Source organism: Planomonospora algeriensis (assembly GCF_977012225.1).
This window is the reverse complement of the sequence record NZ_CDRNDK010000006.1, coordinates 1-42,734: the sequence shown is the minus strand read 5'-3', so window position 1 is coordinate 42,734 and position 42,734 is coordinate 1. Positions and strand designations below refer to the sequence as shown.

Below are 42,734 nucleotides of genomic sequence, written 5' to 3'. Positions count from 1 at the left end.
GACCGGCGCGCTCAGCCGGTCGAGCGCGGCGATCGCGTTGTCCACCGCCTCGGGCCAGCGGGCCAGGTGGGCCAGCCGGGCCGCGGCCCGCTCCTCCGCCGGGGCGTACTCCCGGTCGTAGCAGGCCAGGTCGAGGTTCTCCAGATGCTCCATGGGACTGCGCCGGTACAGCTCCAGCTCGCCGAACGCGACCCGGGCGTGCTCCTCGAAGATCTCCAGGTGGGCGGCGTCGTAGGAGTCGTCCGGGAGCGGCCCCCGGCCCAGCGCGGCCAGGCCCGCGCGCACGCCCTCGGGCGAGAGGTCCTGGATCCGCCCGTCGTACTCGTGCCGGCCGGCCATCTCCCGGACGCCGGCCACGGACAGGTCGCACACCGCCCGCAGGCGGGAGTCGAGTTCGCTCATGCGGCCGACGCTATCCCACGGCCTCCCCCGGCGGCCTCCCCTGATGGGAGGAGCGACAAGAGGCCCGGTGCCTCCCCGCCGCCTCTCACCACCCGGTCACGACAGGCCCGCCGCGGGGTCCGCTCGCCGCCGGTGGAATGTCGGTGGGTTCTGGCACCGTACCGCCATGGCGCAACCTCTCAAGGAGATGATCAACCCCGCTTCGGCGGGTGTGCTCGCCGACGGCGTGACGGCGGCCTGGGCGGCCTTCCCCCGGGACCGGTTCGTCGCCGAGGCGTCCGCCGGGCTGGAGGGCCTGGAGCTCAAGGACCGCGTCCGGCACGTCGCGCGGGCGCTCGGCGCCGCGCTGCCGCCGGAGTTCCCCCGCGCCGCGGAGATCCTGCGGGAGAGCACGGCCCACGTCCGGCTGGACATGTGGAGCGGCTGGCCCGCCACCGAGTGCATCGCGGCGCGCGGCCACGACCACCTGGACGAGGCGATGACCGCGCTCGCCGCGCTCACGCCGTACGCCACCGGGGAGTTCGCCGTCCGGCCCTACCTCGACCGGTACCGCGACGACGCCATGAAGATCATGTACGGCTGGGCGGAGTCGGACGACGAGCACCTGCGCCGGCTGGCGTCGGAGGGCTCGCGTCCCCGGCTGCCCTGGGGCTCGCGGGTGCGGTGGCTGATGGAGCCCGGACCGGCGCTGCCGATCCTCGACCGGCTCCGCGACGACCCCAGCGAATACGTCCGCCGTTCGGTGGCCAACCACGTCAACGACATCGCCAAGGACCACCCGGAGACCGCGGTCGGGCTGCTCGCCCGCTGGCGTTCCGAGGGCGGCTCGCACGTCGAGCGGGTCCTGCGCCACGCGGTGCGCGGCCTGCTGCGCACCGGCCACCCCGGCGCGCTGGAGCTGATGGGAGCCGCCCCGGGCGGCGGCTCGGTCGGGGCGCTGGTCCTGGACGCCGACCGGGTGGCCGTCGGCGACCGGCTGCGCTTCACGGTCACCGTCTCGGCGGACTCCCCCGGCCCGCTCGTGCTCAGGTACGCCGTCCGGCGCGACGGCTCGCGCCGCGTCTTCCACCTCGGCGAGCGCACGGTCACCGCCGCCGGGCAGGAGATCACGGTGGTCAAGTCCCACTCGTTCCGGCCCGTGACGACCCGGGCCGAGCCGCCCGGCCCGCGCGTCCTGGAGGTCGTCGTCAACGGCGCCGTCCGGGCGAGCGCCCCCTTCACCCTGACCGGTCCATGACCCGTTCCCTCAAAAGACCTCCGCGGCCGACGATGCCTCACAAAACCGTGCGCGGCGGGCGGAACCGGACTGGGACGATGTCCGGATGACCCTGCGGATCACCACCCTCGCCGAACGCCCGGAACTCGCCGACGCCATGTGGTCGATGGAGAACTCCTGGCCGGAGTTCATGATGCGCGACCCGATGGCGAACCTGTTCTACGACGTCTGCACGAGCGTCTACCCGGAGTTCGTCCTGGTCGCCGACGACGACGCCGAGCCCGGGCGGATCGTGGCCAAGGCGTTCAGCGTGCCCTTCGTCCCCCGCCGGGAGGAGCTGCCGGACGGGGGCTGGGACACCGCGATCCTGTGGGCCTGGCACACCCGGCGGCGCGGCGAGGTGGCCACCGCGGTCTCCGCGCTGGAGATCACCGTCCGCAGGGACCTGCTCGGCACCGGCCTGTCCCCGATCATGCTGGGCGCGCTGCGGGACAACGCCGCCGACCGGGGCTTCACCGAACTGCTCGCCCCGGTGCGGCCGAACGCCAAGCACCTGGAGCCGCGCACCCCGATGGCGGAGTACGCCGCGCGGACCCGGTCCGACGGACTTCCATCCGACCCGTGGCTGCGGGTGCACGTCCGGGCGGGCGGAGAGATCGTCAAGGTGGCGCCCCGGTCGATGACGGTCTCCGGCACGCTCGCCGAGTGGCGCGAGTGGACCGGCCTGCCCTTCGACACGGCCGGCCCCGTCGAGGTGCCCGGCGCCCTGGTCCCGGTCCACTGCGACACCGAGCAGGACCACGCCGTCTATGTCGAGCCGAACGTCTGGGTACGGCACGCGCTGACACCGACGGCCTGACCTCCACGGCGCACACCCCGGGAGATCACTCGCCAGCGTGGCCACGGCGTGCGATCTCACCCGTTCCGGCCTGCGACGACCCGGACCGAGCCGTGGTCCACCGGCCCACTCGAATGCTCCTAGATCAGGCGTTCGAGGCGTACGCTGTCGTCATGGGCGAAGCAGCGTACGAGATTCCTCTGGAGGATCTTCACGCACATCCCGAGCGTTGGGATGAGGCGGTCGGATCCGCCGTGCACGGCAAGGTGATCACCCTTACCGGCAGGGGTGAACGGCTGGCCGCCGTCGTGCCCGCCGAGCAGATCGACCTGGTGGAGCGTCTGCAGGAGACCATCGACGTGCTCTCCGACACCGAGGCCGTCCAGGCGATCATGGAGTCACGGAGGTCGATCACGGCCGGTGAAGGCGTGCGAGGCGTGGAAGCGGTCCGCGCGCTTCTCGATCAGCGTCAGCAAATGTAACCGGAGCTCGGTTACATTTAAGGGCCGATCAGTTACATTTCAGTTGTATTTGGCGGCCTGGCGAGCAGCGTGGTCGGGTTCTCCTCGCTGGCGGAGCGGACCGCACCGGTGGTACTCAGACCGCGCTGACCTGATCCAGTAGCGTTTCCAGGGTCTTGTCGTCGGTGGCGGGGGCCATGACGGTCGCGCGCAGGTGGCGGACGCCGCCGATCTCGGCGGAGGTCAGGTGGAAGGAGCCCTCGGCCATCAGCCGCTCGCGGATCTCCAGCTGGTCGCCGGTGCCGTACCGGAAGCAGACGATGTTGCTCTCCGGTTCGTACGGGAACGTGAAGCCGGGCCGCTCCCGGCCCAGCTCCCAGAGGCGGCGGGCGGCGGCGTACTGCCGGGTGACGTGGTCTCCGAGACCGCGCTCGCCCCGCCAGGCGAGGTTGAGGAAGACCTTCAGGCCCAGCTCGGCCTTGCTGCACTCCACGGTCCGGCCGATCGAGTCGATGCCCCGGCCGCCGTGGACGCCGTGGGCGGCGCGGGTGCCGGAGTCCCGGCCGCCGGGGTCACGGAGGTCACGGTCGTCACGGGGGTCGCGCGGGTCACGGTCGTCGCGGGGGTCGCGCGGGTCACGGTCGTCGCGGGGGTCGCCGTGGAACAGGTAACTCGCCTCCTGGCGGAAGGCCGCGTCCAGATCGCTCCCCCGCCGGGTCAGTACGGCGGCGGCCAGGCTGGAGGTGCGCAGCATCTTGTGCGCGTCCCAGATCAGCGAGTCGGCCAGCTCCACCCCGTCGAGCCGGTGCCGGTGCTCGTCGCTGAGCAGCGCCGACATCCCGTGGGCGCCGTCCACGTGGAAGCGGACGCCGTGCTCGGCGCAGAACTCCCCGATCCCGCGCAGGTCGTCGTGGAGGCCGGTCGCGGTCGCGCAGGCGCTCGCCACCAGGGCCATCGGCCGCCGCCCGGCCCGGCGCACCCGGTCCAGGGCCCCGGGCAGGGCCGCGACGTCGATCCGGCCGAGCGGGTCGGTCTCCAGCGGCACGACCGCCCGCTCGCCGAGGCCGAGGATCGCCGCGGCCCGGGTGAGCGAGTAGTGCGCCGACGCGGGGGCGAGCAGGGCGAGGTCACCGGGGACGCCTTCGGTCCAGGCGTCCGGCGCGACGGCCGCCCGCGCGGCCAGCAGGGCGGTGAGGTTGGCCAGCGAGCCGCCGTGGGTGAGCACGCCGCCGCCCGCCGGGCCGTACCCGGTCTTCTCCAGCATCCAGCGCACGACCTCGTGCTCGACGACCGCCGCCGAGGCGCCCATCTCGTAGACCGCCATCGGGTTGTTGGCTGCGCCGTGGACGAGGTCGGCGAGGGCCGCCGGGAAGTCGGGCGCGGCGATCTGGTGGCCGAGGGAGGCCGGGTGGTGCAGCCGGGTCCCCTCCTCCAGGTAGGCGGCCAGGAAGGCGGCGTGGTCGTCCGGGGTCATCCCGCCCTCGCGGATCCACCGGGCCAGGCCGAGCCGCTCGGCCAGTTCGCGCGGCGGGCGGCGGGCGATGACGGGCGGCAGGCCGCGCTGGCTCTCGTCCACGTAGGCGGCCAGCCGCTCGACGGTCGCGCCCGCGGCCCGGGTGAACTCCTCGACGTTCCAGATCACAGGGGGATTCTGCCGGACGATCGTCCGGCGGTCCGGGGCGGGACGGCCGCCGGGGCGGCGTCCCGGGCCCAGGCGGTACGGCGGGGCGGACAGGCGGCCGTCCGGCGATCGAGGGTGGTCAGGTGATGCCGACGATGGGGGAGGCGCAGGGCGCCGGGGGGCGGCGGCGGGCACGGCGGGGGGTCTTCGGCGCGACGGGGGCCAGCCGTACGTAGGCGGAGCCCGGGGCGGGGCGCGGGTCGGGTTCGCCCCGGTTGGGCCACAGGGCCATGGCGCGCTCGGCCTGCGCGGTGATGGTCAGCGAGGGGTTGACGCCCGGGTTGGCGGAGACCGCGGAGCCGTCGACGACGTGCAGGCCCTCGTAGCCGTGCACGCGGTGGTAGGGGTCGATCACCCCGGAGGCCGGCGAGTCGCCGATGGCGCAGCCGCCGAGGAAGTGCGCGGTGGCGGGGATGTCGAACAGGTCGAGCCAGGAGCCGCCGGGCATGCCGCCGATCTCCTCGGCCGCGTGCCGGACGAATTCGTGCCCGGCCGGGATCCAGGTGGGGTTGGGCTCGCCGTGGCCCGGCCGGGAGCGGAGCCGCCAGCCGCCGAGCGGGCCCCGGCGCGCGGACAGGGTGATCGAGTTGTCCTTGGCCTGCATGACGAGGGCGATGAGCGCGCGTTCGGACCACCGGCGGTGGTTGAACAGCCTGGGCAGCAGGTACGGGCGCCGGGCCGCCTCGCCGAGGAACTTCAGCCAGCGCGGCGTGCCGCCACCGGACGCGCCACCGGCCGTGTCGTCGACTTCGCCACCGGACGCGCCGTCGATCAGCAGGGTGCGGAGCATCGCCATCGCGTTGGAGCCGTCGCCGTAGCGGACGGGCTCGATGTGGGTGTGCGCGTCGAGGTGGACGGAGGAGGTGATCGCCAGGCCGCGGTTGAGCTTGTCGCCCTTGACGGACAGGCGCTCGAAGCCGAGCAGCGCCTCGGAATTGGTCCTGGTCAGAGTGCCGAGCCGGTCGGACAGGCGGGGCAGCGCCCCGGTGGCCCGCATCCGGTGCAGCAGGCGCTGCGTGCCGTACGTCCCGGCGGCGAAGACCACCTGCCCGGCGGTGAGCCTGCGGCGCCGCCACGGCGCGCCCGTCTTGCACACCTCGACCGCGTAACCGCCGCCGTTCCCGCCGGACCCGCCGTTCTTGCCGGACCCGCCGGACCCGCGGAGGGGCCGGACCGAGGTGACCGTGGTCTCCGGGTGGACCCTGGCCCCGGCCTTCTCCGCCAGGTACAGGTAGTTCTCGGTCAGCATGTTCTTGGCGCCGCGGCGGCAGCCGGTCATGCACTCGCCGCACTCGGTGCAGCCCCGGCGGCGCGGCCCGGCGCCGCCGAAGTACGGGTCGTCGGCCTCCTCGCCGGGCGTGCCGAAGAAGACGCCGACCGGGGCCCGGTGGAAGCTCTCGCCCGCGCCCATCCGCTCGGCGACCTTCTTCATGATCTCGTCGGCGCGGGTGACGGTCGGGTTCTCCACCACGCCCAGCATCCGCCGGGCCTGGTCGTAGTACGGCCCCAGCTCGGCCTTCCAGTCGGTGATGCCCGCCCACTGGGGGTCGGCGAAGAACGGGTCCAGGGGCTCGTAGAGGGTGTTGGCGTAGACCAGGGAGCCGCCGCCGACCCCGGCGCCGGCCAGCACCATGACGCCGGTCCCCTTCTTCCCGCGCAGCACGTGGATGCGCTGGATGCCCTTCATGCCCAGGGCGGGCGCCCACAGGAAGTCGCGGACCCGCCAGGAGGTCTTCGGCAGCGTGCCCGCGTCGAAGCGCCGCCCGGCCTCCAGGACCCCGACCCGGTAGCCCTTCTCCGTCAGGCGGAGCGCGGTGACGCTCCCGCCGAACCCCGATCCGATCACCAGCACGTCGTAGTCGAACATCCCGGGCGCTCCCTCCCCTCGCCGGCCGCTCCCGCGTCGGGCGCTCACTTCAGGTGCAGCGCCTTCATGACCTTGAGCAGGTTCACCACCACGTCGGTGTACCTGTCGTAGGCCATCCCTGGCAGCGGTTCCAGGCCGAGCCAGGTGGCCTGGGTGGCGATGGTCTGCGCCTCGGTGTACTTCAGCAGCCCCTCGGAGCCGTGGCGGCGGCCCAGGCCGGAGGACTTCATGCCGCCCATGGGCGCGTCGTAGGAGGCGAAGGCGGCGCCGTACCCCTCGTTGACGTTGACGGTCCCGGCCTTGATCCGGGCGGCCAGCGCGCGGCCGCGCGGCAGGTTCCGGGTCCAGACGGAGGCGTTGAGGCCGTAGACGGTGTCGTTGGCCTTCGCCACGGCCTCGTCCTCGTCGGAGAAGCGGTAGAGCGACACGACGGGGCCGAAGGTCTCCTCGCGGCACAGGTCCATGGTCTCGTCCACGTCCGCCAGGACCGTGGGCTCGTAGAACAGCGGCCCGGCGTCGGGGCGGGCCCGGCCGCCGGCCAGCACCCGGGCGCCCTTGGCGACGGCGTCGGCCACGTGGGCGCCGACCGCCTCCAGCTGCCGCCGCGAGGTGAGCGAGCCCATCTGCACGTCCCAGTCGAGGCCGGCGCCGAGCTTCATGTTCTTCACCAGGCGGACGAACTTCTCGGCGAAGGCGTCGTACACGGCGTCGTGGACGTAGAGCCGCTCGATGGAGATGCACAGCTGCCCGGCGTTGGTGAAGCAGGCGCGCAGCGCGCCCTGGGCGGCCACGTCGAGGTCGGCGTCGTCGAGGACGATCATCGGGTTCTTGCCGCCGAGCTCCAGGGAGCAGCCGATCAGCCGCTTGGCGGCCTCCTCGGCGATCTTCCGGCCGGTCCGGGTGGAACCGGTGAACGCCACGTAGTCGGCGTCGTCGAGGAGCGGGTCGCCGATCTCGGCGGGGTCGCCGAGCACGACCTGCCAGATCTCGCGGGGCATGCCGAGGGAGACCAGCAGGTCGATCGTCCACAGGGTGGACAGGGCGGTCTGGGTGTCGGGCTTGTGGACCACGGCGTTCCCGGCGAGCAGGGCCGGGACGACGTCGGTCACGCCGAGCGAGAGGGGGTAGTTCCAGGGGGAGACCAGCGCCACGACGCCCTTGGGCCGGCGGGCCTCGACGACCTTCGTCGCGAGCGGGAACAGGCCCGCGCGCCGCTTGGCCTCCAGCAGGCCGGGGGCCCGCCGCGCGTAGTAGAGGCTGCAGCCCGCGACGTCGGCGACCTCCTCGAAGGCGTGCCGGCGGGCCTTGCCGGTCTCCCACTGGACGACGTCGAGGATCTCCTCGCGGCGCTCCAGGATGGCGTCGTGCAGGCGCAGGAAGGGCAGGGCGCGCGCCCGGGCGGGCAGCGCCGCCCACGCCGCCTGCGCCTCGCGGGCCCGGGCGTGGGCGGCGCGGACGTCCTCGGCGGTGGAGAGGGGCAGCTCGGCGAGGGGTTCCTCGGTGAAGGGGGCGGCGACTTCGCGGGTCTCCCCGCTGGAGGTCACCTGCCGGACGACGCGCTCGATCATGTCCCGGTCGAGGGTCCGGATCGCTCCGAGAGTGGCAGCCATGCCGGAAGGGTATTCGGTAGAACGGCGTACGGCTACCGATCGGTAGGCAGCCGGACCACCGGAGGACGGCGTACGTCCACCGGCCGGTGAGCGACCGGATCCGCCGGCCGGCGGGCCGCTGAACCGGACGCGCCCGCGATCCGTCGTAGGGGACATGAGGACATCGATTCGCACGGCCGGCGCGACCCTGGCCGCCGCTCTGCTCGCCACGGCGTGCACCACCGCCCCGGGGGGATCGGGCGCGGGCCGTACGGCGCCGGTGGAGCTGGGGGACGTGCGGCTGGTCGCCTACAGCGGCTGCGACGACCTGCTCGCCGGGCTGCGCGCGGCCACGGCGGAGCACGTGGGGCCGTGGGGCCTGGGCGGGCCGGTCCTGTACCGCCAGACGCTCGCCGAGGACTCGGCCGCGAGCGCCAAGCAGGGGGCTCCCGAGCACTCCACCACGAACACGCACGAGGCCGGGGTCGACGAGCCCGACCTGGTCAAGACCGACGGCAAGCGGGTGATCACCGTGAACCGGGGCGTGCTCCGGGTGGTGGACGCCGCCACCCGGAAGGTCACCGGCACGCTCCGGCTGGTGGAGGCCGAGCAGGCGTGGGCCCCGGCCGACCTGCTGGTCAGCGGTGACCGGGCACTGGTGCTGTTCTCCGGGGGCGGGATCATCCCGTACGGCGCGACGGCCAAGCTCGTCCCGAGCCCGGGACCGCGCTACGTGCTCGTCGACCTGTCCGGTGAGCCGAAGGCGATCGGCTCGATCACCCCGAACGGCTCGCACGTGGACGCGCGCATGGTCGGCTCGACGGTGCGGCTCGTGGTCCGCAGCCAGCCCGCTCTCACCTTCCCCGACGCCGGGCCCGACGCCACGGACGCCGAGCGGACCCGCAGGAACGTCGAAGCGGTGAAGGCCGCGCCCGTCGAGGCGTGGCTGCCGACCTACGAGGTGACCGGCGCCGACGGCCGGACCGAGAAGCGCACGGTCGACTGCGGGCGGGTCAGCCATCCGCGCGAGTACACCGGCGCCTCGATGCTGACCGTGCACAGCCTCGACCTGGCCGGCGGCGAGCGGGCGCTCGCGGAGACCGCCCCGATCGGCGTGGCCGCCGACGGCGACACCGTCTACGGCACCGGCTCCAGCCTGTACGTCACCAGCAACCCGCGCTCGTGGTGGGGCAGGCCGATCGACAGCGTGATCATCGAGGAGGAGCCCGAGCCCCGGCCGCGCTCCACCATCGTGGAGCAGGAGCCCAAGCCGCTGCCCGACTCCACCGCCCAGAGCCCCGCCCCGCCCGGCGGCGTCGCCCCGGAGGTCGAGCCGACCCCGGCCGAGGAGACCGTCACGATGCCCCCGCGGACCGAGACGCCCGGACCGGCGGCCACCCCGGTCCCGCCGCCGGAGGAGACCGAGATCCACCGGTTCGACGTCACCGCGCCGGGCGCGCCGCGCTACGCCGCCTCCGGCAGGGTCCCCGGGCGGCTGCTCAACCAGTACTCCCTGTCCGAGCACGAGGGGCACCTGCGGGTGGCGACCACCCTGGAGACCGGGAAGACGAGTTCCAGCACCGTCTACGCGCTCAAGGCCGACACCCTGGCCGAGGTCGGCCGGGTCGGCGGCCTGGGCGAGGGCGAGCGGATCTACTCGGTCCGGTTCATCGGCCCGGTCGGCTACGTGGTGACGTTCAAGCAGGTGGACCCGCTCTACGTGCTCGACCTGCGCGACCCCGCCGCGCCGCGGAAGACCGGCGAGCTGAAGATCACCGGTTACTCGGCCTACCTGCACCCGGCGGGCGACGGGCGGCTGATCGGCATCGGCCAGGAGGCCAGCGAGCAGGGCCGCACGCTCGGCACCCAGGTCTCCCTCTTCGACGTCCGCGACCCGGCGAACCCGCGCCGCCTGGCGCGGTTCTTCCAGAAGGACTCCGGCTCGGAGGCCGAGTGGGACCCGCACGCCTTCCTGTACTGGGCGCCGACGGGCACCGCCGTACTGCCGCTGAACACCTGGAACGGCAGCGAGCAGACCAACGGCGCCGCCCTGGTCCTGACGGTCGGCGACGCCGCCGTCACCCGGGCCGGGACCGTCGCCCACCCCGCGCCCAAGCCGGTGGAGGACACCCGGATCGCCCCCTACGACCCGGGAATCCGCCGCTCGATCGTGATCGGCGACGCCCTGTGGACCGTCTCCGACCTCGGCCTGGCGGTCAACGCCCTGGGCGGCCTGGACAAGCGGGCCTGGATCCCGTTCGACTGACCCGCCGCCGGGCCCTGCGGTACGGCCTGGCACCGGAGACGGTTCACCCGCACCCCGAGCCCTCGGCAGCCCGCTGCCGAGGGCTCGGCCGTTCACCGGCGGACCAGGTTCCTCCTCCTGGCGAATCCTCGATAATTTCTCGCCAAATCCTCGATACGACGGCGACAAATCCTCGATAAGATCCCGGCGGATCCTCGTTAGAGGGCTGGCTGATCCTCGATACGGCGGCGACAAATCCTCGATAAGATCCCGGCGGATCCTCGATACAGGACCGCCGGCTCCTCACCGGAAGGGTTGGAAGCATGCCTGATCTCATCCCTCGCCTGGCAGAGGCCGAACTCGACGACCTGATGCGCTCATTTCGCATCGTGATCGTCAACGGTCCGCGCCAGTCGGGGAAGACCACCCTTCTGGAGGGGTTCCAGCGACGGCATGGCGGCGTCTACCGGACACTCGATGACGAAGCCATCCTCAACGCCGCACTCGACGATCCCGCGACCTTCGCCCGGCAGGAGCCTGCCCCGGTCCTGATCGACGAGGTTCAGCACGGCGGTGACGCGCTTCTCCGGGCGATCAAAAGAGTCGTGGACCAGAACCGCGCTCGGGGGCAGTTCATCCTGTCCGGATCGACACGGTTCCTCACCGTCCCGACTCTCTCCGAGTCACTTGCCGGCAGGGCCGCGCTCATCGAACTCTGGCCGCTCGCCGTCAGTGAGCGCGTGGGAGCCTCACCGGATTTCTTTCTCCGCGCCTTCACCGAACCACGCAGCCTTCTCGTCGCCGACTCCCCTTGGAGCCGGGCCGACTACCTGCGCGTGACGGTGGAGGGCGGCTATCCCGAACTGCTGTTCAGCACCGCCCCCAGCAGGCGGGCACGCTGGTTCCGGAGCTATGTCACGATGATCGCCACCCGTGACATCCGCGAGTTCGCCACCATCCGGCACCAGAATGCGATCCCCCGTCTGCTGTCCCTGCTGGCTGCATCCCTCGGCTGCACGCTCGTGGGCACCAATCTCTCCCAGGCGATGGAGCAGAGCTGGGAGACGACGCGGAACTACCTCTCCTATGTGGAGACGGTCTTCCTCACCGCACGACTGAGCCCCTGGTCCACCAACCTCACATCACGCATCGTCAAGTCCCCCAAGATCTACCTCACCGACTCGGGTCTCGCTGCGCACCTTCTGCGACAGTCGGTCCAGTCCTTGACACCTCCCGGAAACTCCCAGCTCGGCCCGCTCATCGAGACGCTCGCCTTCACCGAGATCACCAAGCTTCTCTCCTTCTGCGACGACCCGCCCACACTGTGGTACTACCGCGACAAAGAGCAGCGGGAGATCGACTTCATCCTGGAGGCGTCGGACGGGCGCATCATCGCCATCGAGATCAAGGCGAGCACGTCTCCGTCAGCGAGCAGCGCCAAGCATCTGGCATGGCTCCGGGACAAACTCGGCAACCGGTTCGTGCAGGGCATCGTCCTCCACCTGGGACCGCAGAGCCTCTCCTTCGGAGACCGCATCCTCTCCCTGCCCATGTCCGCTCTCTGGGGCCATCTCCAGCCGGCGGTCTGACTCATCCGGCCACGAGCATGATCCGCGTTCTGCCGACCAAGCCTTCGGCAAGATGCCGTCCAGGGAGCCGGCGGAACCAGAACAGCCTGATCAGGTCAGCCGGTCGAGACGACGCACGACAGAGGGCGGTTCACCTGGCGGAGATCGTCAACCTCAAAGGCGCCGCAGCACTCCGACCTCTATTACACCGACATATCACCCTTTACAAGATCTTGTCAGACTATGTGAACCGGTGTTACTTCTTGCGCAGCACACGTGATCCACGCGTGCATGGCCAATGACGGCCAGCTCCCCGCAGGAGGCCCGGTGTCGACCAAGACCTGGTCACGCATCACCGTCATCGCCGCCGCTACGGCGTCCCTCGCGCTCCCGTCCCTCGCCCTCCCCCTCCCCGGCGCCGCCCAGAGCGGACCCGCCGGGCAACCCCCCGGCGTCCACGACTTCCAGGCCGAGCAGCACGCCAAGCCCGACGTCGACAACCGGCGCGGCGCCGTCGCACCCCCGGCCGCCGCGCTCGCCAAGAAGACGGGCGCCACGACGGTCCGCTGGAACGCCCTCGGCACCCCGGCCGTCGTCACCGGCCCCGCCCCGCTCACCGAAGGGCTCGGCGACGATCCCGAGCAGGGCAACGCCCAGGCGGGCGCGCGGGTGCCGAACGTGCGTGACAACGCCAACCAGATCACCGGCCCCGACGGGTCGCCCCGATCACGAACATGTACCTCTGGCAGCCGGTCGCGGGCTCGTTCTACTCCCCCTGCGTGGACGGCGACTACGACATGTCGGTGATCGGCCACGAGTACGGCCACGCGATCTCCGGCCGCATGGTCGGCGGCCCGAACGCCGGGTGGAGCGGCGCCCAGCCCGGCGCGATGAACGAGAGCACCTCCGACCTGCTGGCCATGGAGTATCTGGCCGAGTACGGCTTCCGCCCCGCGGGCGACACGCCGTACGTCACCGGCGCGTACGTCACCGGTGACCGGAAGGCCGGCATCCGCAACCACGACATGTCGAAGTCCCCGCTGAACTACAGCGACATCGCCTACGACATCGTCGGCCAGCAGGTCCACGCCGACGGCGAGATCTGGAGCGCCACCCAGTTCGACGTGCGCGAGGCCTTCGTCAGGCGGTACGGCAAGGGCACGGCGGCCCTCCAGCGGGCGTGCGCCGACGGAAAGGTCCCGGTGGGCAGGTGCCCCGGCAACCGCCGGTGGGCGCAGCTCTCCTTCGACGCCCTGCTGCTGATGGCCACCGGCGCGGTCAGCTACGTCGACCACCGCGACGCGCTGCTCGCAGCCGACGCGCTCCGCTTCGGCGGGAGGAACCGGGAGATCATGTGGCGGGCCTTCGCCTCCCGCGGTCTCGGCGAGGGCGCGGCGAGCCTGAACCAGAACGACCCCGACCCGGTGCCGAGCTTCGTCGACCCCGAGGGGAGGAACGGGAAGATCCGCCTCAAGCCTCTCGCTGACGCCTCCGGCGCCGCGCTCCGGCTCTATGTCGGCCGCTACGAGGCCCGCGCCGTACCGGTCGCCGACACCGACCCGGCCACCGGGCTCGGTGACACGGTGGAGATGACCCCGGGCCTGTACGACTTCGTCGTCGCCGGAAGCGGCTACGGCCACACCCGGGTGAGGTTCGCGGTGCTGCCCGGCGTGACGCTTCCCCTCCCGCTGCCGCTGGCGAAGAACGTCGCCTCGGCGGCGCTGGGCGCGACGGCCGCCGGTGACGGCGTCAACCACGCCAAGCTGATCGACGAGACCGAGGCCACGAACTGGGCCTCGCTCACCGGCCCGGTCGCGGGCAGGACCGTGACCGTGGATCTGGCCGGGTCCGACCCGGTGAAGATCCGCCGGGTCCAGGTCAGCGCCATGCTCCGGCCGAACGTGAACGACCCCGCCGACCCCGGCGGCCAGAACCGCTTCAGCGCCCTGCGCGCCTTCGAGGTCCTGGCCTGCGACGCCACGAAGAAGGACTGCTCGCAGCCCGAGTCCTTCACCGTCGCCTACACCAGCCCCGCCGACGCCTTCGACACCCGGCTGCCCCGCCCCCGGGGCGCCGACCTGCTGATCGAATCGTTCAGGATCCCCACCACGACGGCCACCCACCTGACCCTGCGCGCGGTCTCCACCCAGTGCACCGGCAACCCGCGCTACGCCGGCGAGCAGGACGCCGACCCCGGCTCCGCCACCGACTGCGCCACCGCGAGCCCGGCCCGCGACCACCTCCGCGCCGCCGAGTTCCAGGCGTTCACCCGATAAGCCCGCCCGGTGCGGCTCCCGTCCCCCTCCCCGTCGTCCGGCTCCCCGGCCGGTGCCGACCGTCCTCCGCAGCACTCTCACCCATGGTGCACACCGCCTCCTCCGGGAAAGGGCCCGATCAGGCCAGGTTGGTCTCCGGGGCGGCGAAGGGGACGATGTCGGGGGCGCCGAGGCGGATGGCGTCGGCCTCGTGGTCGGTGTCCTGCTCCTGGGAGAGCCGTTCGGCCTCGACGCGCTTGGTGTAGTACTCGATCTCGCGCTTGACCTGCTCGTCGTCCCACTCCAGCGGCCCGGCGAGCAGCGCGGCGGCCTCCTCGGCCACGGCCAGGCCGCGGTGGAAGGTCTCGATGGCGATGTGGGTGCGCCGGGCCAGCACGTCGTTGAGGTGCCGGGCGCCCTCGTGGGTGGCGGCGTAGACGACCTCGGCCCGCAGGTAGTCGTCCGCCCCGGTCAACGGCCGGCTCAGCGACGGGTCCTCCTCGATCAGCGCCAGCACCTCGTCGATCATGGAACCGTACCGCTGGAGCAGGTGCTCGATCCGGGCCACGTGCAGCCCGGAGGAGCGGGCGAGCCGCTCGCGGGAGTTCCACAGCGCCTGGTGGCCCTCCGCCCCGGCCAGCGGGATCCGGTCGGTGCAGGAGGGCGGGACCCGCTGGTGCAGGCCGTGCGCGACCGCGTCCACCGCGTCCTTCGCCATGACCCGGTAGGTGGTGTACTTGCCCCCGGCCACCATGACCAGGCCGGGCACCGGGTGGGCCACCACGTGCTCGCGGGAGAGCTTGGAGGTCTCCTCCGACTCCCCCGACAGCAGCGGCCGCAGTCCCGCGTAGACGCCCTCGACGTCGTCGCGGGTGAGCGGCACCGACAGGACCGCGTTGACGTGCTCCAGCACGTAGTCGATGTCGGAGCGGGAGGCCGCCGGGTGGACCTTGTCCAGGTTCCAGCGGGTGTCGGTGGTCCCGATGATCCAGTGGCGGCCCCAGGGGATGACGAACAGCACCGACTTCTCGGTCCGCAGGATGATCCCGGTCAGGGAGTGGATCCGGTCGCGCGGCACCACCAGGTGGACTCCCTTGGAGGCGCGCACGTGGATCTGCCCGCGCCCGCCGACCAGCTCCTGGATCTCGTCGGTCCACACGCCGGTGGCGTTCACCACCTGGCGCGCCCGCACCTGCAGGTCGGTCCCGGTCTCCAGGTCGCGCACCCGCACCCCGGTGACCCGCTCCCCCTCCCGCAGGAAGCCCGTCACCTGCGCCCGGGAGGCGACGTGCGCGCCGTAGCCGGCGGCGGTCCGCAGCATGGTCATCACGTAGCGGGCGTCGTCCACCTGCGCGTCCCAGTACTGCACCGCGCCGGAGAAGGCGGTACGGCGCAGCGCCGGGGCCAGCCGCAGCGCCCGCCTGCGCGACAGGTGCCGGTGGCCGGGGACCCCGCGGGTGAGCCCGGTGGAGAAGCCCAGGGTGTCGTACATCACCAGCCCGGCGCCGACGTACGGCCGCTCCCAGCCCAGGTGGGTGAGCGGGAACAGGAACGGCACCGGCCGCACCAGGTGGGGGGCGATCCGCTGCAGCAGCAGCGCGCGCTCCTGGAGCGCCTCCCGGACCAGGTCGAAGTTGAGCTGCTCCAGATAGCGCAGGCCGCCGTGGATCAGCTTGGAGGAGCGGGAGGAGGTCCCCGAGGCGAAGTCGCGCGCCTCCAGCAGCCCGACGCCCAGGCCTCGCGTCGCCGCGTCGAGCGCGACCCCGGCGCCGACGACCCCGCCGCCGATCACCACCACGTCGAGTTCGGCGGAGCCCATCTGCGCCAGTGCGGCGGACCTCTCGGCAGGGCCGAGCCGTGCGGTGCCCATGCGCGCCGTCATGCTGCATCCCCCCGGGGTACGCGGGTCATCGTCTTGTCCGGGATATGTACCCCCGCCCCGGGACGTCACTACCAGTCGGTAGTCGCACTCGCGGTGATTCGCACCACCATCGGCCGCTCCGCCCGCCCCGGTCGCATGCGTCCCGTGCGCCGCCGCGGGCGGGACCGGGTCAGGCGCGGACGACCTTCACCCCGGCGTCGGCGAAACGGGCCGCGTCCTCGTCGGAGAGGCCCTCGTCGGTGACCAGCGTGCCGACGGCGTCCGGCGTGCAGATCCGGGCGAAGGCACGGCGGCCGATCTTGGAGGCGTCCGCGACCACGACGACCTCGGCGGCCCGGCCGATCAGCAGGCCGTTGACGCCCGCCTCGCCCTCGTGGTGGGCGAAGGCCCCCGCCTCCGCGTCGATCGCGTCCACCCCCAGGAACGCGACGTCCAGGGTGATCCGGTCCAGCACCTCCGACGCCAGCGGCCCGATCAGCTCGTAGGACTGCGGCCGCGCCACCCCGCCGGTCACCACGATCTTGACGTTCTGCCGCACGGTCAGCTCGGCGGCGATGTTCAGGGCGTTGGTGACGATGGTGAAGCCGAGCTCGGGATCGGCCCGTACGGCCAGCGCCCGCGCGACCTCCGAGGTGGTGGTGCCGCCGTTCATGCCGACGATCGCGCCGGGCGCCGCCAGCGCGGCGGCCGCCTCGGCGATCCGCTGCTTCTCCCCGGCGTGGCGCGCGGTCTTGTAGCGCAGCGGCAGGTCGTAGCTCACGCTCTGCGCGACGGCTCCGCCTCGCGTGCGCATGAGCATCTGCTGCTGGGCCAGCTGGTCGAAGTCGCGCCGGATCGTCGCGGTGGAGACGTCCAGCCCTTCGGCGGCCTGCTCGACGGTCAGGCGGCCCTCCCGCGCGAGCAGCTCGAGGATCGCGTTCCAGCGCTCGTATCGGCTCACGGTCACCAGGGTGTCACAACGCAGGATCAAAGCCCACCCGTGCCCAAAGTTGCTCACTTCTGCTATAAATCACTCATAAATGAGCCAAACCGGGAGGCGTGCCGTGACCACCCACACCGAAGCAGAGATCGCGTCGCAGCCGGACTGCTGGCGCCGCGCCGCCGCCGCGGTCCCTGCCGACGCCCTCCCCCTGCCGGGCGAGCGGGTGGCCGTGGTCGGCTGCGGGACCTCCTGGTTCATCGCCCAGGCCTACGCCGCGCTCCGCGAGCGCGCCGGGCACGGCGAGACCGACGCGTTCGCCGCCTCCGAGGCGCCGACCGGCCGCTCCTACGACCGGGTGCTCGCGCTGACCCGGTCCGGCACCACCACCGAGGTGCTGGAGCTGCTGCGCGACACCGGCGCCCGGACCACCGTGATCACCGCGGACCCGGACACCCCGGTCATGGCGCTGGCCGACCGGGTCGTCGTCCTCGACTACGCCGACGAGCGGTCGGTCGTGCAGACCCGGTTCGCCACCACCCAGCTGGCCCTGCTCCGCGCCCACCTCGGCGAGGACCTGACCTCCGCGATCGCCGACGCCGAGCGCGCGCTCGCCGAGCCGCCCGCCCCCGAGCACCTGGCCGCCGAGCAGTTCACCTTCCTGGGCCGCGGCTGGGCCTACGGCCTGGCCCTGGAGGCGGGGCTGAAGATGCGCGAGGCCTGCCGGGCGTGGACCGAGGCCTACCCCGCGATGGAGTACCGGCACGGCCCGATCAGCATCGCCGGACCCGGCCGGATCACCTGGATGCTCGGTGCCGCCCCCGAGGGGCTGCGCGAGGAGGTGGAGGCGACCGGCGGCGCGTTCCTGGCCGGTGGCCTGGACCCGATGGCCGAGCTGGTGCGCGTCCAGCGGGTGGCGGTGGCCAGGGCCCTGGCCCGGGGACTGGACCCGGACCGGCCGCTCCACCTGACCCGCTCGGTGATCCTCCCCTCCCGGGAGCCCCGATGACCGGCCCCGCCGGGACCGGCCCCGCGACGGCCAGGTCCGCCACGGCCGCCCTCCCGGCCTCCACCCCCACCGCGTCCGCCCCCGCCGCGTCCGGTCCCGCCACCGCCGATCCCGCAACAGCCGCCCCCTCCGCGCAGGCGGGAGAGGATGGGGCCATGAGCCTCACACTCGCCGACGCCCGCGTCGTCACCCCCGACGGTGTCCACGACGGCTGGCTGACCATCGAAGACGGCCGCATCACCCACGTCGGCCGGGGGACCGCCCCCGGGCCGGGCCGCAGCCTCGGCGGCCGGTACGTCGTGCCGGGTTTCGTCGACATCCACAACCACGGCGGGGCGGGCGGCTCCTTCCCCTCGGGCGACCCCGAGCAGGCCGTCCGGATCGCGGCCCTGCACGCCCGGCACGGCACCACCACGCTCATGGCCAGCCTGGTCACGGCCGCCCCCGGCGACCTGGCCCGGGCCGCCTCCGCCCTGGCCGACCTGTGCGAGGACGGACTGCTGGCCGGGATCCACTTCGAGGGCCCCTACATCTCCAAGGCCCGCTGCGGCGCGCACAACCCCTCCCTGCTGCGCGAGCCCTCCCCCGAGGAGCTCCTCGGCCTGCTGAAGGCGGGGCGCGGGCACGTGCGCATGCTCACCATCGCCGCCGAGCTGCCGGGCGCGCTGGACACCATCCGGGAAGCCGCCGCCAACGACGTGATCGCCGCCCTCGGGCACAGCGACGCCGACTACGCGCAGACCCTCGCCGGGATCGACGCGGGCGCCCGCGTCGCGACCCACCTCTACAACGCGATGCCCCCGCTCGGCCATCGCGACCCCGGCCCGGTCGCCGCGCTGCTGCAGGACGAGCGGGTCACGGTCGAACTGGTCAACGACGGCGTGCACGTGCACCCCGCCATGCTCCGCCTGGCCTGCCGGACCGCCGGGCCGGGCCGTACGGCGCTCGTCACGGACGCGATGGCGGCGGCCGGAGCGGGGGACGGGACCTACGACCTGGGCCCGCTGAAGGTCGAGGTGGCAGGCGGCGTCGCCCGCCTGGCGGGGGGCGGCTCCATCGCGGGCTCCACCCTGACCATGGACGCCGCCTTCCGGCGCGCCGTCCGCGAGCTCGGCCTGTCCCTGTCCGAGGCCGCCGAGGTCACCTCCCTCACCCCCGCCCGGGTCCTCGGCCTCGGCGACCGCCTCGGTTCCGTCGCGGCCGGCAAGCAGGCCGACCTGGTGGTCCTCGACGGCGACCTGGAGGTCGCCGGCGTCATGAAGCACGGAAGCTGGATCACGGAACCCTGATGCGCCCCACCCCTCCCCCCGCCCGCGGCCCGGTTCTCACCGTCACCCTGAACCTGGCCCTCGACGTGACCTACACCGCCGACGGCGTCGACTGGGACGGCGTCAACCGGGTGCGGGCCGTGCACCGCAGGGCGGGGGGCAAGGGGGTCAACGTCGCCCGGGTCCTCGCCGGACTCGGCTGCGACGTCCTGGTCACCGGCCTGTCCGGCGGCCCCAACGGCCGGGCCGCCGAGGCCGACCTCACCGGGGCGGGGCTCCCCACCGGGCTCACCCGCATCGGCGGGGAGTCCCGCGCCACCCTCGCGGTCTGCGACCTGCACCCGTCCGGGCCGCGGCGCACCGCCCTGTTCAACGAGCCGGGGCCCGTCGTGTCGGACGGGGAGCTGGCGGCCTTCCTCTCCGACTTCGAGACCCGCCTCGGCACGCCGCGGCCGTGGTGGTCTCGGGGAGCCTGCCGCCCGGCGTGCCCGCCGGCTTCTACGCCGTCCTCTCCTCCATGGCCCGTGAGCGCGGCGTCCCGGTCATCGTGGACGCCGACGGCCAGGCGCTCCGGCACACCCCGGCCGGCCGGCCCTCGATCCTCAAGCCCAACGCCGAGGAACTCGCCCGCGCCCTCGCCGCGCCGCCCGGCGGCGGAGCCCTCACCGCGCCGCCCGGCGGTGATCCGCTCGCCGGGGCCCAGGCGCTCCGGGAGGCCGGGGCCGAGGCCGTGGTGGTCTCCCTGGGAGCGGGCGGGCTGCTGGCGGTGACGTCCGAGGGCTCCTGGCGGGCCGCCATGCCGTACCGGGTGGAGGGGAATCCGACCGGGGCCGGCGACGCGCTGGTCGCCGGGCTGGCCCTCGGCCTGGTCGAGGACTTCCCCTGGCCCGACCGGCTGCGCCGAGCCGCGGCGCTGGGCGCGGCGGCGGTGGCGGCTCCGATCGCCGGGGACGTCGACGCGGACGTGTTCCGGGAGGTCCATCCCCTGATCCGGGTCGAACCCGTGGGCCCGTAACCCCCGCACGCGCCCTCACCCCCGGGCCGGGCCTCCACCCGGCCCCCGCACGCGCGGACCACCCGACCGCGGTCCGCGGTCCGGGGTCCGAGGTCACCCCCGAAAGCACCCGGTCACACCGAAAGGTCCCGCCATGCCCCTCGTCGGAATCGGCGACATCATCCGTGACGCCCCGGCGGGCGTCGGCGCGTTCAACGTCGTCCAGCTGGAGCACGCCGAGGCGATCGCCGCCGGGGCGGAGCGCGCCGGAGCGCCGGTCGTGCTGCAGATCAGCGAGAACTGCGTGCGCTACCACGGCGCCCTCGCCCCCGTGGCCGCCGCCTCGCTGGCCGTCGCCCGGGCCTCCTCGGTGCCCGTGGCCGTCCACCTCGACCACGCGTGCGACCGCGCGCTCGTCGAGGAGGCCGTGGAGCTGGGCATCGGGTCGGTCATGTTCGACGCCTCCGCGCTGCCCGACGAGGAGAACGCGGCGCTCACCGCCGAGGTGGCCGCCTGGTGCCGCCGGCGGGGCGTGTGGGTGGAGGCCGAGCTCGGCGAGATCGGCGGGAAGGACGGCGTGCACGCGCCCGGCGCGCGGACCCGGCCGCACGAGGCCGCCGGCTACGTGGCCCGCACCGGCGTCGACGCCCTCGCCGTCGCCGTCGGCAGCTCGCACGCCATGACGACGCGCGACGCCGTACTCGACCTCGCCCTGATCGCCGAGCTGCGCGACGCCGTCCCGGTCCCGCTCGTGCTGCACGGCTCGTCCGGCGTGCCGGACGACACCCTGCGCGCCGCCGTACGGCACGGCATGAAGAAGGTCAACATCGCCACCCACCTGAACAAGGCGTTCACCCGGGCGATCCGCGACCACCTGGCCTCCGCCCCGGAGGCGGTCGACCCCCGCGCCTACGTGAAGGCGGGCCGCGACGCCGTCGCCGCCGAGGTCGCCCACCTCCTCGGTGTGCTCGGCGGCTGACCGCCCACGAGCGCACCGCCCAGACCGCGGCCCCCCTGAGCGGACGCGGTCCCAGTACGGACGCGGTCCCCGGAGCGGACGCGCGCTCGCGGGCAGGCCGGGCGACCTCGGAGCGGAAGGCCGCGCCCCCGGAGGACGACGCGGAGGGCCGCGCCCCGGGGAACGACGGAGGGATCCCGGTGCCGCGCGGGCGCCGGGATCCCTCCGGTCGTCGTCAGGTCAGGGGTGCTGCGGGGCGACGACGACCTCGACCCGCTGGAACTCCTTCAGGTCGGAGTAGCCGGCGGTGGCCATGGTGCGCCGGAGCGCGCCCATCAGGTTCATCGAGCCGTCGGCCACCGAGGAGGGGCCGTGCAGGATCTGCGCGAGCGTGCCGACCGTGCCGAACTCGACCCGCTTGCCGCGCGGCAGCTCCGGGTGCTGGGCCTCCGAGCCCCAGTGGAAGCCGCGGCCGGGTGCCTCGGCGGCACGGGCCAGCGGCGAGCCGACCATGACCGCGTCGGCGCCGCAGGCGATGGCCTTGGCGATGTCGCCGGAGGTGCCCATGCCTCCGTCCGCGATGACGTGGACGTACCGGCCGCCGGACTCGTCCATGTAGTCGCGGCGCGCCGCGGCCACGTCCGAGATCGCGGTGGCCATCGGCACCGCCACGCCCAGCACCGTGCGGGTGGTGTGCGAGGCCCCGCCGCCGAAGCCGACGAGCACGCCGGCCGCGCCGGTCCGCATCAGGTGCAGCGCCGCGGTGTAGGTGGCGCAGCCGCCGACGATCACCGGGACGTCGAGCTCGTAGATGAACTGCTTGAGGTTGAGCGGCTCGGCCCGGCCCGAGACGTGCTCGGCCGAGACCGTGGTGCCGCGGATCACGAAGATGTCCACGCCCGCGTCGATGACGGCCTTGTGGTGCTGGACCGTGCGCTGCGGGGAGAGCCGGACCGCCGTGGTGACCCCGGCCGCGCGGATCTCCTCGATCCGGCGGCCGATCAGCTCCTCCTTGATCGGCTCCTCGTAGATCTTCTGCAGCCGCCTGGTCGCCGGCTCGCCCTTGAGCTCGGCCACCTCCTCCAGCAGCGGCATCGGGTCCTCGTAGCGGGTCCACAGACCCTCCAGGTCCAGCACCGCCAGACCGCCGTGCCGGCCCACCTCGATCGCGGTCTGCGGCGAGACCACGCTGTCCATGGGGCTCACCACGAGAGGCAGCTCGAACCGGTAGGCGTCGATCTGCCAGGCGATCGAGACCTCCTCGGGGTCACGGGTCCGCCGGGAGGGGACGATGCCGATCTCGTCCAGCGCGTAGGCACGGCGTCCGTTCTTGCCGCGGCCGATCTCCACCTGAGTCATGTTCCGTATCTTTCCCATCTCACGCGCGTACGGCCCACGCCTTCCGGCGTGAGCCGTACCTGTGTCCGACCGGCCCGCACACCGATGTTCAGCGGCGGTGGTAGTTGGGCGCCTCGACCGTCATCTGGATGTCGTGCGGGTGGCTCTCCTTGAGGCCCGCGGCCGTGATCGGCATGAGCTCGCACGAGGTGTGCATCTCGGCGATCGTGCGGCACCCGGAGTACCACATGCCCTGGCGCAGGCCGCCGACGAGCTGGTGGGCGACCGCGGAGACCGGACCCCGGTAGGGGACCTGGCCCTCGATGCCCTCGGGGATGTACTTGTCCTCGCCGCCGACGTCGCCTGGGCGTAGCGGTCCTTGCTGAAGGACGCGCCGCCGCGCTCGCGGTTGCGGACCGCGCCGAGCGAGCCCATGCCGCGGTAGGACTTGAACTGCTTGCCGTTGATGAAGATCAGCTCGCCCGGGGACTCCTCGCAGCCCGCCAGCAGCGAGCCCAGCATCACCGTGTCGGCGCCGGCCGCGATGGCCTTGACGATGTCGCCGGAGTACTGCAGGCCGCCGTCGCCGATCACCGGCACCCCGGCCGGGCCGCAGGCCAGCGAGGCCTCGTGGATGGCGGTCACCTGCGGGGCGCCGACCCCGGCGACCACGCGGGTGGTGCAGATGGAGCCGGGGCCGACCCCGACCTTGACCGCGTCGGCGCCGGCGTCGATCAGCATCTGGGCGCCCGCCCGGGTGGCGATGTTCCCGCCGATCACGTCGACCCGGCTGTTGGCCTTGATCTTCGCGATCATGTCGGCGAGGCCCTTGGAGTGGCCGTGCGCCACGTCCACGATGATCACGTCGACGCCCGCCTCGATCAGCGCGGCCGCCCGCTGCTCGGCGTCACCGCCGACGCCGATGGCCGCCCCCACGACGAGCCGGCCGTCGGCGTCCTTGGTGGCGAGCGGGTACTGCTCGCTCTTGGTGAAGTCCTTGACCGTGATCAGGCCGTGCAGCCGCCCGGCCGCGTCGACCAGCGGGAGCTTCTCGATCTTGTTCTTCCGCAGCAGCGTGAACGCGTCGTCCCTGGAGACCCCCACCGGCGCGGTGACCAGCGGCATCGCGGTCATGACCTCGCGCACGGGACGGCTGTGGTCGGTCTCGAAGCGCATGTCCCGGTTGGTGACGATGCCGACCAGCACGCCGTTCACATCCGTCACCGGGACGCCGGAGATCCGGTAGGTCGCGCAGAGGCGCTCGACGTCGGCGAGCGTGTCGTCCGGCGAGCAGGTGATCGGGTTGGTGACCATCCCGGCCTCGGACCGCTTGACGAGGTCGGCCTGCCCGGCCTGGTCCTCGACGGACAGGTTGCGGTGCAGGATGCCGATGCCGCCCTGACGGGCCATGGCCACCGCCATGCGCGCCTCGGTGACCGTGTCCATCGCCGCGGAGACGAGCGGGATGCGCAGGGTGATCCCGCGCGAGAGGCGGGTGGTGGTGTCCGCCTCGCCCGGCTGCAGGTCGGAGTAGGCGGGAACGAGGAGCACGTCGTCAAACGTCAGCCCCGGCTCGGTGAACTTGGCCATCATTCTCCTGGCGAGGGACTGCCGGGGTCGTCCGGCAGGGGAATCGCTTCCCTTTGCGGTTCTGGTGGTCGAAACGGTCAGGGCGCGAGGGCGCGGCCGTCGCCGGCCCTCCTCGGGGACGGCGGGAAGCCGCCTCCCGCTCATGGAGCGGGGGAGCCGGCTGCGACCCTCCGCCACGACGCGCTCTGTGGGAATCCCGGGTGGAGGAAGCCGCCCCCGGCACAGTTTAGGGTCTGCCCCCCGGAGCACCGAACGGCAGGGGGAGGCGGGGCGGTGGAGACACCCGGAGACGACCGGAGACGACCGGAGACGACCGGAGACGATCAGGAACGACCGGAGACGCCTCGGGAGGCCGAGCGGTCGGTGACCCGCTCGACCTCCCGTCACCGGCAGCGTCACGATGCGCCCGGATGCCGCCGGACCCCCCTCCGTGTCCGAGCGGCGGAGCTTCTCGCCTGCGATGCCGACGCCATGTCATGGTTGCTCCGCCTTCCCCAGCGCGCAATGGTCGAAGCTGCAACTGCACGAAGCTGCACCCGGATCCGCCGGTCGCGCCAAGACCCGGACAGGAGCGGAACGCCGGGTTATCCTCTCGACACGTCCTGTTCATCCAGGAGCCCCCGTCGATGCCTCTCGACACGTCCTGTTCAGCCCAGGAGCCCCCGTCGATGCCTGCCGACACCTCCGACCCGCTCGCCGCCCTGGGCCTGACCCCCGCCCAGACGTCGCTGTACGACGCGGTGCTCCGCCTGCACCGCGCCACCTGCGCCAAGCTGGCCGAGGCCATCGGCGACTCGCCCGAGTCGCTGCACCGCGAGCTGACGACCCTGGTACGGCTGGGCGTGGTCGACGAGCAGGCCGGCGAGTACCTCGCGCGGCACCCCGCCGCGGCCCTCGGCCGCCTGATCGCCGACCGGCTGGACCACCTCGCCGAGGAGAGCCGCAGGATCGACTCGGTGCTGGGCTCGATCCGCCACCTCATCCACCAGTACGACGCCGGTCGCGACCAGCAGACCGGGCAGTTCCCGGTCGAGCTGGTCGGCGGGGCCGAAGAGCTCTACGAGAGCGTGATCGGCATGGCGGTCCAGGCGCCCCCGCTGCGGTTGCTCACCGCGGTCCCGGACCGGCGGACGATGAGCGACTTCACCCAGCGCTACGCCGACCAGTGGATCGCGGCCCAGCACCGGGGCCTGCTCTCCTGCCGCGCCCTCATCCCGGCGGACCTGCTGCAGATGCCCGGCCTGCCGGAGAAGCTCGTCCGGTTCGAGCGGGCCGGGGCGCGGATCCGGACCGTCGGCTCGGTGCCGAGCTGGTTCCTCGTCGCCGGGGACGAGGTGGCGGGCCTGCCCGCCCGGTGGGGCGGCACCCTGGCCGAGAGCGCCTACCGCTTCCACCTGGTCCGCGCCTCCGTCGTGGTGGCCGCGCTGCGCACGCTGTTCGAGGAGCTGTGGGCGCGGGCGGCGCCCCTGCCGTGGACGCGTGCCGACGACGGCGTGGTCCGGGTGCTCCGGCTGGCCGCGCAGGGCGTGGGCGACGAGGCGATCGCCCGGCAGCTCGGCGTCTCGGTCCGGACCGTCCGCGCCCGCTTCGCCGACGCGATGACCCAGCTGGGCGCGCAGTCCCGTTTCCAGGCGGGCGTGGAGGCCGCCCGCAGGGGATGGCTCGCGGAACGCCCGGGTTCGCACCCTGCCCGCCACGCTTAGGCCATAAAGTGGAACCGTGCTGGAAGACGTCCCTCGCGACCCGTTCGCGGACGACCCCGACGACCCGGCCGCCGCGCTGGGTGATTCCGACGACCCCGAGCCCCTGACGCCCGCCGAGCGCGACGAGGCGGTCACCGATCTCGCCGACGTGGAGGTCTTCCGCTCCCTGCTCGAACCCCAGGGGGTCTTCGGGCTGGTCCTCGACTGCCCGGAGTGCGGTGACCAGCACTATTTCAACTGGGAGCTGCTCCGCGGGAATCTGCGCCAGATGATCGACAACGGCAAGCCGCAGGTTCACGAGCCGGCCTACGAGCCCAACCCCACCGACTACGTGAGCTGGGACTACGCCCAGGGCTACGCCGACGGCGTGATCGACACCGAGGAGAGGCGCTGAGCGGCGGCGAGGTCGTGGTCGACGTCCTCGATCAGCGCTGACAGCAGCCGGACGACCTGGTCCGCCGCGGGGACGGGCTCCCTCCGGGAGAGCGACTGCAGTAGGGCCTCGGTCCCGGCCACGGCCGGATCCCCGTCCGGGCCGTACCGCCGCGCCGGACGCCGTGGATGGACCGTGGTCAAGCTATCGACTCCAGCTCGGCCAGTGCCCGCAGCCTGGCGAGCGCACGATGCTGGGCGACGCGAACCGCACCGGGTGACATACCGAGTACATTACCCGTCTCCTCGGCCGACAGGCCCGACACCACCCTGAGCATCAGCAGCTCGCGCTGGTTGTCCGGGAGGCGGGAGAGCAGCCTGCGCGCGTGCTCGGCCTCGATGTAGCGCACCACGGTCTCCTCCGGGCCCGGACCCTCGTCGGGCCCGTCGGGGAGGTCCTGGGTCGGCACCGCCGAGCGCACCGAGCTGCGCAGCGCGTCGGCCACCTTGTGGGAGGCGATGCCGAAGACGAAGGACGCGAACGGGCGCCCCATGTCCCGGTACCGGGGCAGCGCGGACAGGACGGCGATGCACACTTCCTGGGCCACGTCGTCCGCAATGTGATATTGGCCGGAAACCCGGCCGAGGCGGGCGCGGCAATAGCGCACCACCATCGGGCGCAACTGCGCGAGCAAGGATTCGATCGCACTGCGATCCCCCTGAACGGCGAGGCTCGTCAGATCCTTGAGATCGTCTTTGTGGACGACCCCGTCAGACCTCGTCGCAAGCCTTACCCCACTCTTGGCGTCGGCGACGCATCCCTCGGTCACGTAGGCATGATGCCCGCACTGATCGGACCTGTCGTCATGGCAAACGGCTACGGATTGGTCACATTGAGGCGGCGACAGCGAACCGTAATCAATCGGCTACACTGAGATTTTTCCCACCGCCGGAAATTTCAGTTGATTGCGAAATATGTCGGCTATTCGTTATATAGCCCGCAAGCCGTAACACCGGCGGCGTCAGATGCTTTGCCACGCTTTCGGATTTCCCCGGAAAGCGTACGGCCCGCACCCTCGGGAGGGTGCGGGCCGTACCGGGTCCTGACGGAGGTCAGTGGCCGTGGCCGTGACCGTGGCCGTGACCGCCGGCGGCGGGGGCCTCCTCCTCGGGCTTGTCCACCACGAGGGCCTCGGTCGTCAGCAGCATGCCGGCGATGGAGGCCGCGTTCTGGACGGCCGAGCGGGTGACCTTGACCGGGTCGATGACACCCTGGGCGATCAGGTCGCCGTACTCGCCGGTGGCGGCGTTGAGGCCGTGGCCGACGGGCAGCTCGGTGACCTTGGAGGTCACGACGTAGCCCTCGAGGCCGGCGTTCTCGGCGATCCAGCGGGCCGGCTCGACGAGCGCCTTGCGGACCACCGCGACACCGGTCGCCTCGTCGCCGGTGAGGTCCAGGTCGCCGAGGACCTTGGCGACGTGCACGAGCGCGGAGCCGCCGCCGGAGACGATGCCCTCCTCGATCGCGGCGCGCGTCGCGGAGATGGCGTCCTCAAGGCGGTGCTTCTTCTCCTTGAGCTCCACCTCGGTGGCCGCGCCGACCTTCAGCACGCAGACGCCGCCGGAGAGCTTCGCGAGGCGCTCCTGGAGCTTCTCGCGGTCCCAGTCGGAGTCGGACTGCTCGATGGCGAGCTTGATCTCCTTGACGCGGTCCGCGATCGCCTGCGCGTCACCGGCGCCGTCCACGACCGTGGTGTTGTCCTTGGTGATCACGACGCGGCGGGCGGTGCCGAGCACCTCGGTGCCGACGTGCTCCAGCTTGAGGCCGACCTCCTCGCTGACGACCTGGCCGCCGGTGAGGATGGCCATGTCCTGCAGCATCGCCTTGCGGCGGTCGCCGAAGCCCGGCGCCTTGACGGCGACGGAGGTGAAGGTGCCGCGGATCTTGTTCGTCACCAGGACCGCGAGGGCCTCGCCCTCGACGTCCTCGGAGATGACGAGCAGCGGCTTCTTCGTCTGGGCGACCTTCTCCAGCAGCGGCAGGAAGTCCGCGACGGAGGTGATCTTGGCCTGGTGGATCAGGATGAAGGGGTCCTCCAGGACCGCTTCCATCCGCTCCTGGTCGGTCACCATGTAGGGCGACAGGTAGCCCTTGTCGAACTGGAGACCCTCGGTGAACTCCAGCTCCATGCCCATGGAGTTGGACTCCTCGACGGTGATGACACCGTCCTTGCCCACCTTGTCGAACGCCTCGGCGATCAGCTCGCCGATCTTGGCGTCCTGCGCGGAGATCGTCGCGACGTGCGCGATCTCCTTCTTGTCCGCGACCGGGCGGGCGGACTCGATCAGCTTGTCGCTGACGGTCCGGGCCGCGAGGTCGATGCCGCGCTTGAGGGAGAGCGGCTGGGCCCCGGCGGCGACGTTGCGCAGACCCTCGCGGACCATCGCCTGGGCGAGGACGGTCGCGGTGGTCGTGCCGTCGCCGGCGATGTCGTTGGTCTTGGTGGCGACCTCCTTGGCCAGCTGGGCGCCGAGGTTCTCGTACGGCCCCTCCAGCTCGACCTCACGCGCGATGGTGACACCGTCGTTGGTGATGGTCGGCGCACCGAACTTCTTGTCGATGACCACGTTGCGGCCACGCGGGCCGAGGGTCACCTTGACGGCGTCCGCCAGGGCGTTGACACCACGCTCGAGAGCGCGGCGCGCGTCCTCCTCGAAAGACAGGATCTTCGGCATGACAGTCCTCTCTGAAAGCACGTCGGCGCATCAAAGCCCCGGGCGCAAGCAGCGGCCCGGGGCTCGATACGTCATCTCCGGTGAAGCGTGAACTACTTCTCGATGATCGCGAGCACGTCACGGGCGGAGAGCACGAGGTACTCCTCGCCGCCGTACTTCACCTCGGTGCCGCCGTACTTGCTGTAGAGGACGATGTCGCCCTCGCTCACGTCGAGCGGGATGCGCTTGCTGCCCTCGTCGTCCCAGTTGCCCGGACCCACCGCGAGGACCTTGCCCTCCTGCGGCTTCTCCTTGGCGGTGTCCGGGATGACCAGACCGGAAGCGGTGGTCTGCTCCGCCTCGAGCGGCTGGACCACGATGCGGTCGCCGAGCGGCTTAACGGGAACCTTGGTGGCGGTCGTCACGTCGGACCTCCCCTTCAGATGTGAATGATCTAGAAGAGGCGACCAGCGGTCTGCCGTCGCGGGTGCCAGACCTGACCTCGTCGCATGGATTGGCACTCTCAAGGGGAGAGTGCCAATACGGAACAGTATGCAAGGAGGCCTTGACAGTCAACACGAACCGCCCCGTCTGCGCTTCGGGCGAACGCAGCCACTCTCTCCACCTCTCCCGGTCCCGCCCCGCGACCCACAGCCCCGCCTTCTCCGGTCCGCCTCTCCCCTCCCCGCTTCGCGGGCGGCCGCCGCCGCGCATCCGGGGACCGCACCCTCCCGCCACCGGGCGGGCGCCCCGCGAGAAACGCGGACGGAAAACACCTCCTCCACATCCGCCGCCACAATCACCGGACAGCCGGTTCACACATATAAAGCACACGCAAACATCGGCCATCAATTCACGTACGGTCCCACACGGATATCTCCGCGACCGCCGGCCTCGGACCGCACGGCCTCCACGCCTTCCTTCGGAACGGCAAAGATTCGACAAGACGAAAGACCGGGATCCGCCGAGGCCGCCTGCGCGAATTCCAGGGGCACCGCGGGGATCGACCGGCCTCGAACTCGGGTCGGCGACGCCCGGTCGACATCGACCTCGCCGAGCTGCCCGACTGAGCGGAGGCCCGGCGGTCTCCCCAGGCGGTAGCGTCGGGCGGCGTGGACCTTGACGCATTCCGTGAGCTGCTGACGCCGCGCGGCCAGGAGGCCCTGGGGGCCGCGGCCGAACTCGCCGGGGACGACCCCGTGGCGGCCGTGACCCGGCTCAGGAAGACCTACGACGCCGATCTCACCTCGGCGGCGCTCGGCCAGACCGTGCTCAGGCGGCGGGCGCGGGAGAAGTTCGGCGCCGACGCCGACCTGATGTACTTCACCCCCCACGGCCTGGAGCAGGCCACCCGCCGCGAGGTCGCCGACCACCGCGCCCGGCGGATCCCCGCGGGCTCCCGGGTCGCCGACGTCTGCTGCGGCATCGGCGGCGACCTGCTCGCCCTGGCCAGGGCGGGCTGCACGGTGGAGGCGGTGGACGCCGACCCGCTCACCGCCCGCCGTCGCCCGCGCCAACGCCGAAGCCCTGGGGTTCAGCGAGCGCGTCACGGTCCGCGCGGCCGGCGCCGGCACGGTCGACCCGGCCGCCTTCGACGTGCTGTTCGCCGACCCCGCCCGCCGTACGGCGCGCGGCAGGACCTTCGACCCCCTGGCCTACTCCCCGGCCTGGCCCGAGGTGCTGGCGATGGTCGCCGCGGCGCGGGCGGCCTGCCTGAAGGTCGCCCCCGGCATCCCGTACGAGTTCATCCCCGCCGGGGCCGAGGCGGAGTGGGTCTCCCACCGGGGCGAGGTCAAGGAGGCCGTGATCTGGGCGGGCGCGCTGGCCGGCGAGGTGGAGCGGCGGGCCACGATGCTGCCGTCCGGCCTGACGATGACGCCCGATGCCGGCCTCGGCCCGGCGGAGGTCGGCCCCATCGGCCGCTACGTCTACGAGCCGGACGGCGCGGCGATCCGGTCCCACCTCGTCGCGGAGGTCGCCGCGCTGGTGGGCGGGCGGCTGATCGACCCGCACATCGCCTACATCACCTCCGACGCCCTCGCGGAGACCCCGTGGGCGTCCCGTTACGAGGTGCACGAGGTGCTGCCGTTCTCGCTCAAGCGGCTGCGGGCGGTGCTCCGGGACCGCGGCGTCGGGAACGTGACGATCAAGAAACGCGGATCCGCGGTCGACGTCGAGCGGCTCCGGAAAGACCTCCGCCTTTCCGGAAAGAAATTCACAACAGTTATTCTCACCCGAGTCATCGACAGACCTTTTGTCCTTGTTTGTGACCCGTGCTGATCTGCCCGGAACCGTAAATCCGGGAAATCCGTCGACAATCGCGATCTTTTAAAGCCGGATTCGAAAAACCTTGATCCAGACGCTATCGTTGCGCCCCGGGAGTCGTTCCCGTCAGCGGTTCGACCGCGTTTAACAACAGCCGGACCAATCCCACCGCGCGGCTGGCCGTCGGCGAGTGAAGGAGCTTTTCGGTGGATCACTCCAATCAGACCCTGCTGCAGGCCGGCGGCCAGACCGCCATCTCCGACCGGATGCGGGAGCTCCTCGCCCGCGCCGCCCAGGACCACGTCTACGAGCAGCGCACGCAGGGCGCGGTGCTGGACGAGATCCGCCAGCGGCTCGAAGGCATGGAGTGGCTGCTGCGCGAGGTCAGGGAACGCGAGCTCGGCGGGCTGAACGGCACGCTGGAGTCCGTCCACGGCCGCCTGGACGACATCGCCGTACGGCCTCCGACCTGGGCGGAGGGCCTCGCCCAGCACGTCGAGGCGGTCCGCGACCACGTCGACGCCGTCGGCGAGCGCGTCGGCTCGGTGGGGCAGCGGATCGATTCCGTGAGCCAGCGCATCGACACCGTCGGGGACCGGGTCACCCCCGTCGAGGAGCTGCCGAGCCTCTGGGCCGACCTCGGCACGGTCGGCGAGAACATGGACGAGGCGCTCATCCGGCTCCAGTCGATCCTCGACGGCACCAAGGGCGTCGACGGCCGGATGGACGAGTTCGCCAGGCGCCTCGGCCAGTTCCAGGAGAACATGGAGGCTGCGGCCGGCCGGTTCACCCGCCTGGACAAGTCGCTCACCGAGCTCTCCCAGCGCACCGAGCGCGTGGAGAAGCGCGTGGAGAGCGGCCTGGCCGAGCTCGCGGCGGGGGTACGGGAGTCCGTGGACACCGCCGTCGGCCGCCTCCTCGACGCGATCGGGCAGGTGAGCGGGCAGGTCGAGCAGGCGGTGGTCCGGGTGGACGACCGGGTGGACGGCGTCGAGAGCCGCATCGACCGGGTCGACACCCGCCTGGTCTCGGTGGACGGCCGCCTGGAGACCGCCGACGACCGCCTGGCCGGGATCGGCGACCACCTGGCGGCGGTGGACGGCCGCCTGGTCTCCCTGGACGGCCGCCTGGCCTCGGCGGACGGCCACCTGGCCTCGGTGGACGGCCACCTGGCCTCGGTGGACGCCCGCCTGGAGACCGCGGACGGCTGCCTGGCCGACATCGACGGCCGGATGAGCGGCGTGGAGACCCGCCTGAGCGGCGTGGACTCCCGCATCGCCTCGGTGGACACCCGCATCGGCGAGGTCGGCACCCGCATCGCCTCGGTGGACACCCGGATCGGCGAGGTCGGCACCCGCCACGACGGCCGTCTGGACACGCTGGACGAGCGCCTCGACGAGATCGAGGGCCGCGTCACGAGCCGGATCGACGTCGTCGACGCCCGCCTGTGCGCGCTGGACAGCCGCGCGGAGAAGGCCGGTGAGCAGCTGGAGGCCGTCGACGACCACGTCGAGGCCGTCAACCAGCGGGTCAGCCAGCTCCCCGCCACCCTCAACCTCGGCGAGGTCCACAAGCGTGTCGGCGAGCTCATCTCCGCCCAGGCCGACGGGCAGGAGCAGCGCTTCGACACCCTGGACGAGCGGCTGGCCCAGGCCGAGGCCGCTCTCGCCCCGCTGGCCGACATGCTCCGCGCCCAGCCCGACCGCGAGCAGCTCGCCGAGGCCCTCGGCGAGATCGTGGACCCGGTCCGCACCGACCTCACCCGCCGCCTCGGCGCGCTGGAGGAGACCATGCTCGCCCTGGCCGAGGCTCTCCTGCGGCCCACCCGCACGAAGGACTGACGTCCGAGCACGGCCCCGGGCCCCGATCCTCCCACCGGAGGACCGGGGCCCTTCCGGTACCAGGGCACCCGTCGTCAGAGGGCGCAGGCGCCCTCACCGGACATCGCCTCGGGGCAGACGTTCTCCCGCACCACGCCCAGCAGCGAGAGCAGCGTCTCGACCTGCTCGGGGGTCAGCCCGCGGGTCATCCGGCGGTGGAGCTCCGTCTCGACCCGCTGCACCTCGGGACGGAGGGCGTCGCCCGCCGGCGTCGTGCTCACGATGCTGATGCGGCGGTTGGCGGGCGACGGGCTCCGGCTGACGAAGCCACTCCGCTCCAGGCGCTGCAGCATCTTGGTCATCGTGGACACGTCGATGCCCAGGATCCTGGCCAACGCGTTCTGCGACTGCGGCCCGTTCTCCCACAGGGCGCTCAGCGCGCGGTCCTGTCCCGGATAGAGGTCGATCTCCGCCAGCAGCGCGGCGAGCAGCACCCGGTAGCCCCGTGCCGCCTGGGCCATCAGGCAGCTCAGCCCGTCGGGGTCCTCCGCGCCGCACGCGGTCGGGTAGGCCGTCTCCTCCGCCGTCATCGGCTCCGCCATGTCCGCCTCCCTTTCGGGCACAGCCTACCGCTTGCATATTGGCCGACCAAGTTGTAGAACTGACCATTGGTTGGCCAAGTTGGTCGCCCAAGAAAGGAAGAGCCATGCCGTTCAGCACCTTCGAACTCGGTCGTCTCCAGCTCCCCAGCCGTCTGGTCATGGCTCCCATGACCCGGTCCCGGGCCTACGTGGACGGGATCCCCTCCTCCCTCACCGCCCTCTACTACGCCCAGCGCGCTTCGGCCGGCCTGATCGTCACGGAGGGGATCCAGCCGAGCCCGGCGGGCCAGGGCTACATGAACACGCCGGGGCTGCACACCGACGAGCAGGTCGCGGGCTGGCGCGAGGTGACCGACGCCGTCCACGCGGCGGGCGGCCGGATCTTCGCCCAGCTCATGCACGCCGGCCGGATCGGCCACCCCGACAACACCGGCGCGCTCCCCGTCGCGCCCTCGGCCGTACGGGCCGCGGAGCAGATGTTCACCCCGAACGGCATGCAGGACCTCCCCGTCCCGGTGGAGCTGACCACCGCCGAGGTCGAGGCGACCGTGCAGGACTTCGCGGACGCCGCCCGGCGGGCGGTGGACGCCGGTTTCGACGGGGTCGAGCTGCACGGCGCCAACGGCTACCTCATCCACCAGTTCCTGTCGCAGAACGCCAACCTGCGCGACGACCGCTTCGGCGGATCCGCCGAGGGCAGGATCCGGTTCGCCGTGGAGACGCCGGGCGGTCGCGGAGGCGATCGGCGCGGACCGCGTCGGCATCCGCATCTCCCCCGCCACCGGGGCTCAGGACCTCGTGGAGGACGACGCCCACGTGGTCTACCCGGCGCTGCTGTCCGCCCTGGCCGAGCTCGACCTCCTCTACGTGCACCACCTGGCGGGCGGCTCCGAGGAGATCGACCGGCGGATCCGCGGCCTGTGGCCGAACGCGCTCATCGTCAACGACCCGTCGGCCGCCCACCCGGCCGAGGCCACGGACCGGTGGCTGAGCCGGGGCGCGGACCTGGTGGCGCTGGGCAAGTACTTCCTGTCCAATCCCGATCTGCCGCTCCGCCTCCGCCTGGGCGCGCCGCTCAACGAGCCCGACTTCAGCACGGCCTTCGGCGGCGACCACCGCGGGTACACCGACTACCCGTCGCTCTCCCTCCACCCGGCCGGCGAGCCGGCCCTCGGCTGAGGACGGGATCCGGTCCGGGGGCGGGATCCGGTCCGCGGACGGGAGCGATCCGGGGCAGCCCGGAGCCGGAACGGGATCCGGGCGACGCGGACGGCGCGGCCGCGGGCGGGTCAGACGCGGACGGGTCAGACGTGGACGGTGGTGATCGGCAGTGAGGAGTCGGCCGGGATGTCCAGCGGGGACGGGGACACCCCGGCGGCGACCAGATCCGAGCCGAGGGCCGCCACCATGGCGCCGTTGTCGGTGCACAGGCCGGGACGGGGAACACGCACCCGGACCCCCGCCGCCTCGCAGCGCTCGGCGGCCAGCGCCCGCAGCCGCGAGTTGGCCGCCACGCCGCCGCCGATCAGCAGGTCGGTGACCCCGTGCTCCCGGCAGGCCGCCAGGGCCTTGCGGGTCAGCACGTCGACCACGGCCTCCTGGAACGAGGCCGCCACGTCGGGGACGTGGACCGGCTCACCGGCCTTCTCCCTGGCCTCGACCCACCGGGCCACGGCCGTCTTCAGGCCGGAGAACGAGAAGTCCAGGGTCCCGTCGTCGTACTTGCCCCGGGGGAACGCCACAGCCGTGCCGGACCCCTCGCGGGCCACCCGGTCGATGTGCGGCCCGCCCGGGAAGGGCAGTCCGAGGACCCGGGCCACCTTGTCGAACGCCTCGCCCGCCGCGTCGTCCACCGTGGAGCCGAGCGGGATGACCTCCCGCGCCACGTCCGGTACCAGCAGCAGCGAGGAGTGCCCGCCCGAGACGAGCATCGCGATGCACGGTTTGGGCAGGGCGCCGTGTTCGAGCTGGTCCACGGCCACGTGGGCGGCCAGGTGGTTCACCCCGTAGAGCGGCACGCCCATGCCCAGCGCGTAGGCCTTCGCCGCCGCCACGCCCACGAGCAGCGCCCCGGCCAGGCCGGGACCGGCGGTCACCGCGACCGCGTCGATGTCGGACAGGCGCAGACCGGACTGCTCCAGGGCCCGTTCGACGGTCGGCGCCATCGCCTCCAGATGCGCGCGGGAGGCCACCTCGGGGACGACTCCGCCGAAGCGGGCGTGCTCCTCGACGCTGGACGCGATCGTGTTGGCCAGCAGGGTGTGGCCCCGCACGATGCCGACGCCGGTCTCGTCGCAGGAGGTCTCGATCCCCAGGACCAGAGGTTCGTCACGCATTGAGATCCCTCTTCATCATGATCGCGTCGGTGCCGTCGGAGTAGTAGCGCCGGCGCAGGCCGATGCGCTCGAAGCCGAACCGGTCGTAGACCGCCTGGGCGTCCGGGTTGTCGGCGCGGACCTCCAGGAAGACCGAGCGGGCGCCCCGCCGTACGGCCTCCGCCAGCAGCTCGGCCAGCATCGTGCCGCCGATCCCGGCCCTGCGGTGGCCCGCGGAGACGGCGATGGTCTGCACGTCCGCCTGGTCCCCCGCGGCCGCCAGGCCCGCGTAGCCGACGATCCGGCCGCCCACCAGGGCCACCACGTAGTGCCGGGTGCGGGGCTGGTCGGCCAGCTCGCCGCGGAGCATGGCCTCGCTCCACGCGTCGGCGGGGAAGGTCTCCCGTTCCAGCTCCATCACCGCGGGCAGGTCGTCGGCGGTCATCCGCCGCAGCACCGTGCTCCCGGTGCTCCCGGTGCTCCCGGTGTCCCCGGCGGCCCCGCCGCCCTCGCCGCTCCCGGCCTCCCCGCCGCGGGCCGCGTCCGTGCCGGGCCCCTCGCTCACCTGGTGACCTTCTTCGGCGCGGAGGGCACCTGGGCGTCGGGACGGCGCAGGTAGATCGGGCGGGGCAGGCCCAGCACCGGGTGCGTGCCGGCCGCCACGACCTCCTCCAGGTCCGGCTGCCCAGCTGCGCGGCCGCCAGCGCGGCCAGCGCCCCGCCGCCGGGTCACTCGGGCGCGTCGGCCAGCCGGGAGGCCCCGACGACCTCGGCGTACATCCGCGCGCCGGCGCCGACGACGGGCAGGTCGCCGGGCAGGTCCTGGGGCTTGTCCACCGCGGGCCCGGACAGCCGGGTCCGCGCGTCGGCGTAGCGGCCCCAGAAGACCTCCCTGCGCCGGGCGTCGGTGGCGACCAGGAACGGCTCGGACAGGCCGCTGCCGTAGGCGAGGGCGTCGAGCGTGCACACGCCGTACGCGGGCACGCCCAGGGCGGTGGCCAGGGCCTGGGCGGTCACCAGGCCGACCCGCAGACCGGTGTAGGGACCGGGACCGGAGCCCGCCACGATCGTCGTGACGTCGGCGAGCGAGGCTCCGGCCTCCGCCATGACGCGTTCGATCGCGGGCACGAGCAGCTCGCCGTGGCGGCGCGCGTCCACGGTGGTCGACTCGGAGAGGACCCTCGTGCCGTCGTGCAGCGCTGCGGTGACGGCGGGGGTCGCGGTGTCAAAGGCCAGGACCAGCACGGTCGTCAAGCCTAGCCCGTCGTACGGCACGGCCCGCACCGAAGCCCGGACGCGGCCGCGCCGGCGTTCCGAGGGTCAGGTCCCGGGGTCGGCGGGCTTCACCAGGGTGGCGTAGACGATCACGTTGTCGTCGTACTGGTTCCGGTCCCAGTCGAACTTCCCGCCGCAGGTGATCAGGCGCAGGCCGTCCTGCACGTAGACCTTGTCCGCGGGGAAGTCGTCCTTGGAGACCTGCTCGATGGAGTCGACGCGGTACTGGGCGGTCCTGCCGTCGCTCCGCGCGACCTTGATGACCTGGCCCTCGCGCATGCTCTTGAGCTTGTAGAAGACCGCGGGCGCGTCCTTGGTGTCGACGTGCCCGAGGATGACCGCGGGCCCCTCGTCGCCGGGGACCGCCGTGCCGGTGACCCAGCCGGCGACGTCCGGCTTCTCGTAGGGCGGCAGTTCGACCTCGCCGTCGGTGACGCCGAGCTTCATCAGCGGCGCCTTGACGCCGAGCGACGGGATCTCCAGGCGGCTGGGCACCACCTTGGCCCGGACGGGCTCGTCGCCCTCGGTGCCGGTCTTGCCGAACGCGACCATGACGGCGCCGGTGAGGACTCCGGCCACGATGATCCGTGACCAGCGGGGGGAATCGGCCATCGAAACCTACGAGCGGCGGCGCCGCACGACCGCGAAGCCGATGCCGCCCGCCAGGGCCGCCGCCAGCAGCAGGCCGGTGGTCCCCATCGGCGTGCCCGAGTCGTCCGGTCCGCCGGCCGCGGTGCCGCCGCCGCCGGTGTGCGGGGCCTTGGTGCTGACGGGCTTGCGGGTCGTGGTCGGCTCGGCGCTGGGCGTGCTGTCCGCCACGATCCGCAGGTCGGCCGTACCGGTGTCGTTGGTCCCCTCGCACCTGGCGTTGACGTCGTAGACGCCGGGCTCGACGCCGTCGGCGATCGTGGCCTGCCCGCGGACCCACGGGCGGGGCGTGGGCGTGGCGGTGCCCGAGGGGGCGGGAGTGGGCGTCACCAGGATGGGGTCGAGCGTGACGGGGGTGCGGAAGATCTCCGAGGAGGCGGTGCCGCGGTGCTCGGGGCCGCCCTGCGGGATCGGGCAGTTGGCCAGCACCCAGACCTTGTCGCCCGCCTTCGCCCGGGCGGGCTGGAGCTGGATCTCGATGTCGACCCGGCCGGCCCCCGTCGCGGAGGCGGCGGGCGAGGAGGTCGCCGCGGCGTTCTCCGTCGCCGGCTCCGCCGTGCATCCGGTCATCCCGATCAGGGCGATGGCCCCGAGAACAGCGACACGCTTGACCCTTGGCACCGTCGCACTCCACTCCGCAGTCCGGCCGACGACCCTCGGCTGACACGACTTCCCGCCTGTTCCCCATTAAACATGGGCAAGCCCGTCAGAGTCGATCATCAGTCATGATGATCTATACCAAGTGGGAGGGAACCGTCTCCCAGCGGGCGCCGATCCCGCGGAGCCGTACCGTGCGCTCGTCGTCCGTCTCGCCCCGGTCGATCCGGATCTCCAGCCGGTCCTCGGTGAGCCCCTCGACCAGGCCCTCGCCCCACTCGACGAGCGTGACGGAGTCCTCCAGGGAGGCGTCCAAGTCCAGGTCGTCGACCTCCAGGTCGCCGCCGAGCCGGTAGGCGTCCACATGCACGAGGGCGGGGCCGTCCACCAGCGAGGGATGCACCCGGGCGATCACGAAGGTCGGCGAGGTGATCGGGCCGCGTACCTTGAGCCCTTCGCCGATGCCCTGGACCAGGGTCGTCTTGCCCGCGCCCAGCGGTCCGGAGAGCACCGCCAGGTCCCCCGGCCGGAGCAGTCCGGCCAGTTCCACGCCCAGCTCCCGCATCTCCTCGGCGGTCGCCACGATCCTCACCGCTCGCTCCCCTCTGCTCATATCGCGCCTCCGCCCGTGCCGAGCCGCTGCCCATATCGCGACCCTGCCCGTGCCGAGCCGCTGCCCATATCGCGACCCTGCCCGTGCCGCATCCGGCCGCTGCCCGGCGGGCCCGTCCCTCGGGACCGGACCGGAGGACTACTGCTCCGCGGCGTCCTCGGCGTCCGCCGCCACCCGCTTGAGCAGGTCGCGCAGCGCGTCGTTGACCGCGCCCGGCCGTTCCAGCTGCACCAGGTGCGAGCTGCCCGGCACCTCGGTGTACCACGCGCGCGGCAGGGCCGCGGCCATCGCCTTGCTGTGCTCCACCGGCGTCAGCCAGTCGCCGTCGCCGACCACGATGGAGGTCGGCACGCCGTCCAGGACGCCCAGCGCGCTCAGCTTGTCATGCGACATCAGCGCCGGATAGAAGTCCGCGATCACCTCGAAGGGGGTCGAGCGGATCATCGACTCGACGAAGTCGACCACGGTGGGGCTGACGTTCTCCGAATCACCGAAGCCCAGGTGACGCAGGACCAGGAAGGCCACGTCGCTGCCGGCCTGGCGGCCCTTGTCCACCAGCGAGCCCCGCCGGCCGAGCAGCGCCACCGTGCTCGGGGTGATCATGTGCACCGCCTTGGAGAGCAGCGCGGGCAGGCCCAGCGAGACCTCGGCCAGCTTGCCGGCGGAGGTGGAGATGAGCGACACGCCCTTGATCCGGTCGCCGAACAGCTCGGGGTGCCGGTCCGCGAGCGCCATGATCGTCATGCCGCCCATGGAGTGGCCGACGAGCACGCACGGTCCCGGGGCCAGCTCCTGGACGACCTCGTACAGGTCCTCGCCCAGCCGGTCGATCGTGGAGTCGTCGACCCGGGTGCGCTGCGATCGCCCGTGGGAGCGCTGGTCCCACAGCACCAGGCGGTAGGAGTCGCGCAGGTCGCGGCGCTGGTAGTGCCAGGAGTCCAGGTTGAGCGTGTAACCGTGGCAGAGCACCACGGTCAGCGGGGCGTCCTCGGGCCCGTCGACCTCGGCGTGCAGGGAGACGCCGTCGGAGGTCGTGATCGTGACGGGCCTGCCGCGCAGCTCGCCCAGCGGCTCGCTCGCCTCGAGGTCGGGACGGAGCCTGATCCTGCCCACGGCGTACCGCTTGGCGAAGGCGGCCGCCGCCACTCCGGCGGACGCCGCACCGAAGACCGCACTCGCGATCCCGACCCTGCGTCGTGTCGTGGTAGCCATCGCGCACCCCCTTTACCGGTAAACGCGCGGTACGCGTGAACCGATCCCGGTCACGATCTCATACGTGATCGTGCCGAGGGAATCCGCCCATTCCTGCGCGGTCGGTTCACCCCGTGAACCGTCGCCGAACAGGATCACCTCGTCTCCCTCCGTCACCGGGTCGTCTCCCACGTCGATCACGAACTGGTCCATGCAGACCCGACCGGCGATCCGCCGCCGGCGGCCCCCCGCGAGCACCTCCGCCCGGTTGGTGGCGTGCCGAGGGATGCCGTCCGCATACCCGAGGGGGACAAGACCAAGCGTGGTTTCACAATCCGTGACATAAAGGTGCCCATAGGACACGCCGGAACCCGGCGGCACCCTCTTGACCAGTGCCAACCGCGCCGTCAGCGTCATCGCCGGGCGAAGCCCGAAATCCCCCAGCTCCGGGATGGGGCTCAGGCCGTAGAGCGCGATGCCCGGCCGGACCATGTCGTAGCGGGCGCGCGGGACCGCCAGCGCCGCCGCGGAGTTGGCGATGTGCCGGATCACGTGCGAGCCTCCGGCCCCCGCCTTCTCCGCCACGGCCAGCGCCTCGTCGAAGGCGTCGAACTGGGCCGCGACGGACGGGTGACCCGGGACGTCGGCGCAGGCCAGGTGCGACCAGAGCCCGGCGACCTCCACCGTCCCCTCCGCCTTCCGGGCCAGCGCCCGCTCCAGCAGCGCGGGCCAGTCCGCGGCGGTCGCACCGCCGCGCCCGTTGCCGGTGTCGATCTTCAGGTGCAGCCCGGGCCGGCGCCCGCCCGGCCCGCCGCCTCCGCGATCTCGTCCACCAGCCACGGCGCGCCCGCGGCCAGCTCCACGTCCCGGGCGACGGCCTCGGCCAGCGGCTCCCCCGGCGGGATGAGCCACGACAGGACCGGGGCGGTCACGCCCTCGGCCCGCAGTGCCAGCGCCTCCCGGACCGAGGCGGTGCCGAGCCGGTCGGCGCCGCCCTCCAATGCCGCCCGCGCGCAGGCCGCCATGCCGTGCCCGTAACCGTCCGCCTTGACCGTGGCCATGACCTGAGCACCGGACGCCCTGTCCCGCAGCAGCGCGGTGTTCGCCCGGATCGCCGAGAGGTCCACCCGCGCCTCGGCAGGGGTCATCGGGAAGCTCATCCTCCCAGTTTGGCAGCTCCGCCATCGTGCCGGAGCCCGTTCCCCACCCGCCTGACCACGCCCGGAAGCGCCTCGGCGACGTCCCCGGCGGCCAGCGGCCCGTCCTGCCCGGCGAGGCCGTGCAGGTACGCCGCGCACGAGGCCGCGTCGTAGCAGTCCAGCCCGGCGGCCAGCAGCGCGCCCGCGAGCCCGGCCAGCACGTCGCCGGTGCCGCCGGTGGCCAGCCAGGGGCTGCCGGTCGGGTTGACCCGGACCGGCCGGCCCTCCTGCGCGACCAGCGTGGTCGAGCCCTTCAGCAGCACGGTCGCGCCCAGCTCCGCGGCGGCCCGCCGTACGTGCTCCAGCCGCCGCTCCTCGATCCGCGCCCGGTCCACGCCCAGCAGCCGGGACAGCTCGCCCGCGTGCGGGGTGAGCAATGTCGGGGCCTCGCGCCGGAGCAGCGCCCGGTCCTCGACGAGCAGCGTCAGGCCGTCGGCGTCCACCAGCACCGGGAGATCGCTCGACAGCACCGAACGGGCCACCGCGAACGCGCCGGAGTCCGTGCCGAGACCGGGGCCGAGCACCCACGCCTGCACCCGGCCGACCCCGTCGACCCCCTCGCCCGGCGCCAGCTCGGTGACCACCGCCTCCGGCCAGCGGGCCCGCACCCCGGCCACCGGTTCGGCCGTCCCCGCGTACCGCACCATGCCGGCCCGCCGCGGACCGCGCCGCCCACGCACAGCACCGCCGCGCCGGTGTAGCGGCGGCTCCCGGCCGCGATCCCGACGACCCCCCGGCGGTACTTGTCGGAGCGGGCGTCCGGCCTCGGCAGCAGCCGCGCGACGTCCGCACCGGTCAGCGCGGCCACGCCGGCGTCCGGCAGGTACGGCCCCAGCCCGATGTCGGCCTGCTCCACCCGGCCGGCGTACCCCGCGCCCGGATCAACCAGCAGTCCGGCCTTGAGCGCCCCGAAGGTGACCGTGACGTCCGCCCGGACCGCCTCCCCCTCGACCCGCCCGTCGCCCGCGTCCACCCCGCTCGGCACGTCCACCGCGACGACGCGGCGGGCGGCACCGGCTGCACCGGCCGCGGTTCCGGCCACAGTGCTGGCCGCAGTTCCGGCTGCGGTGTCGGCGGTGATCCGCGCCAGCGTCGCGTACGGCTCCCGCAGCGCGCCCGTCCCGCCGATGCCGACCAGCCCGTCCACCACCAGGTCCGCCGCCCGGACCAGCGCCCCGACCCGCTCGAACCCGCCCCCCGGCGAGGCGGTCCCCACGCCCGTCGAGGCGGTCCCGGCACCCGGGGAGGCGGCCGTCTCCCGGAGACGGTCCCGGCGCCCGGTACGGGGCCGCTCCGCAGGTCCAGCACCCGGCCGCCGGCCCGGCGCAATCACCGAATCG

32 protein-coding genes and 8 pseudogenes are annotated in these 42,734 nt (G+C 73.0%); 17 read left to right on the top strand and 23 right to left on the bottom strand.

Annotation, left to right across the window (positions count from 1 at the left end; translation table 11 throughout):
* Positions 1 to 402: pseudogene (locus tag ACWJ6R_RS01495) on the bottom strand (DUF885 family protein); the annotation flags it as partial.
* 166 nt (positions 403 to 568) lie between these two features.
* Between ACWJ6R_RS01495 and ACWJ6R_RS01490 the strand changes: the two are divergent.
* The 3 genes from ACWJ6R_RS01490 to ACWJ6R_RS01480 all read left to right on the top strand — a co-directional run bounded on the left by ACWJ6R_RS01490 (position 569) and on the right by ACWJ6R_RS01480 (position 2,938).
* Positions 569 to 1,639, top strand: a complete 1,071-nt coding sequence (locus ACWJ6R_RS01490) for a hypothetical protein (RefSeq protein ID WP_449060461.1) — start codon at positions 569 to 571, stop codon at positions 1,637 to 1,639.
* Between the two features lie 85 nt (positions 1,640 to 1,724).
* A complete protein-coding gene (locus ACWJ6R_RS01485; protein ID WP_449060460.1) occupies positions 1,725 to 2,477 on the top strand; it encodes an N-acetyltransferase in 753 nt (250 codons plus the stop codon).
* 152 nt (positions 2,478 to 2,629) lie between these two features.
* A complete protein-coding gene (locus tag ACWJ6R_RS01480; protein WP_449060459.1) occupies positions 2,630 to 2,938 on the top strand; it encodes a type II toxin-antitoxin system prevent-host-death family antitoxin in 309 nt (102 codons plus the stop codon).
* Between the two features lie 115 nt (positions 2,939 to 3,053).
* Here ACWJ6R_RS01480 and ACWJ6R_RS01475 read toward each other — a convergent pair whose 3' ends face one another.
* From ACWJ6R_RS01475 to ACWJ6R_RS01465, 3 genes are all read right to left on the bottom strand, one after another.
* Positions 3,054 to 4,559, bottom strand: coding sequence for a pyridoxal phosphate-dependent decarboxylase family protein (locus ACWJ6R_RS01475; RefSeq protein ID WP_449060458.1), 1,506 nt, complete (start codon positions 4,557 to 4,559; stop codon positions 3,054 to 3,056).
* Between the two features lie 118 nt (positions 4,560 to 4,677).
* The gene (locus tag ACWJ6R_RS01470; protein WP_449060457.1) at positions 4,678 to 6,465 is read right to left on the bottom strand and encodes a GMC oxidoreductase; all 1,788 of its coding nucleotides are present in this window, start codon (positions 6,463 to 6,465) and stop codon (positions 4,678 to 4,680) included.
* Between the two features lie 44 nt (positions 6,466 to 6,509).
* Complete coding sequence (locus ACWJ6R_RS01465; protein ID WP_449060456.1) at positions 6,510 to 8,075, bottom strand: succinic semialdehyde dehydrogenase; 1,566 nt, start codon at positions 8,073 to 8,075, stop codon at positions 6,510 to 6,512.
* A 154-nt stretch (positions 8,076 to 8,229) separates the two neighbouring features.
* Between ACWJ6R_RS01465 and ACWJ6R_RS01460 the strand changes: the two genes are divergently transcribed.
* From ACWJ6R_RS01460 to ACWJ6R_RS01445, 4 genes are all read left to right on the top strand, one after another.
* Entirely contained in the window at positions 8,230 to 10,320 is a 2,091-nt protein-coding gene (locus ACWJ6R_RS01460) for a beta-propeller domain-containing protein (protein WP_449060455.1), read from the top strand.
* A gap of 302 nt (positions 10,321 to 10,622) precedes the next feature.
* Positions 10,623 to 11,888: an ATP-binding protein gene (locus ACWJ6R_RS01455; RefSeq protein WP_449060454.1), complete on the top strand. Its 1,266-nt coding sequence runs from the start codon at positions 10,623 to 10,625 to the stop codon at positions 11,886 to 11,888.
* A gap of 306 nt (positions 11,889 to 12,194) precedes the next feature.
* Entirely contained in the window at positions 12,195 to 12,674 is a 480-nt protein-coding gene (locus tag ACWJ6R_RS01450) for a hypothetical protein (RefSeq protein WP_449060453.1), read from the top strand.
* Complete coding sequence (locus ACWJ6R_RS01445) at positions 12,602 to 14,143, top strand: M36 family metallopeptidase (protein WP_449060452.1); 1,542 nt, start codon at positions 12,602 to 12,604, stop codon at positions 14,141 to 14,143. The genes ACWJ6R_RS01450 and ACWJ6R_RS01445 overlap by 73 nt, the downstream gene beginning before the upstream one ends.
* A gap of 118 nt (positions 14,144 to 14,261) precedes the next feature.
* Here ACWJ6R_RS01445 and ACWJ6R_RS01440 read toward each other — a convergent pair whose 3' ends face one another.
* Entirely contained in the window at positions 14,262 to 16,004 is a 1,743-nt protein-coding gene (locus tag ACWJ6R_RS01440; protein WP_449060451.1) for a glycerol-3-phosphate dehydrogenase/oxidase, read from the bottom strand.
* Positions 16,005 to 16,173: 169 nt separating this feature from the next.
* Positions 16,174 to 16,944 carry a DeoR/GlpR family DNA-binding transcription regulator gene (locus tag ACWJ6R_RS01435; RefSeq protein ID WP_449060450.1) on the bottom strand — a complete coding sequence of 257 codons (771 nt, stop codon included), beginning with the start codon at positions 16,942 to 16,944 and terminating at the stop codon, positions 16,174 to 16,176.
* A 103-nt stretch (positions 16,945 to 17,047) separates the two neighbouring features.
* Here ACWJ6R_RS01435 and ACWJ6R_RS01430 point away from each other — a divergent pair, with 103 nt between their 5' ends.
* The 5 genes and pseudogenes from ACWJ6R_RS01430 (at position 17,048) to ACWJ6R_RS01410 (ending at position 21,173) form a co-directional block, all read left to right on the top strand.
* Positions 17,048 to 17,932: an SIS domain-containing protein gene (locus tag ACWJ6R_RS01430; RefSeq protein ID WP_449060449.1), complete on the top strand. Its 885-nt coding sequence runs from the start codon at positions 17,048 to 17,050 to the stop codon at positions 17,930 to 17,932.
* 155 nt (positions 17,933 to 18,087) lie between these two features.
* Positions 18,088 to 19,221 carry an N-acetylglucosamine-6-phosphate deacetylase gene (nagA, locus tag ACWJ6R_RS01425; protein ID WP_449060448.1) on the top strand — a complete coding sequence of 378 codons (1,134 nt, stop codon included), beginning with the start codon at positions 18,088 to 18,090 and terminating at the stop codon, positions 19,219 to 19,221.
* Positions 19,221 to 19,517 (top strand): annotated as a pseudogene (locus ACWJ6R_RS01420) (PfkB family carbohydrate kinase); the annotation flags it as partial. The gene nagA and the pseudogene ACWJ6R_RS01420, both read left to right, overlap by 1 nt.
* Positions 19,518 to 19,654: 137 nt before the next feature.
* Positions 19,655 to 20,215, top strand: coding sequence for a PfkB family carbohydrate kinase (locus tag ACWJ6R_RS01415; protein ID WP_449060447.1), 561 nt, complete (start codon positions 19,655 to 19,657; stop codon positions 20,213 to 20,215).
* Between the two features lie 133 nt (positions 20,216 to 20,348).
* Complete coding sequence (locus ACWJ6R_RS01410; RefSeq protein ID WP_449060446.1) at positions 20,349 to 21,173, top strand: class II fructose-bisphosphate aldolase; 825 nt, start codon at positions 20,349 to 20,351, stop codon at positions 21,171 to 21,173.
* Between the two features lie 219 nt (positions 21,174 to 21,392).
* Here ACWJ6R_RS01410 and ACWJ6R_RS01405 read toward each other — a convergent pair whose 3' ends face one another.
* Both ACWJ6R_RS01405 and guaB read right to left on the bottom strand, forming a co-directional pair.
* On the bottom strand, positions 21,393 to 22,502 hold the full coding sequence (locus ACWJ6R_RS01405; protein WP_449060462.1) for a GuaB3 family IMP dehydrogenase-related protein: 1,110 nt from the start codon (positions 22,500 to 22,502) through the stop codon (positions 21,393 to 21,395).
* A 97-nt stretch (positions 22,503 to 22,599) separates the two neighbouring features.
* A pseudogene (guaB, locus tag ACWJ6R_RS01400) lies at positions 22,600 to 24,080 on the bottom strand (IMP dehydrogenase).
* Positions 24,081 to 24,748: 668 nt separating this feature from the next.
* Here guaB and ACWJ6R_RS01395 point away from each other — a divergent pair.
* Together ACWJ6R_RS01395 and ACWJ6R_RS01390 are read left to right on the top strand one after the other, a co-directional pair.
* The gene (locus ACWJ6R_RS01395; protein WP_449060445.1) at positions 24,749 to 25,783 is read left to right on the top strand and encodes a LuxR C-terminal-related transcriptional regulator; all 1,035 of its coding nucleotides are present in this window, start codon (positions 24,749 to 24,751) and stop codon (positions 25,781 to 25,783) included.
* A 16-nt stretch (positions 25,784 to 25,799) separates the two neighbouring features.
* Entirely contained in the window at positions 25,800 to 26,177 is a 378-nt protein-coding gene (locus ACWJ6R_RS01390; RefSeq protein ID WP_449060444.1) for a DUF5319 family protein, read from the top strand.
* Here ACWJ6R_RS01390 and ACWJ6R_RS01385 read toward each other — a convergent pair.
* From ACWJ6R_RS01385 to groES, 4 genes are all read right to left on the bottom strand, one after another.
* Positions 26,138 to 26,299: a hypothetical protein gene (locus ACWJ6R_RS01385; protein ID WP_449060443.1), complete on the bottom strand. Its 162-nt coding sequence runs from the start codon at positions 26,297 to 26,299 to the stop codon at positions 26,138 to 26,140. The two genes, ACWJ6R_RS01390 and ACWJ6R_RS01385, sit on opposite strands and share 40 nt — an antisense overlap.
* A gap of 56 nt (positions 26,300 to 26,355) precedes the next feature.
* Positions 26,356 to 26,895: a sigma-70 family RNA polymerase sigma factor gene (locus ACWJ6R_RS01380; RefSeq protein WP_229797744.1), complete on the bottom strand. Its 540-nt coding sequence runs from the start codon at positions 26,893 to 26,895 to the stop codon at positions 26,356 to 26,358.
* A 373-nt stretch (positions 26,896 to 27,268) separates the two neighbouring features.
* Entirely contained in the window at positions 27,269 to 28,891 is a 1,623-nt protein-coding gene (gene groL / locus ACWJ6R_RS01375) for a chaperonin GroEL (RefSeq protein WP_189235039.1), read from the bottom strand.
* A 92-nt stretch (positions 28,892 to 28,983) separates the two neighbouring features.
* Positions 28,984 to 29,295, bottom strand: coding sequence for a co-chaperone GroES (gene groES, locus ACWJ6R_RS01370; RefSeq protein WP_196449979.1), 312 nt, complete (start codon positions 29,293 to 29,295; stop codon positions 28,984 to 28,986).
* Between the two features lie 687 nt (positions 29,296 to 29,982).
* On the opposite strand from groES, the pseudogene ACWJ6R_RS01365 reads away from it, so the two are divergent.
* Positions 29,983 to 31,150: pseudogene (locus ACWJ6R_RS01365) on the top strand (class I SAM-dependent methyltransferase).
* A gap of 191 nt (positions 31,151 to 31,341) precedes the next feature.
* Positions 31,342 to 32,976: a hypothetical protein gene (locus ACWJ6R_RS01360; protein WP_449060442.1), complete on the top strand. Its 1,635-nt coding sequence runs from the start codon at positions 31,342 to 31,344 to the stop codon at positions 32,974 to 32,976.
* Between the two features lie 74 nt (positions 32,977 to 33,050).
* On the opposite strand, the gene ACWJ6R_RS01355 is transcribed toward ACWJ6R_RS01360, so the two are convergent.
* A complete protein-coding gene (locus ACWJ6R_RS01355; protein WP_449060441.1) occupies positions 33,051 to 33,557 on the bottom strand; it encodes a MarR family winged helix-turn-helix transcriptional regulator in 507 nt (168 codons plus the stop codon).
* A gap of 104 nt (positions 33,558 to 33,661) precedes the next feature.
* On the opposite strand from ACWJ6R_RS01355, the pseudogene ACWJ6R_RS01350 reads away from it, so the two are divergent.
* Positions 33,662 to 34,736, top strand: a pseudogene (locus ACWJ6R_RS01350) (alkene reductase).
* A gap of 125 nt (positions 34,737 to 34,861) precedes the next feature.
* Here ACWJ6R_RS01350 and tsaD read toward each other — a convergent pair.
* From tsaD to ACWJ6R_RS01300, 10 genes and pseudogenes are all read right to left on the bottom strand, one after another.
* Entirely contained in the window at positions 34,862 to 35,893 is a 1,032-nt protein-coding gene (tsaD, locus tag ACWJ6R_RS01345; RefSeq protein WP_449060440.1) for a tRNA (adenosine(37)-N6)-threonylcarbamoyltransferase complex transferase subunit TsaD, read from the bottom strand.
* Positions 35,886 to 36,437 (bottom strand): ribosomal protein S18-alanine N-acetyltransferase, encoded by a 552-nt coding sequence (gene rimI / locus ACWJ6R_RS01340; protein WP_449060439.1) that lies wholly within the window; start codon positions 36,435 to 36,437, stop codon positions 35,886 to 35,888. Before rimI ends, tsaD begins: the two co-directional genes overlap by 8 nt.
* A pseudogene (gene tsaB, locus ACWJ6R_RS01335) lies at positions 36,434 to 37,116 on the bottom strand (tRNA (adenosine(37)-N6)-threonylcarbamoyltransferase complex dimerization subunit type 1 TsaB). Before tsaB ends, rimI begins: the two are co-directional and overlap by 4 nt.
* 75 nt (positions 37,117 to 37,191) lie before the next feature.
* Positions 37,192 to 37,758 carry a class F sortase gene (locus tag ACWJ6R_RS01330; protein ID WP_449060438.1) on the bottom strand — a complete coding sequence of 189 codons (567 nt, stop codon included), beginning with the start codon at positions 37,756 to 37,758 and terminating at the stop codon, positions 37,192 to 37,194.
* 6 nt (positions 37,759 to 37,764) lie between these two features.
* Positions 37,765 to 38,364, bottom strand: coding sequence for a hypothetical protein (locus ACWJ6R_RS01325; protein ID WP_449060437.1), 600 nt, complete (start codon positions 38,362 to 38,364; stop codon positions 37,765 to 37,767).
* 163 nt (positions 38,365 to 38,527) lie between these two features.
* Complete coding sequence (gene tsaE / locus ACWJ6R_RS01320) at positions 38,528 to 39,004, bottom strand: tRNA (adenosine(37)-N6)-threonylcarbamoyltransferase complex ATPase subunit type 1 TsaE (protein WP_449060436.1); 477 nt, start codon at positions 39,002 to 39,004, stop codon at positions 38,528 to 38,530.
* A gap of 138 nt (positions 39,005 to 39,142) precedes the next feature.
* Positions 39,143 to 40,216 carry an alpha/beta fold hydrolase gene (locus ACWJ6R_RS01315; RefSeq protein ID WP_449060435.1) on the bottom strand — a complete coding sequence of 358 codons (1,074 nt, stop codon included), beginning with the start codon at positions 40,214 to 40,216 and terminating at the stop codon, positions 39,143 to 39,145.
* Between the two features lie 12 nt (positions 40,217 to 40,228).
* Positions 40,229 to 41,343, bottom strand: a pseudogene (gene alr, locus ACWJ6R_RS01310) (alanine racemase).
* A gap of 8 nt (positions 41,344 to 41,351) precedes the next feature.
* The gene (locus ACWJ6R_RS01305; protein WP_449060434.1) at positions 41,352 to 42,041 is read right to left on the bottom strand and encodes an NAD(P)H-hydrate dehydratase; all 690 of its coding nucleotides are present in this window, start codon (positions 42,039 to 42,041) and stop codon (positions 41,352 to 41,354) included.
* A gap of 305 nt (positions 42,042 to 42,346) precedes the next feature.
* Positions 42,347 to 42,541 (bottom strand): annotated as a pseudogene (locus tag ACWJ6R_RS01300) (NAD(P)H-hydrate epimerase); the annotation flags it as partial.
* Between the last annotated feature and the right edge of the window lie 193 nt (positions 42,542 to 42,734).

What these genes read in the sequence shown, in the direction of transcription:
- ACWJ6R_RS01445 (WP_449060452.1), top strand. Translation starts at nt 12,602, where the DNA reads ATGTACCTCTGGCAGCCGGTCGCGGGCTCGTTCTACTCCCCCTGCGTG.
- nagA (WP_449060448.1), top strand. Translation starts at nt 18,088, where the DNA reads ATGAGCCTCACACTCGCCGACGCCCGCGTCGTCACCCCCGACGGTGTC.
- ACWJ6R_RS01410 (WP_449060446.1), top strand. Translation starts at nt 20,349, where the DNA reads ATGCCCCTCGTCGGAATCGGCGACATCATCCGTGACGCCCCGGCGGGC.
- ACWJ6R_RS01315 (WP_449060435.1), bottom strand. Translation starts at nt 40,216, where the DNA reads ATGGCTACCACGACACGACGCAGGGTCGGGATCGCGAGTGCGGTCTTC.
- ACWJ6R_RS01325 (WP_449060437.1), bottom strand. Translation starts at nt 38,364, where the DNA reads ATGACCGGATGCACGGCGGAGCCGGCGACGGAGAACGCCGCGGCGACC.
- ACWJ6R_RS01355 (WP_449060441.1), bottom strand. Translation starts at nt 33,557, where the DNA reads ATGGCGGAGCCGATGACGGCGGAGGAGACGGCCTACCCGACCGCGTGC.
- ACWJ6R_RS01470 (WP_449060457.1), bottom strand. Translation starts at nt 6,465, where the DNA reads ATGTTCGACTACGACGTGCTGGTGATCGGATCGGGGTTCGGCGGGAGC.
- ACWJ6R_RS01455 (WP_449060454.1), top strand. Translation starts at nt 10,623, where the DNA reads ATGCCTGATCTCATCCCTCGCCTGGCAGAGGCCGAACTCGACGACCTG.
- ACWJ6R_RS01440 (WP_449060451.1), bottom strand. Translation starts at nt 16,004, where the DNA reads ATGACGGCGCGCATGGGCACCGCACGGCTCGGCCCTGCCGAGAGGTCC.
- ACWJ6R_RS01480 (WP_449060459.1), top strand. Translation starts at nt 2,630, where the DNA reads ATGGGCGAAGCAGCGTACGAGATTCCTCTGGAGGATCTTCACGCACAT.
- ACWJ6R_RS01460 (WP_449060455.1), top strand. Translation starts at nt 8,230, where the DNA reads ATGAGGACATCGATTCGCACGGCCGGCGCGACCCTGGCCGCCGCTCTG.
- groL (WP_189235039.1), bottom strand. Translation starts at nt 28,891, where the DNA reads ATGCCGAAGATCCTGTCTTTCGAGGAGGACGCGCGCCGCGCTCTCGAG.
- ACWJ6R_RS01395 (WP_449060445.1), top strand. Translation starts at nt 24,749, where the DNA reads ATGCCTGCCGACACCTCCGACCCGCTCGCCGCCCTGGGCCTGACCCCC.
- tsaE (WP_449060436.1), bottom strand. Translation starts at nt 39,004, where the DNA reads ATGAGCAGAGGGGAGCGAGCGGTGAGGATCGTGGCGACCGCCGAGGAG.
- ACWJ6R_RS01465 (WP_449060456.1), bottom strand. Translation starts at nt 8,075, where the DNA reads ATGGCTGCCACTCTCGGAGCGATCCGGACCCTCGACCGGGACATGATC.
- ACWJ6R_RS01330 (WP_449060438.1), bottom strand. Translation starts at nt 37,758, where the DNA reads ATGGCCGATTCCCCCCGCTGGTCACGGATCATCGTGGCCGGAGTCCTC.
- tsaD (WP_449060440.1), bottom strand. Translation starts at nt 35,893, where the DNA reads ATGCGTGACGAACCTCTGGTCCTGGGGATCGAGACCTCCTGCGACGAG.
- ACWJ6R_RS01485 (WP_449060460.1), top strand. Translation starts at nt 1,725, where the DNA reads ATGACCCTGCGGATCACCACCCTCGCCGAACGCCCGGAACTCGCCGAC.
- ACWJ6R_RS01305 (WP_449060434.1), bottom strand. Translation starts at nt 42,041, where the DNA reads ATGGTGCGGTACGCGGGGACGGCCGAACCGGTGGCCGGGGTGCGGGCC.
- ACWJ6R_RS01490 (WP_449060461.1), top strand. Translation starts at nt 569, where the DNA reads ATGGCGCAACCTCTCAAGGAGATGATCAACCCCGCTTCGGCGGGTGTG.